Annotated in this window: 49 protein-coding genes (1 of these 49 running past the window's edge); 33 read left to right on the top strand and 16 right to left on the bottom strand. The window is 72.8% G+C overall.

All coding sequences use genetic code 11. The annotated features are described in order from the left end of the window. Positions 1-1491: HNH endonuclease (locus EW117_RS20515; RefSeq protein WP_129788563.1), on the top strand; the 1491-nt coding region annotated here is incomplete at its 5' end. Positions 1492-1550: 59 nt separating this feature from the next. On the opposite strand, the gene EW117_RS20520 is transcribed toward EW117_RS20515, so the two are convergent. After that, positions 1551-2702 (bottom strand): endonuclease, encoded by a 1152-nt coding sequence (locus EW117_RS20520; protein ID WP_129788564.1) that lies wholly within the window; start codon positions 2700-2702, stop codon positions 1551-1553. A gap of 132 nt (positions 2703-2834) precedes the next feature. Between EW117_RS20520 and EW117_RS20525 the strand changes: the two genes are divergently transcribed. Next, entirely contained in the window at positions 2835-3776 is a 942-nt protein-coding gene (locus tag EW117_RS20525) for a Ppx/GppA family phosphatase (protein WP_129788565.1), read from the top strand. Between the two features lie 37 nt (positions 3777-3813). Here the strand turns inward: EW117_RS20525 and EW117_RS20530 are convergent, their stop codons facing one another. The 4 genes from EW117_RS20530 to EW117_RS20545 form a co-directional block, all read right to left on the bottom strand. After that, the gene (locus EW117_RS20530; protein WP_129788566.1) at positions 3814-4914 is read right to left on the bottom strand and encodes an ABC transporter ATP-binding protein; all 1101 of its coding nucleotides are present in this window, start codon (positions 4912-4914) and stop codon (positions 3814-3816) included. Next, the gene (locus EW117_RS20535) at positions 4911-6476 is read right to left on the bottom strand and encodes an ABC transporter permease (protein WP_129788567.1); all 1566 of its coding nucleotides are present in this window, start codon (positions 6474-6476) and stop codon (positions 4911-4913) included. Before EW117_RS20535 ends, EW117_RS20530 begins: the two co-directional genes overlap by 4 nt. Continuing rightward, the gene (locus EW117_RS20540) at positions 6460-7497 is read right to left on the bottom strand and encodes an extracellular solute-binding protein (RefSeq protein WP_129788568.1); all 1038 of its coding nucleotides are present in this window, start codon (positions 7495-7497) and stop codon (positions 6460-6462) included. Before EW117_RS20540 ends, EW117_RS20535 begins: the two co-directional genes overlap by 17 nt. A gap of 61 nt (positions 7498-7558) precedes the next feature. Next, positions 7559-10201, bottom strand: a complete 2643-nt coding sequence (locus EW117_RS20545) for an AMP-binding protein (RefSeq protein ID WP_129788569.1) — start codon at positions 10199-10201, stop codon at positions 7559-7561. A 51-nt stretch (positions 10202-10252) separates the two neighbouring features. Between EW117_RS20545 and EW117_RS20550 the strand changes: the two genes are divergently transcribed. The 3 genes from EW117_RS20550 to EW117_RS20560 all read left to right on the top strand — a co-directional run bounded on the left by EW117_RS20550 (position 10253) and on the right by EW117_RS20560 (position 12724). Further along, positions 10253-10828 (top strand): 4'-phosphopantetheinyl transferase family protein, encoded by a 576-nt coding sequence (locus EW117_RS20550; RefSeq protein WP_129788570.1) that lies wholly within the window; start codon positions 10253-10255, stop codon positions 10826-10828. Positions 10829-10895: 67 nt separating this feature from the next. Continuing rightward, positions 10896-11765, top strand: a complete 870-nt coding sequence (locus EW117_RS20555) for a formate/nitrite transporter family protein (RefSeq protein ID WP_129788571.1) — start codon at positions 10896-10898, stop codon at positions 11763-11765. 83 nt (positions 11766-11848) lie between these two features. Then, on the top strand, positions 11849-12724 hold the full coding sequence (locus EW117_RS20560; RefSeq protein ID WP_129788572.1) for an oxygenase MpaB family protein: 876 nt from the start codon (positions 11849-11851) through the stop codon (positions 12722-12724). Positions 12725-12753: 29 nt separating this feature from the next. Here the strand turns inward: EW117_RS20560 and EW117_RS20565 are convergent, their stop codons facing one another. Continuing rightward, positions 12754-13284 (bottom strand): hypothetical protein, encoded by a 531-nt coding sequence (locus tag EW117_RS20565; protein WP_129788573.1) that lies wholly within the window; start codon positions 13282-13284, stop codon positions 12754-12756. 92 nt (positions 13285-13376) lie between these two features. On the opposite strand from EW117_RS20565, the gene EW117_RS20570 reads away from it, so the two are divergent. The 11 genes from EW117_RS20570 (at position 13377) to EW117_RS20620 (ending at position 27813) form a co-directional block, all read left to right on the top strand. Further along, a complete protein-coding gene (locus EW117_RS20570; protein ID WP_129788574.1) occupies positions 13377-14369 on the top strand; it encodes a phosphotransferase family protein in 993 nt (330 codons plus the stop codon). Between the two features lie 13 nt (positions 14370-14382). Then, the gene (locus EW117_RS20575; protein WP_129788575.1) at positions 14383-15732 is read left to right on the top strand and encodes an MATE family efflux transporter; all 1350 of its coding nucleotides are present in this window, start codon (positions 14383-14385) and stop codon (positions 15730-15732) included. A 53-nt stretch (positions 15733-15785) separates the two neighbouring features. Then, on the top strand, positions 15786-16166 hold the full coding sequence (locus EW117_RS20580) for a VOC family protein (protein ID WP_129788576.1): 381 nt from the start codon (positions 15786-15788) through the stop codon (positions 16164-16166). A gap of 201 nt (positions 16167-16367) precedes the next feature. Then, positions 16368-16790, top strand: coding sequence for an adenylyl-sulfate kinase (locus tag EW117_RS20585; RefSeq protein ID WP_242504412.1), 423 nt, complete (start codon positions 16368-16370; stop codon positions 16788-16790). Between the two features lie 78 nt (positions 16791-16868). Beyond that, on the top strand, positions 16869-17921 hold the full coding sequence (locus EW117_RS20590; protein WP_207211963.1) for a LacI family DNA-binding transcriptional regulator: 1053 nt from the start codon (positions 16869-16871) through the stop codon (positions 17919-17921). A gap of 122 nt (positions 17922-18043) precedes the next feature. Beyond that, positions 18044-21148, top strand: a complete 3105-nt coding sequence (locus tag EW117_RS20595; protein ID WP_129788578.1) for an alpha-mannosidase — start codon at positions 18044-18046, stop codon at positions 21146-21148. 48 nt (positions 21149-21196) lie between these two features. Then, positions 21197-22495, top strand: a complete 1299-nt coding sequence (locus EW117_RS20600; RefSeq protein ID WP_129788579.1) for an ABC transporter substrate-binding protein — start codon at positions 21197-21199, stop codon at positions 22493-22495. Continuing rightward, the gene (locus tag EW117_RS20605) at positions 22492-23451 is read left to right on the top strand and encodes a carbohydrate ABC transporter permease (RefSeq protein WP_129788580.1); all 960 of its coding nucleotides are present in this window, start codon (positions 22492-22494) and stop codon (positions 23449-23451) included. The genes EW117_RS20600 and EW117_RS20605 overlap by 4 nt, the downstream gene beginning before the upstream one ends. After that, positions 23448-24302 carry a carbohydrate ABC transporter permease gene (locus tag EW117_RS20610; RefSeq protein ID WP_129788581.1) on the top strand — a complete coding sequence of 285 codons (855 nt, stop codon included), beginning with the start codon at positions 23448-23450 and terminating at the stop codon, positions 24300-24302. Before EW117_RS20605 ends, EW117_RS20610 begins: the two co-directional genes overlap by 4 nt. After that, a complete protein-coding gene (locus EW117_RS20615) occupies positions 24299-25582 on the top strand; it encodes a glycoside hydrolase 5 family protein (protein ID WP_207211964.1) in 1284 nt (427 codons plus the stop codon). The genes EW117_RS20610 and EW117_RS20615 overlap by 4 nt, the downstream gene beginning before the upstream one ends. After that, positions 25579-27813, top strand: a complete 2235-nt coding sequence (locus EW117_RS20620; protein WP_129788582.1) for a glycoside hydrolase family 3 protein — start codon at positions 25579-25581, stop codon at positions 27811-27813. The genes EW117_RS20615 and EW117_RS20620 overlap by 4 nt, the downstream gene beginning before the upstream one ends. A gap of 4 nt (positions 27814-27817) precedes the next feature. Here EW117_RS20620 and EW117_RS20625 read toward each other — a convergent pair whose 3' ends face one another. Beyond that, entirely contained in the window at positions 27818-30541 is a 2724-nt protein-coding gene (locus EW117_RS20625; RefSeq protein WP_207211965.1) for an endo-beta-N-acetylglucosaminidase, read from the bottom strand. A 68-nt stretch (positions 30542-30609) separates the two neighbouring features. Continuing rightward, entirely contained in the window at positions 30610-32625 is a 2016-nt protein-coding gene (locus EW117_RS20630) for a glycoside hydrolase family 84 protein (protein WP_129788583.1), read from the bottom strand. Between the two features lie 281 nt (positions 32626-32906). Between EW117_RS20630 and EW117_RS20635 the strand changes: the two genes are divergently transcribed. Genes EW117_RS20635 through EW117_RS20650 form a run of 4 tightly spaced genes read left to right on the top strand, consistent with a single transcriptional unit; the run spans position 32907 to position 36762 of the window. Continuing rightward, the gene (locus EW117_RS20635) at positions 32907-33200 is read left to right on the top strand and encodes a hypothetical protein (RefSeq protein ID WP_129788584.1); all 294 of its coding nucleotides are present in this window, start codon (positions 32907-32909) and stop codon (positions 33198-33200) included. Next, complete coding sequence (locus tag EW117_RS20640; protein ID WP_129788585.1) at positions 33197-34021, top strand: hypothetical protein; 825 nt, start codon at positions 33197-33199, stop codon at positions 34019-34021. The genes EW117_RS20635 and EW117_RS20640 overlap by 4 nt, the downstream gene beginning before the upstream one ends. Positions 34022-34060: 39 nt before the next feature. Next, a complete protein-coding gene (locus EW117_RS20645) occupies positions 34061-36013 on the top strand; it encodes a fumarate reductase/succinate dehydrogenase flavoprotein subunit (RefSeq protein ID WP_129788586.1) in 1953 nt (650 codons plus the stop codon). Next, on the top strand, positions 36010-36762 hold the full coding sequence (locus EW117_RS20650; protein ID WP_129788587.1) for a succinate dehydrogenase/fumarate reductase iron-sulfur subunit: 753 nt from the start codon (positions 36010-36012) through the stop codon (positions 36760-36762). The genes EW117_RS20645 and EW117_RS20650 overlap by 4 nt, the downstream gene beginning before the upstream one ends. Before the next feature lie 43 nt (positions 36763-36805). On the opposite strand, the gene EW117_RS20655 is transcribed toward EW117_RS20650, so the two are convergent. Genes EW117_RS20655 through EW117_RS20670 form a run of 4 tightly spaced genes read right to left on the bottom strand, consistent with a single transcriptional unit; the run spans position 36806 to position 41206 of the window. Then, positions 36806-38050 carry an enolase C-terminal domain-like protein gene (locus tag EW117_RS20655; RefSeq protein WP_207211966.1) on the bottom strand — a complete coding sequence of 415 codons (1245 nt, stop codon included), beginning with the start codon at positions 38048-38050 and terminating at the stop codon, positions 36806-36808. A gap of 20 nt (positions 38051-38070) precedes the next feature. Further along, positions 38071-38937, bottom strand: coding sequence for a carbohydrate ABC transporter permease (locus EW117_RS20660; protein ID WP_129788589.1), 867 nt, complete (start codon positions 38935-38937; stop codon positions 38071-38073). After that, on the bottom strand, positions 38934-39878 hold the full coding sequence (locus EW117_RS20665) for a carbohydrate ABC transporter permease (RefSeq protein ID WP_129788590.1): 945 nt from the start codon (positions 39876-39878) through the stop codon (positions 38934-38936). The genes EW117_RS20660 and EW117_RS20665 overlap by 4 nt, the downstream gene beginning before the upstream one ends. Next, a complete protein-coding gene (locus EW117_RS20670) occupies positions 39875-41206 on the bottom strand; it encodes a sugar ABC transporter substrate-binding protein (RefSeq protein ID WP_129788591.1) in 1332 nt (443 codons plus the stop codon). The genes EW117_RS20665 and EW117_RS20670 overlap by 4 nt, the downstream gene beginning before the upstream one ends. Positions 41207-41538: 332 nt before the next feature. Between EW117_RS20670 and EW117_RS20675 the strand changes: the two genes are divergently transcribed. After that, the gene (locus EW117_RS20675) at positions 41539-42798 is read left to right on the top strand and encodes an MFS transporter (RefSeq protein WP_129788592.1); all 1260 of its coding nucleotides are present in this window, start codon (positions 41539-41541) and stop codon (positions 42796-42798) included. Here the strand turns inward: EW117_RS20675 and EW117_RS20680 are convergent. Further along, complete coding sequence (locus tag EW117_RS20680; protein WP_242504413.1) at positions 42753-43520, bottom strand: PAS and ANTAR domain-containing protein; 768 nt, start codon at positions 43518-43520, stop codon at positions 42753-42755. The genes EW117_RS20675 and EW117_RS20680 overlap by 46 nt on opposite strands. 95 nt (positions 43521-43615) lie before the next feature. Continuing rightward, positions 43616-44752 carry an iron-containing redox enzyme family protein gene (locus EW117_RS20685; RefSeq protein ID WP_129788594.1) on the bottom strand — a complete coding sequence of 379 codons (1137 nt, stop codon included), beginning with the start codon at positions 44750-44752 and terminating at the stop codon, positions 43616-43618. A 244-nt stretch (positions 44753-44996) separates the two neighbouring features. Here EW117_RS20685 and EW117_RS20690 point away from each other — a divergent pair, with 244 nt between their 5' ends. From EW117_RS20690 to EW117_RS20710, 5 genes are read left to right on the top strand one after another with little or no spacing between them, the layout of a single operon-like run. Beyond that, entirely contained in the window at positions 44997-45686 is a 690-nt protein-coding gene (locus EW117_RS20690; RefSeq protein WP_129788595.1) for a hypothetical protein, read from the top strand. Then, on the top strand, positions 45670-46152 hold the full coding sequence (locus tag EW117_RS20695; RefSeq protein WP_129788596.1) for a phage holin family protein: 483 nt from the start codon (positions 45670-45672) through the stop codon (positions 46150-46152). Before EW117_RS20690 ends, EW117_RS20695 begins: the two co-directional genes overlap by 17 nt. Next, the gene (locus EW117_RS20700) at positions 46149-46775 is read left to right on the top strand and encodes a DUF3618 domain-containing protein (RefSeq protein WP_129788597.1); all 627 of its coding nucleotides are present in this window, start codon (positions 46149-46151) and stop codon (positions 46773-46775) included. Before EW117_RS20695 ends, EW117_RS20700 begins: the two co-directional genes overlap by 4 nt. Before the next feature lie 26 nt (positions 46776-46801). Beyond that, positions 46802-47908 carry a YihY/virulence factor BrkB family protein gene (locus EW117_RS20705; protein ID WP_129788598.1) on the top strand — a complete coding sequence of 369 codons (1107 nt, stop codon included), beginning with the start codon at positions 46802-46804 and terminating at the stop codon, positions 47906-47908. A gap of 15 nt (positions 47909-47923) precedes the next feature. After that, positions 47924-48199: a CDGSH iron-sulfur domain-containing protein gene (locus tag EW117_RS20710; protein ID WP_129788599.1), complete on the top strand. Its 276-nt coding sequence runs from the start codon at positions 47924-47926 to the stop codon at positions 48197-48199. Here the strand turns inward: EW117_RS20710 and EW117_RS20715 are convergent. Further along, entirely contained in the window at positions 48181-49797 is a 1617-nt protein-coding gene (locus tag EW117_RS20715; protein WP_129788600.1) for an NAD-dependent epimerase/dehydratase family protein, read from the bottom strand. The two genes, EW117_RS20710 and EW117_RS20715, sit on opposite strands and share 19 nt — an antisense overlap. Before the next feature lie 143 nt (positions 49798-49940). Between EW117_RS20715 and EW117_RS20720 the strand changes: the two genes are divergently transcribed. The 3 genes from EW117_RS20720 to EW117_RS20730 are packed head-to-tail and all read left to right on the top strand — an operon-like array spanning position 49941 to position 52440. Then, positions 49941-50717 (top strand): alpha/beta fold hydrolase, encoded by a 777-nt coding sequence (locus EW117_RS20720; RefSeq protein ID WP_165362797.1) that lies wholly within the window; start codon positions 49941-49943, stop codon positions 50715-50717. Continuing rightward, positions 50714-51463, top strand: coding sequence for an esterase/lipase family protein (locus EW117_RS20725; protein ID WP_129788602.1), 750 nt, complete (start codon positions 50714-50716; stop codon positions 51461-51463). Before EW117_RS20720 ends, EW117_RS20725 begins: the two co-directional genes overlap by 4 nt. Continuing rightward, the gene (locus tag EW117_RS20730) at positions 51463-52440 is read left to right on the top strand and encodes a DNA-3-methyladenine glycosylase family protein (RefSeq protein ID WP_242504414.1); all 978 of its coding nucleotides are present in this window, start codon (positions 51463-51465) and stop codon (positions 52438-52440) included. Before EW117_RS20725 ends, EW117_RS20730 begins: the two co-directional genes overlap by 1 nt. 180 nt (positions 52441-52620) lie before the next feature. On the opposite strand, the gene EW117_RS20735 is transcribed toward EW117_RS20730, so the two are convergent. After that, on the bottom strand, positions 52621-53553 hold the full coding sequence (locus EW117_RS20735) for a LysR family transcriptional regulator (RefSeq protein WP_129788603.1): 933 nt from the start codon (positions 53551-53553) through the stop codon (positions 52621-52623). Between the two features lie 137 nt (positions 53554-53690). On the opposite strand from EW117_RS20735, the gene EW117_RS20740 reads away from it, so the two are divergent. The 4 genes from EW117_RS20740 to EW117_RS20755 form a co-directional block, all read left to right on the top strand. After that, entirely contained in the window at positions 53691-55169 is a 1479-nt protein-coding gene (locus EW117_RS20740) for a CitMHS family transporter (protein ID WP_129788604.1), read from the top strand. Next, a complete protein-coding gene (locus tag EW117_RS20745; protein WP_277986481.1) occupies positions 55166-56575 on the top strand; it encodes an acyclic terpene utilization AtuA family protein in 1410 nt (469 codons plus the stop codon). Before EW117_RS20740 ends, EW117_RS20745 begins: the two co-directional genes overlap by 4 nt. A 29-nt stretch (positions 56576-56604) precedes the next feature. Further along, positions 56605-56928 carry an AtuA-related protein gene (locus EW117_RS20750; RefSeq protein ID WP_242504415.1) on the top strand — a complete coding sequence of 108 codons (324 nt, stop codon included), beginning with the start codon at positions 56605-56607 and terminating at the stop codon, positions 56926-56928. A 77-nt stretch (positions 56929-57005) separates the two neighbouring features. Beyond that, positions 57006-57215 carry the beginning of a CocE/NonD family hydrolase gene (locus EW117_RS20755; RefSeq protein WP_129788605.1) on the top strand. It continues 1407 nt past the right edge of the window, so only the first 210 of its 1617 coding nucleotides appear in the window; its start codon is at positions 57006-57008; the stop codon falls past the right edge of the window.

A 57215-nucleotide genomic window follows, 5' to 3' on the forward strand; every position in this document is an offset into this window, starting at 1 on the left:
CGGCTGGCGGTCGCGTTGGAGGGGGCCACGAAGGTGGACGAGGCCGTTCAGGGTGTCCGGGCCGTGCGGCGGGGTCGTGGGGTGCCGAACCAGGTCGGTGCGGCGTTGCAGGCCAGCCCGCACGCGGGTGCGTCGTTCCTGGGCACGGCGCGGGTGTGGGTCACGCAGATGCCGCACACGTTCGATGCGCTGCGCACCGGGGTGCTGTCCTCGTGGCGGGCGACGTTGATGGTGCGGGAGACGTCGCACCTGTCGGTGCAGGATCGGGCGCGGATCGATGAGGAGATCTGCGGCCCGGGAAACCTGGCAGGGCTGTCCCGGCTGGGGACCAGGCGGCTGATCGCCCGGATCAAGGAGCTCGCCGGGCAGCTGGACGTGCACGCGTGTGTGAAGCAGAACGCGAGGGCCGAGTCGCAGCGGTGTGTCTCGGTGCGTCCGGCACCGGATCTGATGGTGTATCTGACCGCGTTGGTCCCGATGCGGCAGGGGGTGCAGGCCTACGCCCAGCTCAAGGCCCACGCCGACGCGGCCAAGGCGACGGGGGACGGGCGGGGTGCCGGGCAGATCATGGCGGACACCCTGATCGAGCGGGTCACCGGCCGTGAGCCCGGCAAGGCTGATGAGGTGCCGGTCACGATCAACCTGCTGGTCTCGGACCAGACGCTGCTGGCCGGTGGTGACCAGCCTGCCGTGGTGGTGGAGGGCACGGCCGCGGGTGTGGGTAGCGTGCCGGGGCCGGTGGCGCGGAATCTGGTCGCGCACGGGCTGGACGCGGGCGCGGCGTGGTTGCGTGCGGTGTATGTCGACCCGCGGGGCCGGTTGCTGGCCACGACGTCGACGTCCCGGTTCCACCCGGCCGGCCTGGCGGTGTTGTTGCGGGCCAGGGAGCAGGGGATCTGTGGCTCGTCGTGGTGCGACGCGCCGGTACGGCACATCGACCACATCGTCCCGCACGCGGAGGGTGGTGCGACGAGTCTGGACAACGGGCAGGGGTTGTGTGCTCGGTGTAATCACGCGAAGCAGGCACCGGGGTGGTCACAACGGGTCACCGAGGTCGACGGCCGGCACGCGGTGCAGACGGTCACGCCGACGGGGCACACGTCCGTCTCCGTCGCGCCCGCACCACCAAAGCCGGTCACGCTCACGGGGCACGAGCACTCGTCGCTCGCGCCCCAGCCGCCCGATCCCGTCAGCGAGCCAAACCTGGTCAGCGGGCCAACTCCGGCGACAGAGCCGGACCCGGTCAGTGGGGACGCCAAGGACGGCGCCGGGCAATCGACACCGCCGTGGACCCCCGCGGTCGGCATGTCCGGCCCGGCGCCGGGGCGTGTCCCGCGTAGCCGGTACAGCATCGGCTGTCACACCAGACGCGACCGTGGCGCGATCGCGTACCGCCCGCCCGGGCGACGTGAGCAGGTCGGTCCCGGGCGCCGGCCACGGTCCCGACCCGACCTCGCCTGGGCACACCCACGCGGGGCACATACGCCCTGAACCGGCGACCGCCGCGAGCCGACACTCCCGGCGGCCTTCGGCATGCCCGGGACCGGTTGTCACCAGATCTGTTCGGCCCACTCCGGGTGGTCGATGAACGGGTTCCGGTTGCCCTGCCAGTCGGTATAGATGATCTCGTTGCGCCGGCGCTCGGTCGTCGAGACCGGGTCGGCCGCGTGCCAGGCGAGCAGCACTGAGATTTTCCCGTGCAGCGGCACCGACCCGTTCGATGTCGAGTCGTTCAGCTCGAGGTTGGGCCACCCGTCGTCGCCCTCGTACCGCACGGCCATGTAGAAGAGCATCCGGGCGACGTCGCCCTTGACGTTGTCGGCGGGCTCGAACGAGTCGGCGTCGGTGAAGCAGTCCGGGCACTGGTAGACGGCGGACCCGCCGTTGTCGAAGTCCTTGTTGCCCCGGGTCGAGTTGACGGTGACGTCGGTGGGGCGCAGGTGGTGCAGGTCGGTGCCGGGGCCGGTTGCGGTGCCGAAGCCGCCGTGGCTCTGGGCCCAGGTGTGCTCCCGGTTCCAGTCGTCGGGATCGCCACCGTTGCTGGTCTTCGAGATCGACGTGCCTGAGTACAGCTCGATGACGTTGTTCGGGTTGTTCGGGTCCTCGTCGGTCTCGCGCAGCGCGGTCCACACGGTCGCGTAGCTCACCCCGGTGTGGTTGTCGATGATGCCGTGCAGGGCGGAGCGCAGCGCGGTCCCCGTCCGGCCGGCCGCCGCGTCGTAGTAGCCGACGGGCTCCGTCGGAGTACCTCCCCCGGACCCCACGACCGCGAACGCGGTGCCGTTCCGGAGCCCGGCATGGGAGAAGTAGGCAGACAGGGTGCCGGTGACGTCGAGCTGTCGACCCATCAGGCCGGGGTTGGACGCGAGGCCGTAGCCGGAGCGGAAGGCGGTGGGGATCTGGACGTAGATCATCCGCGCGGTGCTGGTCTCGCCCGGAGCGTCGGCAAGGGCCAGCGCGTAGTCGTTCGGGAAGCCGCTGGTGACCACGGTGCTGGTAGCGGTCGGCTGCCCGACGACGTACCCGCGCACGGTGGCGATCGAGCCGTTCTGGGTGGAGATCGCCGACGTCACGCTGATCGGGGTGGCCGCATGGCCGGGCGCCGAGGCGCTGACCTGGGCCAGGGTCAGGGCAAGGAGCACCAAGGCGAGGGAAAAGGCCAGAAAAGCGGGCCGCGCTGGGCGCCCGAGCAGTTGCCGCATGACCGGACCGTAGGCGAGCAAAGTAGAGCAGATATCACCAATGGGTAAATTCTGCACATATAGGGTAGGTGCAATTGCGCAAGGCGCGGACCGTCCAGCTGCCGGTCGCCCGACCGGAGTACCGTCTGCACCATGCGTCTGGGCGTGCTCGACATCGGTTCCAACACGGGGCACCTGCTCGTCGTCGATGCCCATGGTGGCGCGGCGCCGCTGCCCGCCTCCTCCCACAAGCAGCCGCTGCGCCTCGCCGAGCACCTGGACGACCAGGGCGCGGTCGGTCAGGCGGGCGTGGACGCCCTCGTGGAGTTCACCGCGCAGGCCCTGCTCGTCGCGGAGGAACGGGGCTGCTCGGAGACGCTCGCCTTCGCGACGTCCGCCGTGCGCGACGCCGTGAACTCCGAGACGGTGCTCAAGACGGTGCGTGAGCGCACCGGGGTGCGGCTCGAGGTGCTCAGCGGCGAGGATGAGGCCCGGCTGACGTTCCTGGCTGTGCGCCGCTGGTTCGGCTGGTCGGCCGGCCGCCTGGCCGTGTTCGACATCGGCGGCGGCTCCCTGGAGATCGCCGGCGGTTCCGACGAGGCGCCCGACGCCGCATGGTCGCTCCCGCTCGGGGCGGCGCGGCTCGCCCGCACGCACTTCGGCGACGTGCCCGACGCCGGAGCGCTGCGCGACCTGCGCCGCGACCTGCGCGCCGACATCGCGCGGAACGCCGGGAACCTGCTGCGCAGCGGCCGGCCCGACCGCGCGGCCGCGACCTCCAAGACCTTCCGGTCGCTCGCGCGGATCTGCGGGGCCGCCCCGGCGGGTGACGGGCCGCTGGTGCGGCGAGTGCTGCGGCTCGAGACGCTCCGCGAACGCGTCGAGGAGCTGACCACCATGCCCGCCGACGCCCTGGCCGGGCTGCCCGGCGTCTCGCCGAGCAGGGCCCACCAGATCGTGCCGGGCGCGCTCGTCGCCGAGGCATGCATGGACGTCTTCGATCTGGCCGAGCTCGAGATCTGCCCGTGGGCGCTGCGCGAGGGAGTGATCCTTCAGCGCCTCGACCAGATGCCCCACATCGTCGGGGTCGGCTGAGCCCAGAGCGGGCTGAGCCGGGAGCAGAACCGCAGCCTCAGCCGACGCCCAGGGAGTCCGCCGGCCGGCCGTCGCGTGCGCCGAGCGAGCGCGGGTAGGTGCGCACCCCGCCCAGCACGCGAACGCCGACGAGCTCGCCGATGGCCGGCGCGTCCACACCGAGGACGCGGGACCGAAGCGGGTCCCCGGACTCTTCGTCCGTCGGATCGAGCTCGACGAGGGCGTCGTGCCCGAAGTAGTCGACGTCGCGCACGACGGCGTCCAGCACGCCCGCACCGGGCGGGGTCAGGGTGAGCTGCTCGGGGCGGATCATCACGTCGACGTCGCCGGCGGCGTCGCCGTCGACGGAAGCCCCGTGCACCGGCAGCCTCCCGAGCCGGCAGGTAACGCTGCCGTCGGCCGCGCTGCCCGCGATGAGCAGCGCGTCGCCGAGGAACTCCGCCACCTCGGCGTCGACCGGCTCGCGATAGACGGTCCTGGGACTGGCGACCTGCCGGAACCGGCCGGCCTTGAGGATAGCGACCTCGTCGGCGAACGAGAGCGCCTCGTCCTGGTCGTGCGTGACCAGGACCGTCGTGGCGCCGGTCGCGCGCAGGGCCCGGGCGGTCGCCTCGCGCGTCGCGGCCCGCAGCGCCGTGTCCAGCGACGAGAACGGCTCGTCGAGCAGGATCAGGCCCGGGCGGGGGGCGAGCGCCCGCGCCAGGGCGACGCGTTGCTGCTGGCCGCCGGAGAGCTGGTCAGGATGCCGCTCCGCGATCGCGGAGGGCAGGCCGACGAGGTCGAGCAGCTCGAGCACGCGGTCGTGGTGGCGTCGTCGTGGCCAAGGCAGCCCGAACGCGATGTTCCCGGCGACCGACAGATGGGGGAAGAGCGCGCCGTCCTGCCGGACGTAGCCCACGCCGCGGCGCTCGGGCGGCAGCCACGTGCCAGGGCCCGCGACGGTCCGGCCCCCGACCGTCACCGTGCCCGACCCGGGCCGCAGGAAGCCGGCCACCACCCGCAGAAGCGTCGTCTTGCCGCTGCCGGAACCGCCCAGCACCGCCGTCGTCGCGCCCTCGGCGACGGTGAGCTCGACGTCGTCGAGCACCGTCTCGGCGCCGTACCCGGCGCTGAGGCCGACAATCTTGAGCTCGCTCATCGCTCCTCCAGGATCTGCCGCCGCAGCAAGATGGTGAGCGGCACCGACATGGCGATCATCACGGCGGCGTAGGGGGCCGCACCGGCGTAGTCCAGCTCGCTCGCCTCGCGCCAGAAGGCGAGCGCGAGGGTGTCCGTCCCGGTGGGGGCGAGCAGCAGCGTGGCGGTCAGCTCAGTGTTGACCGCGAGCGCCACCAGCACCAGCGCGGTCAGCACAGACGGCGCGACGAGCGGCAGGACGACGCGGACGAGCGTCGCCGGACCGCTCAGCCCCAGGGATCGCGCGGCTTCGGAGAGCTCCGGGCGCGACGCCGCGAGCCCCGCGCGCAGCGAGACCATCGCCCGGGGCAGGAACAGGATCGCGTAGGCCAGCACGATCAGCCCCACCGTCTGGTAGGCGGGCCGGGCCCACCGGACGGCGAGCGTGACCAGGGCCAGCCCGATGACGACGCCTGGAAGCGCGCTCGCGACGAACGTCGTCCGCTCGAGCAGCAGGGCCAGTCCCGACCGATGGCGATTGAGCAGCCAGGCCCCCGGCAGGGCGGCGACGACGGCCGCCACGGCGCCCAGCGCGGCGAGACCGAGGGTGCTCAGGGTCACCTGCACCAGCCCGGCGTCGAGCCCGGAACCAGCGGCGACGCCGTGGAGCAGCCACCGGACCACCGTGGCGACGGGGACGGCGACCGAGAGCGCGACCAGCACGCCGAGGAAGGCCAGCGCGGGCGCCGTCCAGCCGCCGAGGGCGGTGGGCACGGCACGCCGCTGGACGCCCGACCCGACCCGGGCCACCCGGTGCCGGCCCCGAGCCACCAGGTCGAGCACGAGCGCCACGAGACAGAGCGTGAGCAGCACCGAGGCGAGCAGGCTGCTGGACGTGCTGCTGAACCCGACGGCGTACTGCTGCATGATCGCGGTGGTGAAGGTCTGGAAGCGCATCATCTCCAGCACGCCGTACTCGGCCAGGAGATGGAGCGCGACCAGCAGCGCCCCGCCGCTCAGGGCGGGTCGCAGCCGCGGCAGCAGGGTGCGCACGACGGCGGCGGCCGGTGACAGGCCGAGGGAGCGGGCCGCCTCCTCGTCGCCGGGGTCGAGCGTCCGCAGCATGGCCGCCACCGGGAGGAACACGAACGGGAAGTACGCCAGCGTGGTGACCAGTGCCGCGCCCCCGAAGCCGTCGAGCCACGGCGCCACGGTGACCCAGGCGTAGGCGCTCACGAACGAGGGCACGGCCAGCGGTGCCAGGAGCAGGGTGCGCCACACCCCGGCCCCGGGCAGCGCGGTGCGCTCGACGAGCCAGGCGGCGGCCACGCCCACGACGACGGTGGCCGGCACCGTGACGGCGAACAGCAGCCCGGTGTTCGTGAGCAACTCGCCCACGCGGGGGCGCAGCAGGTAGCTCGCCGCCTCGCCCGGGTCGGCGGAGAGCGCGTCGGGGACGACGACGAGCAGCGGCAGGAGGGTGAGCGCGGCCACCAGGGCCGCGGCCACGGCGACGCCGCGCGTGCCGAGGCCGTGTGCCCCGACGCCGCGCGGCCCGCCCAATGCCCTAAAGGATGCCGGCATCCGTCATCATCGTGACCACGTCGTCGGAGTTGAGGGTGAACGGGTCGACCGGAGGGGCGTCGAGGTCGGTCAGCGGCGGCAGCGCCGGGTCGGACGCGACCCCGGTGCCGACCGCGTACTCCATCGACCCGCTGTCGACCAGCACCTGCTGGCCCTCCGGTCCGGTGACGTAGGCCAGGAACTGCTGGGCCTCGTCCGGCCTGTCCGAGGAGGTGAGCACGCCGCCGGCCGACAGGCTGACGAACGCGCCGGGGTCCTCGTTGCCGAAGTAGTGCAGCTTCGTGTTCGCGCTGCCCTCCTTGTCGGCGGCCTGGTCGCGGTACCAGTAGTAGTGGTACATGATCCCGACCGGCACCTCGCCGGCGTTGACGGCCTGCATGGTGGCGATGTTGTTCTGGTAGACCTCGGCGTTCTCGGCCAGCGCGTCGAGCCAGGCCTGGGTCTCCTGCTCGCCCTGGTCGGACAGCATTCCGGCCACGATGGCCTGGAAGTCCGCGCCGCCGGGCGCCGCGCCCCACCGGCCGGCCCACTCGGGCTCGGCGAGGTCCATGATCGACGTCGGGAGCTCGTCCTCGCTGATCTCGTCCGTGTTGTAGACGAGCACCGTCGACCGGGCGGCGATCGCCGTCCACGCCCCGGACGACGGCGCCATACCCTCCCCGACCTGCGCCACCGTCTCCTGGTCCACCGGCGCGAGGAGGCCCGCACGCTCGACGATGGTCATCGCGGGGGAGTTCTCCGTCAGGAAGACGTCGGCCGGCGACGCGTCGCCCTCCTCGACGATCATGTGCCCCATGGAGGCGTCCTGGCCCTCGCGCACCTGGGTCTTGATGCCCGTCTCCTCCGTGAACGCCTGGGCCCACGCCTCGGTGACGTTGCGGTGCTGGGAGGAGTAGATCTGCAGCGCGTCGGGGTCCGCCTCGAAGGCGTCCTCACCCGATCCGCCGCCGCAGGCGGCGAGCGCCAGGGGCAGGGTCAGGGTGAGCAGGGCGGCGGCGCCGAGGTGTCGTCTCTGGGGCACTGGAGTGTCTCGTCTCTGGGTTCTTCAGCGGGGATCTTCAGCGGTGTTTGTGCGGAGGTCTTCAGCGGTTCGGTCGGAGCAGCAGGTCCTGCAGCCGGCGCACCGGCCGGTCGGCCAGACGCCAGATGAGGCAGCCGACGGCGAGCGCGGCGAGGGTGGCGCCGAGGGCGTGGGGGACCAGGACGAGGATCGGGAACTGGATCAGGTAGACGTACAGGGAGGCCGACGCCAGCAGGCTGACCACGGGCACAACCCGGGCGGGCAGGCGCACCTCGCGGACGAACGTCAGCAGCGCTATCCCTAAGAGGATGGTGGCGTTGCGCACGAGGTCGTCGGGGAAGAACGTCGCCCCGCCGACGACGGCGATGGCGAGCGTGAGCAGGCGGCGCCGGCGGGTGTCGGCGTACGCGACGGCGGCCCCGACCGCGAAGAGCCAGAACGTCGTCGGCATGATCCCGCGCAGCACGCCTTCCCCGAGGTACAGGATGAGGAACCGGGGCACCAGGGCGACGACCGCGACGGCGGCCGCGACGCGCCACGGCTGCAGCCGCCAGGCGCGGCCCACCCACGGCACGGCGAGGATCGCGGCGAGGGTGATCGTGCATGCGATCAGGGCGTCGACGAACCAGAGCTCGTTGCGGAACCCGTAGGCGACGTCGCCGAAGATCCAGTTGACGAGCAGCACGTTCGCCCACCCGTAGCGGTCCTGGGCCACCATGCCGAACAGCGCCACCGCGACCGTGGGCACTGCGACGCCGATCAGCGTGCGCGTGCTCGCCCGCCAGCGGCCGCGCGCCGTGGGCATCGACAGGCCGAACCGGGCGGCGTTGAAGCCGGCCACCGCGAGCAGGGTGTGCGCCCCGCCCAGGATGTGGAAGAGGTCGGCGTGGGAGCCGCAGATGATCACGACGGCGATCGCGCGGAGCAGCACCGAGGTCTCCATGCTGCGGCTGCGCCACCAGCGCCCGCGTGCGCCGTCGACGGCGGCGGTGCTTGGCAGGTCCCGTGCGGGGCGCCCCAGCTCGACCAGCTCACCGAGCGGGCGGTGGTGCCAGCCCGACGGGAGCCGCCCGACGAGCCGCTCGAGCCCGACGGACGCCTGCACGTGGCTGAGCGAGTCGCCGCCGTGCTGGACGAAGCTGCGACCGAGGTCGACGGCGTCGATCCCGAGCACGTCGCCGACGGCGTGGGCTACCTCCACGGCGAGCGTGGGGCTGGGGTCAGCGGGCCCGACGGCGCCCTGCGGGCCCTGCTCGCGGGTCTGTCGGCGCTGCTGCCCGTGGCGGACGAGCGCGATGCAGGCGAGCCGGTCGACCTTGCCGTTGGGCAGCCGGGGCAGTTCGGCGACGGCGACCGCGACGGAGGCCGGGGAGAGCCCCGAGGCCTCGCCGGCGAGGCGCCGGACGAGCGCGGCCGTCTCGACGGGTATCGCGCCCGGAGCCGGTTCGACCACCACGGTCAGGCCGGCGTCGTCGCCGCCGACGGACGCGATGTGCCCGACGGACTCCAGTGCGGACTCGACCGTCGTCAGGTCGATCCGCAGCCCCATGATCTTGGCGAACCCCGACCGGCGTCCGACCAGACGCAACAGGCCGTCCGGGCCGATCCGCCCGAGGTCACCGGTCCGCAGCTCGGACAGCATCGCCCCGAGCGCGAGGTCGTCGGGGTGCTCGGCGTAGCCCATCATCACGCCGGGACCGCGCACCACGACCTCGCCGGACCCGTCGGCCGCCTCGGGCACGCTCGTGTCGAGGTGCAGGGACGTCCCGGCCACGGGCCGCCCGACGGCGTCGGGGTTGTCCGCCACGAGCGCCGGGTCGAGCACGCAGATGCGGGCCGTCGCCTCCGTCTGCCCGTACATCACGGCGAGCTCCCACCCCTGCCGCCGGCCCAGCGCGGCGGTCCGCACGACGCGGTCGGGATGCATCCGGCCGCCGGCCTGGGCGAGCAGCCGCAGCGAGGGGTGCGGCTGCTCGAGCGCGCCGGTGGACTCGAGGAGCTCGACGGTGTGCGGTACGACCGCCATCGTGGTGACGCCCAGGTCGTCGACCGTGTTCCACAGGTCCTCGGTCAGCACCGATCCCTCGTTCAGCACCACCGAGGCGCCCGCGACCAGGTGGGAGTGCAGCACCGAGAGTCCGAAGCAGTAGTGCAGGGGGAGGCTGGTGATCGCCCGGTCGTCCTCGGTGATCCGGAGGGCCTCGGCGATCGCCAGGGCGTTGCTGCGGACATTCTGCCGGGACAGCCGGACCAGCTTCGGTGAGCCGGTGCTGCCCGACGTGCTCAGCAGGAGGGCGAGGTCCGGGTGCAGGAGATGGCGAGGGGCCGCCGCGAGCAGGTCGAAGGGCCGCTCCGGGTCGCCGGTCGCGATGACGTCCGGCAGGTACCGGTCCAGGATCTTGCCGGTGCGAGCGTCGTCGGGGGTGACGAGCGCGACGTGGCCCGCATGGAGGGTGGCGAGGTACGCCGTCACGCTCGGCAGGTCCGGCCGCAGCGCCAGGTGCACGAGCCGCCGGCCGTCGGCGACGTCCGGCAGCAGGCCGGCGACGTCGGCGACCTGGCGCCTGAGCTCCGCGTGGGAGAGGCCCTCGCCCGAGGCCGTGAGCAACGCGAGCCGCCCGGCCCGCGCCTGGCCGGCAGACGGATCGGCCGACGAAAGGGTGCCCTGGCTCGGGGCCACGGCGGGGGAGAGGGCGGTCAGCACGAAGGGAATGCTAACCTAACCTGAGTGTTTCCTTGACAAGAGGTGAAAATCGTGTCGGTCGAGGTCTGGTGGTCCTCGCTGGCCTCGGCGGACCGCGACCTGCTCCGCCTGCTCGACGCCGGCGAGCGCGCCCGGGTCGAGTCGCTCGAGCGCTCCGCGGACCGCGGCCGGTTTCTGATCAGCGCGGCGATGCTGCGTGTGGCGGTCGCGGCTCACCTCGAGATCGCGCCGGTCGAGGTCCTGGTGGACCGCACCTGCGCCGAGTGCGGCGGCCCGCACGGGCGCCCGCGGATCGTGAGCCACGGCACACCGGCGCCGTCGGTCTCCGTCTCGCACTCCGGACTGCTGGCCGTGGTCGCCCTGGCCCCACGCGGCCCCGTCGGCGTGGACGTGCAGCGGCTCGACGACCTCGACGACCCGGTGGACGGGCGCGCCTGGGCGACCCGGGAAGCACTCTTCAAGGCCGGGACGCCCGCGCCCGGCGACGTTGCGGTCTCCGAGCTCCGGCCACCGCTGCCCGGATACGTCGCCGTTGTCGTGGTACCCGGCGGACAGGACGGCGCGCCCCGGATCACGCACTGGCCCCGGCCGATAGCGCGGCTCTCGGCGTCGGGCGGCGGGCGGTGAGGAAAAAGCGCCGCGAACGTAACGCCGCGGCTCGCGAGGCGAAACCCGGATTGGCGAGGCTCCACCCATGACCCACGTGAAGCCCGCGGACCTCGTCACCCGCATGATCGACGCCGGCGAGGCGAAGGTGCACCTGTCGACGAGGGACACGCTCATCCGGGCCTTCATGGGCGCAGCGCTGCTCACGATCGCCGCGGCGTTCGCTGTGACGGTGTCCACGCAGACCGGCGAGCCGCTGGTGGGCGCCATCCTGTTCCCCGTCGGGTTCGTGATGCTCTACCTGCTCGGGTTCGACCTGCTGACCGGCGTCTTCACGCTCGCGCCGCTGGCCTGGCTCGCGAAGCGGCCGGGCGTCACGGTCGGCGCGGTGCTGCGCAACTGGGGCCTGGTGTTCGTGGGGAACCTGGCGGGCGCGATCATGGTCGCCGTCCTCATGGCCATCTACTTCACGTACGGCTTCTCGACCGAGCCCAGCGCGGTGGGCCAGGCGATCGGCGAGATCGGCGAGGGCCGCACCGTCGGTTACGCCGACCACGGGGCGGCGGGCATGCTCACGCTGTTCGTCCGGGGCGTGCTGTGCAACTGGATGGTGTCCACGGGCGTCGTGTTCGCGATGGTGTCCACGAGCGTGATCGGCAAGGTCGTCGCGATGTGGATGCCGATCATGCTGTTCTTCTACATGGGGTTCGAGCACTCGATCGTGAACATGTTCCTGTTCCCGTCCGGCCTCATGCTCGGCGGCGACTTCACGATCATGGACTACCTGGTCTGGAACGAGATTCCGACGGTGATCGGCAACCTCGTGGGCGGCCTCCTCTTCGTCGGCCTGGCCATGTACGCCACGCACGGCCGGACGGCGCCCAGCCGCCGCCCGGCGACCCTCGGCGTCGAGCCGACGCCGGAGCGCGAACGCGAGCTCGTCCGACCCACCCGTTGAGTGCTGGATATTCGTCCCTTCGGCGGGTCTGGGGAGGCGAATATCCAGCACTCAACGAGGCTGAGCGGGCGGATACTGGTGGTATGTCGGTTGTCTTCAGTCCGGTCGAGCGGTTGCGGGCGCGGGTGGGTGACGCGCTCTTCCTGCGCATCGCCGGGCCCGACGGGTACGCGGAGCGGGACCGGATCCATCTGACTCCCGGCCCGCGCTGGTTCGCCCCGGACAGCCCCATCCGGCGGGTGCACGGTGACTCGGCGACGTTCGTCGGCGGGCTGCGGGCGCTGTTGCTGCAGTCGCTCCACCCGCTGGCGATGGCGGGCGTCGCCGGCCACTCCGGGTATCGCGGCGACCCGTGGGGGCGGCTCGCCCGCACCTCGACGTTCCTCGGCTACACGACCTTCGCGACGGCGGAGCACGCTCAGGAGATGGTCGACCGCGTGCGCGCCGTCCACGAGCGTGTGCGGGGCCAGGCCCCCGACGGCCGCCCGTACCGGGCGAGCGATCCCCACCTGCTCACGTGGGTGCACGTCGCGGAGGCCGACTCGTTCCTGGCCGCCCACCAGCGATACGGCGAGAAGCCGCTCAGCGCCGACGAGGCGGACGAGTACGTCGCCCAGTCCGGGCAGGTCGCCCGGGCGCTCGGAGCCGACGTCGTCCCGGCGACCGTCGCCGAGCTGGCCGGCTGCATCGAGTCCTACCGGGGCGAGCTGGAGGCCACGCCGGCGGCCCTCGACGCCGCACGCTTCCTGCTGCGCGAGCCGCCGCTGCCCTGGTCAGCGCGGGGCCCGTATCACCTGCTCGCGGCCGGGGCGGTGGCGCTGCTGCCCGCTTGGGCGCGGTCGCAGCTGAGGGTCGACTCCCGGTTCAGCCGGATCCTCGGCGGTCCGGCCGGGGGAGTAGCCGTCCGCGCGGTGCGGTGGGGCATGGACCCGGTCGCGCGCCAGGGGCGTCAATGGTGACGGGCCTGGCACGGACGGAGCACGCCGTCTCAGAGATCAGGCCGGTGCAGGTGCAGCGGCGCGGTGTCGAGCCGGTCGGTCAGGCTGCTGCAGACGCTCTCGACGTCCGGGCTCGCCGCGCAGCCGACCCACAGCGCGAACGGCCCGGCGCACGCGCAGGCGCCGTCGGGCAGCCACTCGTCGGCCCATGCGGAGAGGGCCGCCGCCAGGAGCCGGCCGCGCCGCGGGCGGGGCGACCCGGCTGAGCGTCGCAGGACCGTGAGGCCCATGCCGGGCGGCCGCTCCCAGCGGGCCGGGTCGACCTCCGGCTGGCCGCCGGTGGCCCCGACCTCCACGTACACCTGGCCGTAGGCGGAGCGGGGGAGCAGCCGGAGGAGCTTGCGGAGCTCGGCCGCGTCGTGGGCGTCGCCCGCCAGCAGCAGGTGCAGCGCCCATCCGTCGTTGTGCTCGTCGCCCGGGTGGTACCGCTCGGCGTCGGGCCAGCTCTTGCCGGCGGGGCCGTAGTCCGTCACGTCGTCCTCCAGGTCGCCCAGCCGGTTCACGGGCCGCTGCTCCGTCAATCTGATCAGGTAAGGCTTACCTAACACCAGATCGCGTCCTGAGGCAATAATCCGCTCCCGATCTCGGCGGGCGGAGGATTAGCGTGACCCCGGTGGAGAGCATCACGAAGAACCGCCAGTCCCTGGACACCCTGCGTGCGATGGTCGCGCGTGCCTACGGCCCCGACGCCGTTCCGGACGGAGACGCCTGGGTGGAGGAGCTGGGGAACGGCTTCTTCAACGTGGTCTACCGGATCACTCTCGCAAACGGGCGCCAGGTCGCCCTGAAGATCGCCCCGCCGTCCGACGTCGAGGTTCTGACGTATGAGATCGGCGCGATGCGGACCGAGCTGGAGGCGCTGCGCCTCATCACCGCCCACACCGGCGTGCCCGTCCCGGTGGTCGACCACGCCGACCTGCTGCACGACCTCGTCGACGTCGACTACTTCTTCATGCCCTATATCGACGGCGACAACCTGGGCGTCCTCCGGGACGAGCTCGGCCCTTCGGACCTCGGGACGTACCAGGCCGCGCTCGGCGCCGCGAACCGCGAGCTCAACACGATCCTCGGCCCGGCCTACGGCCCCATCACGGCCCCCACCTACCCGACCTGGCGCGCCGCTTTCACGGCGATGTTCGACGACGTGCTCGACGACGGGCGCCGCCGGAGCGTCGAGCTCGGCTGGTCGTACGACGACGTCCGCGCGGTGCTGACCGTGCACGAGCACCTGCTCGACGACGTCACCGAGCCCCGCTACGTCGAGTGGGACCTGTGGGAGGGCAACGCGCTGGTTCGCGACGGAGAGGTCGTGTGCATCATCGACCATGAGCGCGCGCTGTTCGGTGATCCCCTCATCGAGGTCGGGTTCGCCGGGCTCGTGTCCTCGGCGTTCGGCGACTCCGCGGCTTTCCTGCGCGGCTACGGGCGGGGGCCACTCACCGAGTCCGAGGAGGTCCGCCGCCGGCTCTACACGCTGCACGTCGGCCTCGTCATGACCATCGAGACGGTCTATCGCGGCCACACCGACAAGGACCAGTACGACTGGGCCCGCGAGTGCGTCGACGAGGTCATGACCTCGCTGACGCGCGGGCGGCCCGCGGCGTGACGGCGAGAGCCGCATGACGGACCGGCAGGCCACCAGGCAGACGACCGCCCTGGGCGTCCAGCCCGTCGGGCGCCTGCTGTGGCACGCCTGCTCCCAGACCACCCTGTCGGTGGGTGTCTACGGGATCTACGCCCTCACGAACGCATGGTTCGTCGCCCGCGGCGTCGGCCCCGACGCGCTCGCCGGGGTCAACCTCGTGGCGCCCGTCCTGCTGATCCTGGGCGCGGTCGGCACCACGGTCGGCGTCGGCGGCGCGTCGCTGGTCTCGTGGCGGCTGGGCGCCGGCGACCCCATGGGTGCGGGACGCGCCGCCGGGAACACGTTCGTCGTGTTCTGGGCGACGGCGTTCGTCGTGATGGTGGCCGGGCTGGCGGCGCTCGAACCGCTGCTCACCGTCCTCGGCGCGCACGGCGAGGTGCGCGGGTACGCCCGCGACTACGCGGAGGTCCTGCTGCTCGGGGCGTTCGCGGCCACGGGCTTCTCGGCACTCGTTCGGGCCGAGGGGCGGATGGCGTTCTCCACGCTGTTGTGGGTCGTGGGGATCCTCACGCAGATGGCGCTCGACCCGTTGCTGGTCCTCGGCTTGGACATGGGCGTGCGAGGCGCCGCGCTCGCCACGATTTGCGGGCAGTCCCTCTCCACGGGGATGAGCATGTGTTTCTTCTTCGTCCAGCGGCGGCGCCCGTACCGCGTCGGCCTGAGGCAGTTGCGGCCGCACCTGGCGACGATCGCCGCGGTCGTCACGATCGGGGCGCCCTCGTTCCTTGCCGGCTTCGGCGCGACGATGCTCGTCGTGCTCGCGAACAACCAGCTCGCCGCCATGGGCGGTGCCGTCGCCCTGGCCGCGTTCGCCGTCGCGTCCCGGTTGCAGACCTTCGCGGGCATGCCGCACATGGGCATCGCGCAGGGCCTGCAGCCCGTCGCGGGCTACAACGCCGGCGCGCAGCTCTGGCCGCGGGTGCGGCGTGCCCGCGTGCTCGCCATGAGGGCCACCGTCGGCTACGGGGCTCTTGCGGCGGCCGTGCTCGTGCTGCTTGCCGAACCGCTGGTCGGCCTCTTCGTCGATGACGGCCCCGTCGCCACCGCGAGCGTCACCGCCGTGCGCATCATCGCCGCCGGGCTCGTCTTCTCCGGCGTCACGCCAATGGTTTCGGCATACTTCCAGGCGCTCGGGCTGGCGCGGCCGTCGTACGCGCTCTCGGTGGGCACGCTCGTGGTGATCAAGATCCCGCTGCTGTTGCTGTTCGGGGCGTTTGGTGGAGTCGGGGTCTGGATCGGCCTCGCGGCAGGGGAGGTCGCCGCGGCGCTGGCTGCCCTGATCCTGCTGCGCACGCACCGGGACCGGGCAGCCGCTGCCGGTTAGCGGGCATCCCGCCGCACCAGGCTCCGTAGGGAGCGCACGGCGAGACTGGGGCCATGGACGATCCGATCCTTCGCGCCATCGATGCCGTGACCATTCCGGTTCCCGACCTGGACTCGGGCCTCGCCTTCTACCGCGATCGGCTCGGCCACCGGGTCCTGTGGCGGAACGACGCCGTCGGCCAGGCCGGGCTTGCCCTGCCCGACGGCGACAGCGAGCTGGTCCTCACCACGCGCCAGACGTATGAGCCCGATTGGCTCGTGACCTCCGTGCCCGACGCCGTCGCCGCACTGGTCGCTGCCGGGGGCTCCGTGATCACGGAGCCCGTGGAGATTCCCGTGGGGCGAGTGGCGGTCGCGGCCGATCCGTTCGGCAACTCGCTCGTGCTGGTCGACCTCTCGAAGGGGCGGTACGGCGAGGCGCGGAGGCAGACCTGAAGACGGCAATCTCCTGGCGCCGGCCCGGAGAAGCGTGCCAGCATCCGGCGACAGGCAATTCCGCCCGCAAGGAGACCGCACATTCAGACTGATCCTGGATTCGAAGCACTGCTCATCGGAGGCCGCGCCGGGGTCGGCAAGACCACGGTCGGCTGGGAGGTCTCCGTCCAGCTGCAGGCCGCTGAGGTCGCCCACTGCCTGGTGGAGGGCGACAACCTCGACCAGGCGTTCCCCGCCCCGCCCGTCGACCCCCACCGCTCCAAGATGACCGAGGCGAACCTCGCGGCGCTCTGGGGCAACTACGCGGCCCTCGGATATCGCCGACTGATCTACACGAACACAGTCTCCGTCCTGGAACCGGACCTCATCGCCCGCGCCATGGGCGGTGCGCCGCGGATCATCGGGGTGCTCCTGACCGCCGACGACGCGACCGCGGGTCGGCGCCTCGGCGGCCGGGAGATCGGCACCCAGCTCGACGCCCACGTCTCGCGCGGCACCACGATGGCCCGGCATCTGGAGGCCGCCGCGCCGTCGTCAGTGGTCCGGGTGCCGACCGACGGGCGCAGAGTCGCGGAGATCGCGCGGGACGTCATCGCGGCGACGGGTTGGTCGACGCCGCGGTAGGACGCGGCGCCGTTACGATGCGGTCATGCCTCCCGTCTCCCCGTGTGCCCGTGGCCGGCGACCGTCCGGGGCCGTCTGATGGCCGCGCGGTCGGGACCGCCGCGGCTGCGTGAGATCGCCGAGCGTCTCGGCGTCTCGGAGACCGCGGTGTCGTTCGCGGTCAACGGGCGTCCGGGGATCTCGGAGGCCACCAGGAAACGGATCCTCGAGTCGATCGAGGAGTCGGGCTGGACGCCGAACTACGCCGCGCGCGCACTGTTCGAGGCGCGGTCGTCGACCGTCGGGTTCGTCGTCGCGCGGACAGCCGAGGCCGTCGGGTCGGAGTCCTTCTTCCTGCAGCTCATGACGGGCCTGCAGTCGGTCCTCGGCGCGTCGGGGTACGGGCTGCTGTTCCAGGTCGCCGCCTCGATCGAGGACGAGCTCAAGGTCTACCGCGGTTGGCGGGCGCAGCAGCGGGTCGACGGCGTCGTCCTGGTCGACCTCCGGGCCGACGACCCGCGCCCCGCGGAGCTCGCCCGGCTCGGTCTACCCGCCGTCCTGGCGGGCGGGCCGGACCCGCTGGGGCTGGTCCCGTCCGTCTCCATCGACGACGCCGGCGCGATCGACGTCGTGGTCGACCACCTGCGTGCCCGCGGCCACCGGCGGATCGGCTACGTGACGGGCGACCCGGGCATGCTCCACGTCGGACGCCGCGTGGAGGCGTTCCGGCGTCGGGCCGGTGAGCAGGACGGGGTGACGGAGGCCGTGGTGTCGACCGACTTCTCGACCGGCGCGGCGGCGCGGGCGACGAGGCGGCTGTGGCAGGAGCCCGAGCCGCCGACGGCCGTCATCTACGAGAACGAGGTGATCGCGGTCGCGGGAGTCGGCGAGCTGCGCGCCCTGGGCCTGTCGATCCCGCAGGACGTCGCGGTCGTCTGCCTCGAGGACAGCCTCATCGGGACGGCGATGCGCCCGCAGCTGACCGCGCTGCACCGCGATACCGGCCGGTTCGGTCAGGACGTGGCGCGCAGCCTGCTGGTGGTGCTCGACGACGGGGCCGCACCCGACAGCCAGGAGCGCACGCCCGAGCTCGTCGTGCGGGCGAGCACCGACGCGGACGCCGGCGTCGGCGCGCTCTCGACCGACCTCTGACGGCCCCGCCTGACCCGGCCAGCTCACCGAACCAGCTGCCCAAAGGCGCCGGAGGGGTCGTTGACGAGGGAAACTAAACCGGATTAGTATCCGGGGCGTCCGATCCCGTCCGGAAGGCCCCGATGCACAGCGACCCCCAGCACGTCATCGACCGGTGCGAGCGAGTGCTGCGCGAGTGGGTCCTCCCGCTGATCCACACGACCCTGCGGCCCGTGGCCATGGAGTCGTGGGAGGTGGTGGGTGAGCCGGTCGGGGTCGCCGCGGGGATCGCCGGCGTCCGTGAGGCCGGCGTGCCGTTCGAGACCGGCTCCGCCTGGGGCGGCGTCTGGACGACCACCTGGTTCCGCGTCGAGGGAACCGTCCCGGCCGACAGTGGTTCAGCGGGCGACGGCCCGGTCGTCGAGCTCGTGCTCGACCTCGGCTGGTTCGACCACTCGGTGGGCGGGCACGTCGAGGGCATGGTCTACCGGGCCGACGGCACCGCGATCAAGGGCCTGCACCCCCGGAACGGCTGGGTCCGGCTGGCCGGCCCCGGAGCGGCGCCCGGCGTCGTGGGCCCGGGCGGCCGCTTCGAGCTGTTCGTGGAGGCGGCCGCGAACCCCCTCCTGCTGGGCCTGCCGCCGTTCGTCGAGACGCCCCTGGGCGCGCAGGTGGAGCAGCACGCGACGGAGCCGTACGTGCTGCGCCGGGCCGACGTCTGCGCGTTCGACGACGAGGTCTGGCAGCTCGCCAGAGACCTGGAGGTGGCCTGCGGCCTGGCCCAGCGGCTGGACAGTGCCGAGCCCCGGTACTGGCGGCTGCTGCGAGCGGTCGAGGCGGCGCTGGACGCCTACGACGACCAGGATGTCGCCACCGCGACCGCCGCGCGAGCCGAGCTCTCCGGTGTCCTGGCGCAGCCGGCCCATGCGTCCGCGCACGAGATGACGGCCGTGGGCCACGCCCACATCGACTCCGCGTGGCTCTGGCCGGTGCGCGAGACCCGCCGCAAGGTCGGCCGGACCGTTGCGAACGTGCTGGCCCTGCTCGACCTGGACGACGAGGTCGTCTACACCATGTCGGCCGCGCTCCACTTCGAGTGGCTCGAGGAGCGTCACCCCGACCTGTACGAGCGGGTGCGCAAGGCGGTCCAGGAGGGCCGGATCGTCCCCGTCGGCGGCATGTGGATCGAGCCGGACAGCGTCATGCCGACGGGTGAGGCCCTCGTGCGCCAGCTGTCGTACGGCACGCGCTACTTCCAGGAGCGGTTCGGCCACCGGGCCCGTGAGGTCTGGCTGCCGGACAGCTTCGGCTACTCGGGGGCGCTGCCGCAGCTCGCGCGGCGCGCCGGCTTCCGGTGGTTCCTCACACAGAAGATCTCGTGGAACGACACGACGACGTTCCCCCACCACTCGTTCCTGTGGGAGGGCATCGACGGGACCCGGATCTTCACGCACTTCCCGCCGGCCGACACGTACGCCGCGGAGATCACCGCCGCGGAGCTGTCGCACGCGGTGGCCAACTTCCGTGACAAGGCGGTCGCCTCCCACTCCCTGCTGGTGTACGGCTACGGCGACGGGGGCGGCGGGCCCACCCGGGAGATGGTCGCGCGCGGTCACCGCTTCGCGGACCTGGAGGGTGCGCCTCGCGTCGTGGTGCGCACTCCCGAGGAGTTCTTCACGCTCGCCGAGTCCGAGATCCGCGCGGCGCGCGGACCGGTCTGGTCCGGCGAGCTGTACCTGGAGCTGCACCGCGGCACCCTGACGACGCAGGCCGCGACCAAGCAGAGCAACCGGCGCAACGAGGCGCTGCTGCGGACCGTCGAGTACCTGTCGGTCGTCGCTGCGTTGGGCGCCGGTCTGCCGTACCCCGCCCGCGAGCTGGAAGGGCTGTGGAAGACGGTCCTGCTCAACCAGTTCCACGACATCCTGCCCGGGACGTCGATCGCCTGGGTGCACCGCGAGGCCGAGGCGGACCACGAGGCAGTGACCCGCGAGGCGCTCGGCCTCGCGCGGCGCGCCGTCGACGCGCTCGGCCTGCCCGCGGGCGGGCCGGGGGCCCTGGTGCACGTGGGCCGGACCCGGGCCGAGGACTGGCACGTGACCAGGTCCCACGCGGCTACGCGCCACGCACCGACCGCGCTGTCGCGCGACGACCGCGGCGACGTCGTCCTGGACAACGGGCTGCTGCGCACGGTGATCGACGCCGACGGGCACGTGACGTCCCTGCTCGACCTGAGCACGGGGCGGGAGCTCGTGCCGCGCGGCGAACGGCTCGGCGTGCTGCAGCTGTTCCGCGACGAGCCCGTCCGCTGGGACGCCTGGGACATCGACCGCCACTCCCTGCGGCACCCGGTCGAGCTGCGGGACGCCGTCTCGGTCGAGACCGTGGCCTGCGACGACCATGCGGGCGTCGTCGTCGAGCGACGGCACGGTAAGTCGGTGTACCGGATCAGCGTGACGCTGCGGTCCGGCTCCGCCCAGCTCGACTTCGGATGCGAGGTCGACTGGCAGGAGCGGGATCGCCTGCTGAAGGTCGCGCTCCCGACGGCGATCAGCCCGCGCACCGCGAGCTTCGAGACGCAGTACGGCGTCGTCGAACGGCCGGTGCACGACAACACGGCGCACGACGAGGCGCAGTTCGAGGTGAGCACCCACCGGTTCGTCCACCTCGCGGAGCCCGGGTACGGGATCGGCGTCGTGAACGACTCGACGTACGGCGCCGACGTGCGCCCGGTCGAGGGGGACGGTCATGGCAACGCGCGCGGCACCACCGTGCGCCTGTCCCTCCTGCGCTCGCCGCGGTTCCCCGACCCCGACGCCGACCGGGGCCGCCACCGGTTCCGCTGGGCGGTCCTGCCCAGCCCCGACCCGCGGGCGACCCTGGCGGCCGCCGCCGCGATCAACGCCCCGATCCTCGACGAGCTGCCCGACGTCGCACCGCTGCTCCGGCTCGAGCTCGACTCCGGCACCGCGGTGATCGACTGGGTCAAGCTCGCCGACGACGGGTCGGGCGACGTCGTCGCGCGGGTCTACGAGCCGTTCGGCGGGCGCGCGACGGCGCGCCTCCGCCCCGGACCGCTGCTCGCCGGGGCGAGCGTGCGCGAGACCGACCTGCTGGAGACCGAACCGCTCGAGCCCGGCCTGTCCCGCGCGCTCGGCGACGACGACACCCGGCCGGCGGCGGACGCACCCCTGGACCTGGGCCCGTACCAGGTCGCCACCCTGCGCCTGCACCCGAACCACACGTAGCCCGGAACCACACGTAGCCCGGAACCACTCAGAGACAAAGGAGTACTGATGAGGAAACGAAGCTCGACCGGCGTCATCGCCGGCACGTTCGTCCTGTCCCTCTCGCTCGCCGCGTGCGGCAGCGCCGGAGGACCGGCCGCCGGGTCCGGCGGGGCGGACGGGGAGATCGGCGGTGAGATCACGTTCCAGACCTGGAACCTCAAGAACGAGCAGTACACCCCCTACTTCGAGGCGCTCGTCGACGCCTTCGAGGCCGAGCACCCCGGTACGACCGTGAACTGGGTCGACCAGCCGGCGGAGGGATACCAGGAGAAGCTCTCGGCGGACGCCACCGCGGGCACGCTGCCCGACGTCGTCGACATGGGGCCGGAGGCCGCCTACACGCTCGGCAGCGCCGGCGCGATCCTCGACATCGCCGAGGCGGACCCCGACGCCGAGTCCGACTACCTCGACAAGGCCTGGGAGGCCATGACCTTCGACGGGCTGGGCGGCGGCACCTACGGATACCCCTGGTACCTGAACACCGGCCCGTCGTTCTTCAACACCGCCCTGTTCGAGGAGTGCGGCCTGGACCCGGACGACCTGCCCGAGACCTACGACGAGCTGTTCGAGCAGGCCCGCACGATGGGCGAGAACTGCGACGACGTCTCGATGATGGCCCGGCTCCCCGTGATCGAGACATTCGGTGAGTACGGCGCGCAGCTCATGAACGAGGACGGCACCGCTTACGCGTACAACGACGCCGCCGGCGTCGAGCTCGTCGAGAGCTTCAAGGAGCTCTACGAGGGCCAGGGGCTGACCGAGGAGTCGCTGAACAACCTGCAGACCAACGAGGTCGAGGAGTTCAAGGCCGGGCGCCTCGCCTACCTGCAGGGCAGCTCCTACACCCTGAACGACCTCAAGGAGACCGCGCCCGACATCTACGACAACATCGCCATGGGCCCGCGCATCGCGAACACGGCCCCCAACATGTACATCGAGTCCCTCGTGGTCAACGCGAGCTCGGCGAACCAGGCGACGGCCATCGCATTCGCCAAGTTCGTGACCAGCTCCGAGAACCAGCTCGAGTTCGCGAAGGAGGCGTCGGTCTTCCCCTCGTCGGCCGGCACGCTCGAGGACCCGTACTTCACCGAGGAGGACGGGACCCCGGAGACCGAGGTCCGGGTCACGACCGCCGAACAGGTCGGCGAGGCCGTCGTCTGGTGGCCGCCGGCATTCTCCGGAGCCGGCGACGCCGAGACGCTGCGCGAGCAGATCGCGCTCGCGCTGCTGGGCGACACCTCGGTCCAGGACGCGCTCGACGCGTCCGTGCAGTACTCCGACGAGCGGCTCGCGGCGGGGCAATGACGACGGCGGTCGTCCCGCACGACCGCCCGGTGCGATCCCGGCCGGAGCCCTCGCGCTCCGGCCGGGGGGCGGCGTCCCGCACGCACTCCCGGTGGTTCGTCCCGTGGCTGTTCCTGGTACCGGCGCTCGCGGTCGTCGGCGTCTTCATCGTCCTGCCGTTCCTCAACACGCTGGCCATCGCGTTCACCGACTCGACGATGCTCGTGCCCGGCCAGTTCGTGGGGCTGGAGAACTTCGGCCGCCTCCTGGACGACCCGCGGTTCGTCACCGCCCTGGTGAACTCGAGCCTCTACGTCGTGGTCGTCGTGCCCGTGATGGTCCTGCTCCCGCTGGTCCTGGCGTCGCTCGTGACGGGGCAGTCGCGGATCATGGGCTTCTTCCGGACCGCCTTCTACCTGCCGGTGGTCATGTCCGCGGTGATCGTCGGCCTGATCTGGACGAACCTGCTGGGCAAGCAGGGGCTCGTGAACGAGCTGCTGCAGTGGCTGAACGTGGTCTCGGCCCCGCTGCCGTTCCTCACCGACCGGTGGCTGCTGCTGTTCAGCGCGATGTTCGTGACCGTCTGGATGGGGCTCGGCTACTACATGGTGATCTACCTCGCGGCCCTGGCGAACATCGACGACTCGCTGTACGACGCCGCGGCGATGGACGGCGCGGGTGCCGTGCGCAAGTTCCTGCACGTGACGCTCCCCGGCGTGCGCTCGACGATGCTGCTGATCGGCCTGCTGTCCTCCATCGCGGCGTTCCGCGTGTTCGGCGAGGTGTACGTGCTGACGAACGGCACCGGCGGCGTCGGCGGGCGCAACCTCACCATGACGATGCTGATCCAGCGGGAGGGCACCGGCCTGCAGGCACAGACCGGCTACGCGGGCGCGATCAGCCTCGTGATGTTCGTGCTCCTGGGCGGGCTGATCGCCGTCCAGCTGTGGCTGCAGAGAAAGCAGGCGGACCGATGAGCGCTGTACGGGCTGTACGGAGCAGGCGCCGGGTCCGCCCGGGCGCGGTCGTGCAGTGGGTGGTGATCGCGGCGATGTTCGTGCTGCTCGCGGGCCCGCTGGTCTGGCAGCTCTCGCTGGCGCTCAAGGGGATGGGCGACGACCTGTACGCCAAGCCGCCCCAGCTCATCCCCACCGACCCCACACTGAGCAACTTCGGCGACGTGCTGGCCCGGGTCCCGGTGCCCCGGTACGTGCTGAACTCGCTGGTCGTCGCCTTCTTCGTGGTGCTGGGGAACGTCATCGGAGCGACCGCCGCCGGCTACGCGCTGGCCCGTCTGCGGTTCCGCGGGCGCGGGCTGGCGACGGCGATCTTCCTGATCGCGATGCTGGTCCCGGTCGAGACCGTGATCGTCTCGCAGTTCCTCCTGGTGCGGTCCATCGCCCTGCAGGACACGCTGCTCGGTGTCGCCCTGCCCACCATGGTCGCCGCCCTGAACATCCTGCTGCTGCGCAACGCGTTCGCGAACATCCCCGACGAGCTCGAGGAGGCGGCGGTCCTCGACGGCGCGAACGCCTGGCAGAGGTTCCTGCGGGTGTGCGTGCCACAGGTCAAGGGCGTGATCACCGTGGTGGCCATCTTCGCGTTCGTCGGCTCCTGGAACGACTTCCTGTGGCCGCTGCTGGTGCTGTCCAGCGACGACAACTACACGCTCACCGTCGGCCTGAACCGCCTGCGCGGCACGTTCTACGACGACCCGCGGCTCATCGCGGCCGGCACCATCGTGGCGCTGGTCCCGATCATCGTCTTCTTCTCCTTCCTCCAGCGTTACTTCTTCCGCGGGCTCGAGTCCGGCGGCCTGAAAGGATGAGTCCTCTGCGTTTCGGTGCCAACTACACCCCGTCCGACGGCTGGTTCCATGCCTGGCAGGACCTGGACGAACGGTCGGTCGACCGCGATATGCGGGCGATCGCCGGCCTCGGGCTCGATCACGTGCGGATCTTCCCGCTGTGGCCGATCCTGCAGCCGAACCGGACGCACATCAGCCCGCGTGCGCTGCGGGACGTCCGGCGCGTCGCGCAGATCGCGGGGGAGCACGGGCTCGACTCCTACGTCGACGTGCTGCAGGGCCACCTGTCGAGCTTCGACTTCGTGCCCGCCTGGCTCACGTCCTGGCACCGGGGCAACATGTTCACCGACCCGGACGCGGTGGCCGCGCAGGCCGCGCTCGTCGCCGCGCTGCACGAGACGCTCGCCGAGGTGCCCACGTACCGGGGGATCACGCTGGGCAACGAGCTGAACCAGTTCTCCGGCGCGCCGCACCCGGACCCGATGCCGGCCACGCCGGCGGATGTGGACCGGTGGCTCGCCAGCCTGCTGGCTCCCGTGCCGGACGACGCCGGCGTCCTGCGGCTGCACGCAGAGTACGACGCCGTCTGGTATCTCGACGACCATCCCTTCGTGCCCGCGCACGCCAGCCGCGTGGGTGACCTGACCGCGATCCACTCCTGGGTCTTCAACGGGACGGCGCAGGAGTACGGCCCGATGTCGCCGCAGAGCCTGCGGCACGCCGAGTACCTCGTCGAGCTCTCCCGGGCGTTCGCGACCGACCTCGAGCGGCCCGTGTGGCTGCAGGAGGTGGGTGCCCCGGGGAACGTCGTCGACGTCGCCGACATGGCGGACTTCTGCGACCGGGCGGTGCGGCACGCGGCCGACAGCCCCGCGCTGTGGGGGGTGACCTGGTGGTGCTCGCACGACGTCGGCTCGACCCTGTCGGACTTCCCGTTCTTCGAGCACACGCTGGGCCTGATCGACGAGTCCGGCCGGCCCAAGGAGATCGGGCTGCGGTTCGCCGACGTGGCCGCCGAGCTGCGCGAACGTCCCGCCGCGGCGCCGCGCACCGATGCCGTGGTGATCGACGTCGACGACCAGGACGTGCCGGTGCTGCGCGCCTCGCTCGCGCCCGGCGGGTCGGTCTTCGAGGCCTGGTCGGACCTCGCCTCCGCGGGCGGACGGCCCGCGCTCGTCACCTCGCGCACCGCGCAGGACCCTGCCGATCTCGCGCGGCGGGGCGTCACGAGCACGAAGCATGTCGTCCCGGGGGCGCGGCGGGTCTACACCTCCGTCTCGGACGAGAGCTTCGAGGCATGACAGCCCGCGCCGCCGAGCTGCTGGCCCGCATGTCGTTGCGGGAGAAGGTCGGGCAGCTCAACCAGCGGATGTTCGGCTGGGACGCGGTGGTGCGCGACGGCTGCAGGTGGCGCATCACCGAGGAGCTCGAGGCCGAACTGGAGCGCTGGTCGGGCCTGGGGGCGCTGTACGGCCTGTTCCGCGCGGACGCCTGGTCCGGGCGCAGCTGGGCCGGCGGGATCCGTCCGGAGGAGCGCGCCGAGGTCGCCGAGCTGGTCCAGCAGGCGGTCGAGCGTGCGGGACGGCACGGCGTGCGGGCCCTGCTCGTGGAGGAGGCGCCGCACGGCCACCAGGCGCTCGGCGGAAGCCTGCTGCCGCAGAACCTCGCGCTGGCCGCGACGTGGAACCCTGGTCTGGTCGAGGAGGCGTCGGCGGCCGTCGCCGCCGAGCTCGCCGCCTCGGGTGCGCACGTCGCGCTCGTCTCCGGCCTGGACGTCCTGCGCGACGGACGGTGGGGGCGGTCCGAGGAGACCTTCGGCGAGGACCCGCTGCTCGCCGCCGAGCTGGCGCGGGCTGTGGTGACGGGCATGCAGGGCGCTGACCGGTCCCAGGTCGGCGCGGGCGGCGTCGCCGTCGTGCTCAAGCACCTCGCCGCGCAGGGCGAGGCGACCGGCGGCCGCAACGGCCAGTCGGCGGTGATCGGGGAGCGCGACCTGCACGAGATCCACCTCCCGCCGGTCCGCGCCGCCGTCGGCGCAGGTGTGCTCGGGCTGATGGCCGCGTACAACGACATCGACGGCGTTCCCTGTTGCGCCAGCCCCGCGCTGCTGCGGACCTACCTGCGCGGTTCGCTGGGGTTCGACGGCATCGTGATGGCGGACGGGCTGGCCGTCGACCGGCTGGCGCCCTTGGCCGGCGACACCGCCGCGGCCGGACGCCTCGCCCTGCTCAGCGGCGTAGACCTGTCCCTGTGGGACGAGGGCTTCACCACGCTGGAGGCCAGCGCGGCGGTGGACCCGGCCGTGGCCGCCGCCGTGGACGAGGCGTGCCTGCGGGTGCTCACGCTCAAGGACACGCTGGGGCTGCTGGGCCCGGCGGCGTCGGTAGGCTCTGCCGACCAGCCCACCGGGCAACCCACCGACCAACCCGCCGCGCGGGAGCGCCTCGAGATCGCCCGCGGACGCACCGAGGTGCTGTCTCGCCGGCTCGCGCGCGAGTCCGTCGTGCTGCTCGACGACGACGGCGGGCTCCTGCCCCTCGACGCCGGGCGGTTCCGGCGCGGGAGCCGGGTGCTCGTGGTGGGGCCGGGCGCGGCGTCGCACACGGCGCTCCTGGGCGACTACGTGCCGCCGCTGCCGCCCGACCAGCAGGTCAGCGTCCTGGACGCGCTGCGCGCCAGGCTCCCGGACGCGAAGGTCACGTTCCTGCCGGACGACGACGTGCGGCTCGGGGCGTTCGCCCGGGAGTCGGGCCTGGTCGTGGCCGTGCTGGGCGGCACGAGCCATCGCGCCTACGACGAGGAGTTCGCCGATAACGGCGCCGCGGCGGACCCGCGGGCCTCGGCGGCCACCGGGGGAGAGGGCGTCGACCTGGCCGACGTCTCCTTGCCGCACGGGCAGGACGGGTTCCTGGCCGGGCTGCGCGCCGCGACGGTCGCGCCGGTCGTGGCGCTGATGGTCGCCGGGCGGCCGCACGTCCTGACAGCGGTGCTGGAGCACGCGGACGCGACGCTGTGGGTCGGGTACGCGGGACCTTCGGGCGGCCACGCGGCCGCGGCGGCCCTGTTCGGCGACGCCGCGATCGGGGGCAGCCTCCCGATGACGCTGCCGCGGTCCGCCGGGGTGCTGCCGGTGCGGTACAACGACAGGCACCGGCCGGACGGCGTCTACCAGGACGTGCCGGACCCGGTGCTGCTGCCGTTCGGGCACGGCGTGCCGGCCGGGCTGCGGCTGCACGGCGTGTCGGTGACGGTGGCGCGGGACGTGGTGGGGGTGCGCGCCGTCGCCTCGAACACCGCGGCCGTGCGCGTCGAGGGTGTGGTCCAGGTCTACGCCCACCGCGCGGGTGGTCCCGCGCTGCCTCGGCTGCGCGAGCTGGTCGCCTTCCGCCGGGTCGGCCTCGCGCCGGGCGAGTCCGCCGCGCTGTCCTGGGACGTCGACCCCACCGCGATCTTCGCCGACGGCGCCGCGGCCCGGACGGCGCTGCAGGTGGGGCCGGAGCTGGTCGAAGGGCTCCGGCCCCACCGCGGGTAAGGCGTCAGCCGGCGGGCCGGACCACCGTGGTGGTCCGGTTGCCGGCGTAGTCCTCCAGCGTCACGGCGATCTCGCTGTCCGGGCTCGAGACGGGCACATCCGTCAGCGCCAGCGACGTGGTGCGCCCTCGGACGACGTACGGCTTCTCCCCCGAGGAGTAGGTGGTCGCGAACGTCTTGGCGACACCGTCCTCGGTGACGTACAGCTTGTCCCAGTCCGGGACGGCGGGCGTGCGCACGCGCATCCGGGAGCCGTCGATCGTGACGAGCTCCGCCGGATAGGCGTCGGCCACCGTGTCGATGAACTCGGCCCGGGTGGTCACTGCGGTGCCGGTGCCGGTGCCGGTGCCGGTGCCGGTGCCGGGGCGCAGGCTCAGGCGGTAGTGGCCGCCGTCGACCGGGAGCCCGCTGAACGTCACGCTCGTGGCCCCGGGTTCGGCGACGGCGCTGCGCTCGACGACGCGCTCCGCGTACTCCGACGTGAGCTCGACCAGGGTGGGCCCCGAGCCGGGCGCCGCCGACCAGGTGACGGCCAGCGTCCCGTCGGCGGCCGGGGTGGCGACGACCTCGCTCGGCGCGGCCGCGACGTCATAGGCGATCTTGGCCGGGGCGCTGCGCGCGCCGTCGTGCCCGACCGCGTACAGCTTCAGCGTGCCCCGGTCGTGGGCGAACTTCTTCACGTAGAGCGACTCGTCGTAGGTCCCGCCGAGGTACTCGTCGCCCAGGTACACCTCGTACCGGGCCACGTCCTCGTAGGGTGCCAGGTCCCAGCTCAGCAGCAGCTCGTCGGTGTCGGTGAGCGCGGCGTCGAGGGAGAAGCCGGCGGGCCTGGCGGGGGCCTCGGTCACGCCGTCGGTCAGGCGCAGGGCCCCGAGGTTGACCTGGAACTCCTCCACGGGCTCTGTCCCGGCGGCGACCTTCAGGCTGACGGTGGCGATGCGCTCGCCGGCCAGCGACGAGAGGTCGACCGTCGACGTCGTCCAGCCCGCCGTGTGCCTGCCGGAGCCGGGCAGCGGGAGCTCGATCTCGGTGGCCGGGTCGTCCACGAGCGTGACGACCATCCGCAGCTCGGTGCCGTCGGACGCCGACGGCTTCGTGTAGGTGACGTCCAGGGCGCTGCGGTCGGTCACGGCCAGGTCGGTGCGGTACAGGCGCACGGTGCTGTCGGCGTCGACGGTGCCCGCGACCGCCAGTGACGAGCCGCCCTCGTATGCGCCGACCGGCTCGTACGTGAAGCGGTCGGCGGCGGTGTGGTCGGGGCCGAAGTCGTAGTCGACCTCCAGCGGCGTGCCGTCCGACCGCACGTCCCACTGCCAGGTCACCGGGATGTCCTGGACGTTGATGTTCGACCACTCCCGGTCCGCGGAGACGGCGCCCGCCCTGCGGTACTCGAGGCCGTGCCCGGTGTTGAAGGTGGTCGAGAACGTGGAGCCGGAGATCGCCGAACGCTCGGTGATGTAGCTCGCGACGCCGGCCCAGCTCTCCGACGTCGTGCCGCCGGGACGGCCGGTGGAGCTGCCCGTCCACCACTGCCGGGAGCGGTCGAAGGCGCGCCACTGCTCGGTGTCGTCCTCCTTGTCGGCCATGTCGGCGTGCACGAAGTCGGCGCCGAGGGTCGCGATGCTGTTCATCGGCTGGCCGTCGGCGTCGAGGTTGTCGGCAAGGTCGTACGGCTGGTCGAACTGGTACATGCCTGCTTCGACGCCGGCGAAGACTGCCTGGTGCGGGTCGAGCCCGATCAACCGGGCGTGGTCGCGCGAGGCGGTGAGCTTGGCCGCGTCCCACCAGTAGTTCAGGAACATCGAGTCGGACACGTCGCCGAGCTCGGGGTCCCGGACGAACGGGCTGTTCAGGGCGTTGAACTCGTTCTGGTAGACGCGGTCGCCCGTGGTGTTGTGCACCGAGTCGTAGAACTGCACGTACAGGCCGCCGTCGCGCAGGGCCTGGAGGAACTCCTTGTAGCGGACGATGTCGTCGACGGCGACGGAGGGCTCCTCCTGGTTGATGAAGTAGCCGTCGAAGCCGTAGTACCGGGCGAGCTCCACGAGCTTGTCCGCGACCGGGTAGCCGCCGTCCTCGTCCTGGACCAGTAGCTCGGTGTAGGTCTGGGTACCGCGGTCGTTCTCGGAGAAGAAGATGGTCCCCAGGGAGCGCACGCCGTTCTTGTGCGCGGCATTGGTGTACGCCGGGTTCGGCAGGTTCAGCATGCCGAACTCGAACCACTTCTCGCGCCAGTCCAGCGTCGGGTCGTACAGCTCCTCGGGGACGCCCTCGACCGGCTGGCCGTGCCAGGACGCGTGGATGTCCGTGTACTGCCAGAAGTCGAACAGGTGCGTGCTGAACTCGTTGGTCGACTGGTGGCTCTCGAAGAACGCGTTCCCATAGTCGCCGGCGAGGTTGAGCAGCTGGGTCGACGGTGAGAGCTCGGGATGCAGCTGGGTCTCGGCGATCGGCTCCACCCGCTCCTGGAGCGGCACGCGTGCGCGCAGCAGGTCCCCGAACAGGTCGCTCTCCGGGGTCCAGGCCAGGAGATCGGTGGAGCTGTACCCGTGCTGGTAGGGCTGGTTGGCGCCCTTGGCTGACTCACCGGTCCAGGGCAGCGTGTCCGAGGCGAGGGCGGACGACGGCGTCAGCGCGAGCACCAGCGCGGTGCCGGCCAGCGCCGCCGTCGTCCGCCGCACGTATCGGGGCGGGTACCGCCGAGGGCGGGACGGGGAGGACATAGGCATGGGTCGAGTACCTGCTTTCTGCGTCGTGGCTGTGGTCGGTGTGGCGGTGGTGCTGCCTGACGGCGGCGCTACCCGGCGGCGGCGCGCAGGTCGTCCAGGAAGACGTCGAGGACTCCGTCGGCGAGCCGGACCGTCCCCTGGGGCCGCGGCCGCGGGTCCCCGGGGATCAACCCGGCCTCCTGGATCTGCGCCTCGGCCCGCTGGAACAGCGCGGCGGCGGTCTCCTCGTCCCCGGCGGCGCTCGCCTCCGCTGCGTCGAGCGACGTGGTGAGCGCCGCCGACCAGCGGTCCGTCGCCAGCAGCCACGGCGCGACGTCGGCCTGGAAGATCGGGTCGGGCACGCCCGCGCGGATCAGACCGGGCGCCGCGGCGACGTCGTCGGCCACGGGCCGGAAGCCGTCGATCGCGGCCTGGCGGTCCCCGGTGTTCCAGACCGCCCAGAACTCGTCGATCTCCCGGGCGAGCGCAGGTGCCTGCGGCAGCCACGGGGCGTCGCCGAACGTCGGCGCGAGGTGGTTGAGGTCGAAGAACGTGAGCAGGGCGCCGACCGTCGCCGCGTCGCCTTCGGCGAGGTACCCGGCCGCGTTCCGCGCGGACCGCTCGTGGTCGTAGGCGTGCTCGTTCCAGAGGAAGTCCGCCGCGGTGAACAGGACCACCTTGCTGGCCGCGGCCTGGTTCATCGGGTTCAGCACGATGCCTGACAGGTGCTCGGACAGGCCCGGCTCGCGTTCCTGGTAGGCGCCCAGGTGCAGCCGGCCGGGGGTGCCGAAGTCGTTCACCGGGTAGTTGTCCCAGACGAACGCCTTGCGGCCGAAGATGGCCGCGATCCGCTCGGCGTCCTCGATCAGGATGTTCGGCGGCACCGTCGCCATGCCCGTCCACATGACCTCGATGCCCTGCTGGAGCTCGGCGCGCAGGGTCTGCCGGTAGACGGTGTCGGCGATGCCCTCGTAGTGCGTGGGCGTCATCCGCAGGGGGTACGTGCCCTCGTGCGTGTCGAGGAACTCGGTCTGGACCCGGTTCAGCAGGTCGGCCTGCGCCCGGGCCTGGTTCGCCTGGCTGTTCGGGTCGCCGTACGCCGCCTCGTCCCCGGCACAGCTCCAGCTGTCGAGGCTGATGTCGTCGAACGGGACGTGGAAGACGCGCACGCCGGCGTCGTACACCGCCTGGAACTTCGCGATCAGCGCGTCCCAGTCCGCCGGCGAGGTGAAGCAGATCTTGGTGGCGACACCCTCCTGCTGGAACCCGGGCGAGAGCGCGAAGGTGAACCTGACGTGGTTGGCGGTGGCTTCGTCCGCGAGCTCCCCGAGCTCGGCGAGCTTGTCGGCGGGGTACGGGTCGCGCCAGCGGTCGCGGTGGTACGGGTCGTCCTTGGGCGCGTAGACGTACGTGTTCATCTTCACGTCGCCGTAGAAGCGGAGCTGGTCCAGCCGGTCCGCGTGCGACCAGGGCGCCCCGTAGAAGCCCTCGATGGTGCCGCGCAGCGGCATGGAGGGGTAGTCGACCACCTCGACGCCTGGCACCAGCGCCGTGCGCCCGCGCGGCTCGACGAGCTGGGGCAGGGTCTTGGCCGCGTAGAACGTGCCGTCGCCGTCCGCTCCTCCCAGGACGATGGTGGCACGCGGGATGTGCCCGACGCCGATCGCGTAGCCCTCGGCGCGCAGGTCAGCGGGCACGGCGACCCCCAGGTCGTCCAGCGCGGCCGCCACGTCCGGGGTGGCGGTGGCGCCGACGCGGATGGTCACGGCGGTCCGGCTGCCGGTTGAGCCTCCGGCTGTGCTGCCTGCTGTGATCACCTCGACCCGGGCCGCGCCGGCGTCCCGGGCGGTGTCACGGACGAGATCGCGGTTCGGGTCGTCGACGTCGGCGTCGACGACGACGCGCACGGTCTTGCCCGTGAGCACCACGGGCGCCTCCCCGTTGAGCGCCAGGTGCTGCGGCGCGGGGGAGACCACGGGCGGGGGAGCGGCGGGCGCGGCCGCCGCCGAGGCTGTGGCTCCCGGTAGCGCGGGCAGCGCTGTCAGCGCGACGGCAGCCAGCGCGCCGAAGTGGGTCCTGAGTCGCCTCGTCATCGCGGATCTCATGTGCGCACCTCTCGGGGTCGGACCGCTCCGCCCGGCCGGTCGGCCGTCGAACTGCGGTGTCCATCTGGCGGGCTATAGGCGAAATTCCGGAACTAACCCGATTTAGTGTAGAGGGATGACGAACCGGACGACAAGGGTCGGCGGCACGCCGCGCCCGGCCGGCGAGGTGCTCAGCTGAGCGCGGTCGCGCGTGCCGCCCTTGCTTCACCGCCGCATTCAGGGCAGAGTCTGGGGTGACGCACCTCACACCGTCGTGAGGCGCGTCGCTCAGGAGGTGCCGAATGACGACCAGCGAATTCGCGACGCTGCGCCGCTCGATCGAGCAGCTGCGCCAGAGCGTCTCCGGCGTGCGCGGCGCCTTCGGGGACGCGCCCGAGGTACGCCGCCTCATGAACGATCTCGAGCGGCTGGAGATCGACGCGGCCGAGCTCGCGTCGCGCGAGCCGCTGCGGCCGGCGCACAGTTCCGGTCACCTCCCCGAGCACGTCGTCGTGCCCGACACCCCGCTGGACGCGTCGATGTTCAGCGATGCCGACGACGAAGGACTTGGCGGCTACCACGGCGACCGGTCGTGACGGCGCCCGCACGTGACGTCGGCTCCCGGGGCGTCGACAGTCCGGGGCGCGCCGCCGTCGGGGCGCGCACGCTGCGCACGGACCGGTGGTGGCTGCCACCGGCCGCGACCACCATCGGCATCCTGATCTTCCTGGTGTACGCCACGGTGCGGGCGTTCCAGCAGCAGTACTTCTTCGCCGACGAGCGCTATCTGACGCCGTTCTACTCGCCCTGCGTGTCCTACGGGTGTGCGTCGGAGCCCGGGTCGGCCCACTTCGGGATGTTCCTGCCGGACCACCCGCTCATCCCGTACGCCGCGCTCAGCCTGCCGTTCCTGCTGCTGTTCCGGCTCACCTGCTACTACTACCGCAAGGCGTACTACCGGTCGTTCGCGCTGGCCCCCGCCGCATGTGCGGTGCCGGAGCCGCACGCGACGTACCACGGCGAGACGCGCTTCCCGCTGATCCTGCAGAACAGCCACCGGTACTTCTTCTACCTCGCGGTGGTCATCTCGGTCATCAACACCTACGACGCGATCGTCGCGTTCCGGCATCCGACGGACGGGTTCGTCGTCGGCGTGGGCAACCTCGTACTGCTCGCGAACGTGACGCTGCTGTGGTGCTACACCCTGTCGTGCCACTCGTGCCGGCACGTGATGGGCGGCCGGCTCACGCACTTCTCGAAGCATCCGGTGCGGTACCGGCTGTGGACCTGGGTGTCCGCGCTCAACACGCGGCACGCGACCTTCGCGTGGATCACGCTCGGCACGCTCATCCTGACCGACCTGTACGTCGCGCTGGTGGCGAGCGGGACCATTACCGACCTGCGCCTCATCGGCTGAGAAACTTTTGCTAGGAACTACCTCAGAGGGAGCCCAGCGTTGACCGACACCGAACGGCACGAGTACGACGTCCTCGTCATCGGCGCTGGGGGCGCCGGGCTGCGCGCCGCGATCGAGGCGGCCGAACACGGCCTGCGGACGGCGATCGTATGCAAGTCGCTGTTCGGCAAGGCGCACACCGTGATGGCCGAGGGCGGCTGCGCCGCGGCGATGGGCAACGTCAACGAGAACGACTCCTGGCAGGTGCACTTCCGGGACACCATGCGCGGCGGCAAGTTCCTGAACAACTGGCGGATGGCGGAGCTGCACGCCAAGGAGGCGCCCGACCGGGTCTGGGAGCTGGAGACGTACGGCGCGCTGTTCGACCGCACGAAGGACGGCCGGATCAGCCAGCGGCACTTCGGCGGGCACAGCTACGCGCGGCTGGCGCACGTCGGCGACCGGACCGGGCTCGAGCTGATCCGGACCCTGCAGCAGCGCATCGTGGCGCTGCAGCAGGAGGACTACGCCGAGACCGGCGACTACGAGGCGCGGCTGCGGGTCTTCGCGGAGTGCACCGTCACGGAGCTGCTGACCGAGGGCGGCGCCATCGCCGGCGCGCTCGGCTACTGGCGCGAGTCCGGCCGCCTGCTCGTGTTCTCGGCGCCCGCCGTCGTGCTCGCCACGGGCGGGATCGGCAAGTCGTTCCAGGTGACGTCGAACTCGTGGGAGTACACGGGCGACGGCCACGCCCTCGCGCTGCGGGCCGGCGCGGAGCTCATCGACATGGAGTTCGTGCAGTTCCACCCGACCGGCATGGTCTGGCCGCCCAGCGTCAAGGGAATTCTCGTGACCGAGGGCGTGCGCGGCGACGGCGGCGTCCTCAAGAACGCGGACGGCAAGCGCTTCATGTTCGACTACGTCCCGGCCGTGTTCAAGGGCCAGTACGCCGAGTCCGAGGAGGAGGCGGACCGCTGGTACGCCGACCAGGAGAACAACCGGCGCACGCCGGACCTGCTGCCCCGCGACGAGGTGGCCCGCGCGATCAACACCGAGGTCAAGGAAGGGCGCGGCTCTCCGCACGGCGGCGTGTACCTCGACATCGCGAGCCGCATGAAGCCTGAGGAGATCAAGCGGCGTCTGCCCTCGATGTACCACCAGTTCAAGGAGCTGGCCGACGTCGACATCACGGCCGAGCCGATGGAGGTCGGCCCGACGTGCCACTACGTGATGGGCGGTATCCACGTCGACCCGGACACCGGGCAGTCCCGCGTGCCGGGGCTGTTCGCGGCGGGGGAGTGCGCCGGCGGGATGCACGGCTCGAACCGGCTCGGCGGCAACTCGCTCTCCGACCTGCTGGTCTTCGGACGGCGCGCAGGGCTCGGCGCCGCGGACTACGTCGCCGGGCTGGGGCGGCGTCCGGTGGTCCGGGACGCGGAGATCGACGCGGCGGCGGAGATGACGCTGGCGCCGTTCGCGCCGACGGCTCCCGGAGTAGCCAGCGAGAATCCTTACACCCTGCACGCCGAGCTGCAGCGGATGATGAACGACCTGGTCGGCATCATCCGGACGGAGGCGGAGATGGCCGCCGCGCTCGACCGGCTCGGTGAGCTGCGGGAGCGCCTGCACGACGTCGTGGTCGAGGGCCACCGCCAGTACAACCCCGGCTGGCACCTGGCGCTGGACCTGCGGAACATGCTCATGGTCAGCGAGGCCGTCGCGGCGTCGGCCCTGATGCGCACCGAGAGCCGCGGAGGCCACACCCGCGAGGACCACCCGGGGCTCGACCCCCAGTGGCGCCACCGCGTGCTGCGGTCGCGGTGCCCGCGCGGGCCGGGGGACGACGCCGTGGTGCCGCGCGTCGTCGTCGAACCGGCCGAACGGGTCCCCATGCGCGAGGACCTGCTCGCCCTGTTCGACGTCGCCGAGCTGGAGAAGTACTACACGACGCCCGAGCTGGCCGGACACCCGGCCGGACACTCAGCCGGAAGCCCGCAGGGAGGGACCGCATGAGCTACACGGGTCAGTTCCGGGTGTGGCGGGGCGACGCCGACGGCGGCGCGCTGGCCGACTTCCGCGTGGAGGTCAACGAGGGCGAGGTGGTGCTCGACGTCCTGCACCGGCTGCAGGCCACGCAGGCGCCCGACCTCGCCGTGCGGTGGAACTGCAAGGCAGGCAAGTGCGGGTCGTGCTCGGCGGAGATCAACGGCAAACCGCGGCTGCTGTGCATGACGCGCATGTCCGTCTTCGAGCACGACGAGGTGGTCACCGTGACGCCGATGCGGACGTTCCCGGTGATCCGCGACCTCGTGACGGACGTGTCGTACAACTACACGAAGGCGCGCGAGATCCCGTCGTTCACGCCGCCGGCCGGCCTGGCTCCGGGCGAGTACAGGATGGGCCAGGCCGACGTCGGGCGGTCGCAGGAGTTCCGCAAGTGCATCGAGTGCTTCCTGTGCCAGGACACGTGCCATGTGGTGCGCGACCACGAGGAGAACAAGGAGTCGTTCGCGGGCCCGCGCTTCCTGATGCGGATCGCTGAGCTCGAGATGCATCCGCTCGACGTCGCGGACCGGGTGTCCGCTGCGCAGGACGAGCACGGGCTCGGCCGCTGCAACATCACCAAGTGCTGCACCGACGTCTGCCCGGAGGGCATCAAGATCACCGACAACGCGCTCATCCCGATGAAGGAGCGCGTCGCGGACCGGCGCTACGACCCCTTGGTCTGGCTGGGTCGGACGATCTCGCGCCGCCGGGACTGACTGAACTTCGCGCGCCGAGTCAGTCGGTCGGTGTCGATCTCGTTCAGTACCGCGGCAGCGTGTCCGTGAAGCTCGGGTCCCGGCGACGCATGTAGTCGCCGTCGTTGCGCGCCGTGCGGCCGGAGCGCAGGAACCGCTCGTGGAGCTCCTCGACGCGCCCCAGGTCGACGTCGACGCCGAGCCCGGGACCCGTCGGGACGGTGACCGCGCCGTCGACGATGTCGATCCCGCCGTCCGGCACGACGTCGTCGGCCCGGTTCCAGGGGTAGTGGGTGTCGCAGGCGTAGGCGAGGTTGGGGATGGCCGCCGCCACGTGAGTCATGGCGGCCAGCGAGACGCCGAGGTGCGAGTTCGAGTGCATGGACACACCCATGCCGGTCGCCTCGCAGATCGCGGCGAGCTCCTTGGTGCGGCGCAGGCCGCCCCAGTAGTGGTGGTCGCTCAGGAGGATCTGGACGGCGTCGCTCCGCACCGCGGGCAGGATGTGCTCCGTCTCGACGACGCACATGTTCGTCGCCAGCGGCAGCCCGGTCTCCGCGTGGACCCGGCTCATCCCGTCGATGCCGAGCACCGGGTCCTCGAGGTACTCCAGCACGCCGTCCAGCCGCCGCGCCACGTCGAGCGCGGTCTCGTGCCGCCACGCCCCGTTCGGGTCGATCCGCAGGGGCAGGCCGGGGAACGCCTCGGCCAGGGCGAGGAGGGACTCGACCTCGACGTCGGGGTGCAGGGCCCCGGCTTTGAGCTTGATCGACCGGAAGCCGTACCGGTCGATCAGGCGCTTGGCCTGGGCCACTACGCCGTCGGGGTCCAGGGCGGCGCCCCACTCGTCGTCGTCCGCCCCGATGTGCCCGGCCCACTTGAAGAACAGGTACGCGCTGTAGTCGACGCGGTCGCGCAGGGCGCCGCCGAGCAGCTCGCTGATCGGGCGGCCGAGCAGCTTGCCCTGGCCGTCGAGCGCCGCGACCTCGATCGGGGCGAACGTGACGAGCCGCGCCTGCGCGCCGAGGTCGGGCCGCAGGCGCCGCAGCACGGCATCTACCACCGACTCGATGCGCGACGTCGCGAACACGTCGAGCCCCAGCAGCTCGGCCTCCAGCGCCGGGACGACGTCCGGCGGCAGCGCGTCGCCGCGCCCCTCGCCCCAGGCGATGACGTCTCCGATCTCGAGGCGCACCAGGGTGCGCAGGGCCAGCGGCTCGTGCACGCCGGCCGCGTTGAGCAGCGGCGGGTCGGAGAAGGCAAGCGGGTAGACGGTGAAGCCGGTGATCTTGCTGTCGATGATGTTCATTCCCGTGCTCATTCCCGTGCTCATCCCTTGATCGCTCCAGCCGAGATCCCCCGCATGAACGAACGCTGGAAGCCGAGGAAGGCGAGGATGGAGGGCACCATCGCCAGCGTCGAGGCGACGAGGACGACACCGATGCCCACCTCGGGGTCCGCCCGCAGGCTGCTCAGCGCCAGCGGCAGCGTGTAGGTCTTCGCGTCCGAGGCCACCAGCAGCGGCAGCAGGTACTGGTCCCAGATCATGGTGAACCCGAACACCCCGATGACGCCGAGGGCCGGGGTCACGGTCGGCAGCACCACGGACCAGAAGACCCGCAGCTCGCCCGCGCCGTCGAGCCGCGCGGCCTCCTCGAGCTCCTTGGGCACCTCCTTCATGAACTCGGTCATGACGAGGATCGCGAAGCCCCACGCGACGATCGGCACGATCATCCCGGCGAGGGAGTCGGTGAGGTTCAGGTGCAGCAGGGGCAGGTCGGACAGCACGACGGCGAGCGGGATGGCGAGGATCTCCTCGGGCAGCATCATGGTCGCCAGGATCAGCACCAGGACGACGCCGGCGCCGCGGAACTTCTTGCGCGCCAGCGCGTACGCCGCCAGCACCGACACGCCCATCTGCAGCAGCAGCCCGACGCCGACCACGAACAGGGAGTTGCCCAGGTAGTGCAGCACGTCGCGGTTGAGCGCCGCCCGCCAGTTGTCCAGCGTGACGTCGGTCGGGACCAGGGAGAGGCGGGACGGGTCGCGGTTGGCGTCGAACGCCCCGACCAGGATTGCGACGAGCGGCCCGGCGAACGTGAGCACGACCAGCACGCACACGAGGACTGTGGTCGCCCGGAGCCACCAGCGGTTCTGGGCGCCCAGGCCCAGCGCGGTGTCGAGGTTCTTGCTCATGAGTCCTCCTTGCGCACGCCGGAGCGCACGAGCAGCGTCAGGACGATGGTGGCCAGCAGCAGGACGACGGACCCGGCCGCGGCGACCCCGAGCTCGACCCGCTCGAACCCGAGCCGGTAGATCAGCGTCATCAGCACCTCGCTCGACCCGTTGGGCCCGCCGTTGGTCAGCAGGTACACCTCGGTGAAGATGCGCATGGCGCGGATCGCGGCCAGCGTGAGCAGGATGGCCATGGCCGGGCGCAGAGCGGGCAGCGTGACGTAGCGGATCCGGCGGACCCAGCCGGCGCCGTCGAGCGCGGAGGCCTCGTAGAGCGACCGGTCCACGCCGACCAGGCCGGCGATGATGATGATCATGTCGTAGGGCGCGTCGCGCCAGATGCCCACGAGGATCACCGACAGCAGCGACGTGTCGGGGGAGTTGATCCACTGCGACGGCTCGATCAGGAAGAACCCGAGGATGCTGTTGGCCAGCCCGTCGTCCGTGGGGTGGTAGATGATCCGCCAGAGCTCGGCGATCACCGCCGTCGGAACGACGACGGGCAGGAAGGCCGCGGAGCGGACGAACCAGAGCCGGCGGGCCTGTCCTTCGAGCAGGAGCGCCAGGGCGAACCCGACGAGGACCGCGCCGGCCGTCTGGGCGACGGCGATGATCGCCGTGTGGCCGGCCGCGGAGAGGAACTCGTCGGTCTCGAGCAGCGCACGGTAGTTCTCCCAGCCCACCCAGGAATTGCCCAGGTAGGGCTGCACGTCCTGGAAGCTCATCACGAAGGCCTGACCCATCGGGATGAACTTGAAGTAGGTGAACAGCACGAGTGCCGGGGCGAGGAAGGCCCACGGGACCCACCACCGGCCCAGGCGGCTGGTCCGCCGCGCGACCGGGACGCGCCCGGAGGGCGGCGCGGGTGCCTCGTCTGCCTGGTCCCTGGTCAGCACGGTCATGGCGCCAGCACCTCCTGGTCGGCGAGCTCGGCCGTGAACACCTGGTCGAGCTCCTCCATCTCCGTGCGGACGTCGAGCGAGCAGTCGCTGATCAGCGCGTTGAGCGTGTTCGCCGACGCGGTCAGGAAGGGGGTCCAGTTGGGCACGGCGGGCACGTACCTGCCGTTGTCGTCGTAGAGCTCCTGGACCGTCTCCCACTCGTGGGCGTCCCGCATGCCGCCCATGTCGACCGTGGAGTTGACGGGTAGCCGCACGATGTTGCCGTCCTCGTGCCCGGCCATGCCGATCTCCTGGCCCTCGGGCGAGATCACGAACTCCGCGAACCGCTCCTGTGCGGTCTCGCTCGCCGATCCCTCCATGAGATAGACGTTGTTGCCCTCCGCCAGGGTGGTCAGCCCGGCAGGGCCGGGCGGCGGCCGGAGGGCCTCGAGGTCGTCCCCGAGGGCGTCGACGAGCGCCGGCAGCTCGTAGGGGGCGACGAGGAACGACCCCGCGCCGCCCGTCTGGAACGTCTCCTTGGCGTTCGTGGTGTCCTGGCTGCTCGCGCCCGGCTGCAGCACGTTCTCGGTGCAGGCGAGGTCGCGGATCCAGGTGGCCGCCGCGACGGACCCGTCGTCGGCGACCGCCGAGCGGTAGCCCTCCGGGGTCTCCTCGAAGTACTCGCCGCCGCCGGACCAGAAGAAGGTCGAGGTGTTCCACGAGATGTAACCCCGCTCGGTGGTCCCGGGAACGGCGATGCCCGCCACCTCCTGGCCCGTGCCGGTGGGATCGTCCCCGACGTAGCCCCGCCACATGTCGACCAGAGACTCCCAGTCCTGGGGCACCGGCAGCCCGAGGTTTTCGCGCCAGTCCTTGCGGTTCATGAGAGCCACCGTGTGAGCCGTCATCGGCACGCCGTAGTAGCCGCCGTAGTAGGAGCGGGCGCCGTCCCAGGCCCGCTCGTTGATGTCCGCGGAGCCCTCGATCTGCTCCCGGTCGATCTCCCGGAGGAAGCCCTGGCTCTGCATGTTGCCGAGCTGCGCGGTGTCGTTGATGACGATGTCCGGCAGGTTCCGCTGCACGGCCCGCTGCTGGAGCTTGATCTCGAAGTTGTCGGAGATCGAGGTCATGGTCGCGGGAATCCCCGTCTCCTCGGTGAACTCCCGGACGAGCTCCTGCCCGATGAGGTCGGAGGGGCTACCGGGCCCCTTGCGCTGCCAGATCTCGAGGGACTGCTCCTGCACGGGCACCTGGTCCACGTCTGCGGCGGCGGTCATCCCGGAGCATCCCGTGAGGACCGGCAACGCGAGGACTGCGGCGAGGCCCGCGAGGGCTTTGCGTCTGGTCATGAGCTCCGTCGTTCATGAGGGGGTGAAATGTGAGTGCCACCGTAGGAACGGGAAACCATGCCTGTCCAAAACCCGTATGGCATGGACTGATGCCCTGAGTGCATTCAGCGGCCCGCCCGGAGGGGCCTGCTATGGTCCACGTAGTCGTCCGGGGCCGCCTCGTCCCGGGCCAACGATGCTCTTCCGCCCGGTGACAGGGGCGGCGGTGATGGCGTGTGTCCCGCCCTGCCGCAGTCCTGGAAGTCCCTCGGCGGGCCACGGGTCGCACCGCAGTAATCGGCACCAGCGACCCCGGGTGGCCCGTCCCGCCGGACGGCGTCAAAGGACACCCCATGTCCCGTGCCACCACCGGCTACGGTCCACTGCTGCGCACCCCTGGCGCCGCCGCTTTCTTCCTCACCGCCGCCGTCGGACGTGTCGGCATCGCCATGACCGGGCTCGGCCTCGTCTGGCTGCTGCACGACCGCACCGGCTCCTACGCCACCGCCGGCCTGGCCACCGCCGGGTTCGCCCTCGCGGAGGCACTGGTCGGCCCGCACCTGGCCCGGCTGGTCGACCGGTTCGGCCAGACCCGCGTCCTGCCGTTCTACCTCCTGGCGCACGGCGCCGCCGTCGCCGGCCTCCTCGTGTCGACGACGCCGACCGCCGCCATCGTCGCCGCCACCTGCGCCGGGGCGGCCGTGCCCCAGCTCGGCGCTCTGTCCGGCGCACGCTGGGCCCACCTGCTGCGCGGCGAGCGCGCCGGCGAGCTGCCGAGCGCGTTCTCCCTGGAGTCGCTGGCGAACGCCACCGGGTTCCTCGTCGGCCCCGTCCTGGTCACCGCGCTCGGCGCGGCCGGTCACGCCGTGCTGGCCAGCGCCGTGGCCGCGGCCCTGATCCTCGGCGGAGGGGCGGCGCTCGCCGCCCAGCGCCGCACCGCACCCCCGCCTGCCCGGCCGGACGCCGACGGCGCGCCCCGGGAACGGTCCGGGCTGCTGTCGCGGGCGTTCCTGCTGCTGGCGTGCCTGAACCTGGCCATCGGGCTGTATTTCGGCACCATGGGCGTCGCGGTCACCGCCTTCGCCGTCGGCCACGGCGTACCCGCCGCGGCCACGCCGCTCATCGCCGCCTCCAGCATCAGCGGGCTGCTCGCCGGCTGGCTCTACGGGCTGCGCCGGCACCCGACCCCGGCGCACCGCCAGCTCGTCGTCGCCACGACCTACCTGACGGCGACGGCAGTGCTCCTACCGCTGGCGCCGTCCGCGGTCTGGCTCGGCGCCGCCGTCGTGCTCACCGGGGCCGCGGTACCGCCGATCCTCGTGCTGCTGACCGTCCTGACCGAGAGGTCGGTCCGGCCCGGGGTGCTCACCCAGGCCTTCACCTGGAACAACTCCGCCAGCGCGGCGGGATCGGCGCTCGCGGCCTCGCTGGCCGGACGAGCCGCCGACAGCTGGGGGCCGTCGGGCGCGCTCGCCCAGGCACCGGTGGCGGGGTTGCTCCTGGTGGTGCTGGCCCTTGTGCTCGCGGCCCTGCTCGGTAAGGCGGGGCTCGGTAGGGCCCGGCGTGGTCAGACCGGTGACCTGCGCGGCCGGCGGGTCAGCAGGGGGTCATGACGCCGCGGCCGCTCCATGGGCCGGACGGCATCCAGGGCCTCGGCCAGCGAGTCCCGCGTGACGGTGACGCCGTCGCGGTTGCCGCGCAGCGCCGTCATCACCTGGTCGGCCGCCAGGCGCAGCGAGACACCGGCCTCGCGTGCGACGCCGACCAGGGTGTCGGCGGCCGTGGCCTCGTCCACCCCGCGAACCGCGACGATCACGCCCTTGACCTGCTCGATCGTGGCCTGGCTGACGAAGGCGCGGTTCACCACGCCGTCGGACCGGCGGGCGAGCGCCTCCTTCTGGACCGGCGTGACGTCCACGACGTAGCCGACCAGCTGCGGCGAGCTGTCGCGGGCACCCTGGGACCCCTGGCCGGTCACCACCACCGACCGGGTCCGGCCGTGGCGGTCGACGATCCGGTGCGCGCACGCGAACGGCCGGCCGAGCCGGAGGGCCTCACCGGCCGCCCGGACGACGCGGCCGCGGTCGTCGGGGTGCTTGCGGGAGCGGAGTGCCTCGAGGCCCGGCTCGACCTCGTCACGCTTCCAGCCGTGCATGGTGTAGACCTCGTCGGACCACCACCAGGTGCCCGAGGCCAGCTCGACGCTGTACCGACCGACGAGCAGGTTGGTCCCGAGACCGAGGGTGCGGGACAGGTCTCCTGCCGAGAAGCCTGCTGCGGGTGCCGCAGCGGCGGCGTCGGCGAGGGCGGTCTGCGGTTGATCGAAGGAAGACACATGAACCTCCCAGTTCCGATTTCGGACCGGGAGCCGCTTCATGACTCCGAGTATCAGAGTATAGAGCAGCAGGGACGATTCGGACAGTCGAGGTGTCAGATCGTTGACGCAGGCAGGTCGTCGAGCGGGACGAGCAGGGCCGAATCGCCCCGCTTCCAGCGCTCCAGCATGAACCGGCCGACGTCGCCGTCGACCGCCAGGCACGCGGCGGCGCCGAACAGGATGTCGTCGCGCAGCGCCGGCTCCTGCTCGGCGAGCCGGCCCGCGAGGTCGCGGGCGGCGATCTGCTCGTGCACCGAGTCGGCCTCGACGTGCTCGTCGAAATAGTCGGTAGTGTCCGTGCCGTACCCGAGCCGCCGGAACCCGTCGCTGTACAGCCGGCAGGGGATCGCGGACGTGATCTCGTACGCGGCCAGGTGCCCGACGATCGCTCCCCGCAACCGGCGGTGCAGCGCGAACAGCGACATCGTGTTCAGCGAGGCGAGGATCGGCGCGGGAGCGGCGTCGAGGTACCGGCCGTAGGTGTCGTCGAGCCCGGCGCCGCGCATCGCACGCGCGAAGAGCTCAGCGTGCAGCCGGCCCGGCCGGCCCCCGCCGTACTCGTCCGCCTGGATCTCCACCAGCGCCGCCTTGGGCGTTCCGTACAGTCGCGGTATCGCCCACGTGTGCGGGTCGGCCTCCATGAGCTGGTAGATCGACCGCAGGGCCAGGAGCTCGCGCGCCTGCCCGACGTCGGCGTGCTTGGCGAGGTACCGCGCGAGGCTGGGCGGGCCGTCGGTCTCGGCGAGCTCGAACAGCCGGCGGGCGACGGCGGCGGCGTCGGCCCCGTCGCACGTCGGCTGCCCCGCCCGCACCCGTACGGCCGCCTCGAACGGGCGCTCGAGCGCGTGCCGCACGGCCAGCACCGACGGCTCCCACTCCCAGGCGTCGTCGATCCCCTCGACGCCCCGGTGATGCAGCTCGTACAGGACCGTCAGGGCGAGCTGCAGGTCGCCGTCGCCCAGGACGGCGTCGGGTGACGCGTCGTCGTGCACGCCGGCGGCGACCGCCTCGCGGAGCGGGGCGAGCTGCCCTGCCGGATCGGCGGCGGGCGGCCCGGCGCTGAGACCTGCGAGCAGGGCGGAGCTCAACGGGCCGCGCGGACGAGGAAGCGGGAGACGGGCCCCCTCGCGGGAGACACGCCGGCCGGCGTCGCCCGCGGAGGTGCGGTCTCGCAGCGGGGTTGAGGTCATGGGGAGAACTCCTGATCGTGCACGGGCCGCGCCACTGCTCGACGCCGCGCCCATCGTGCGCACGAAGCGGCCGACTCGCGAGCCGTGCGACCGCGCTCGCCCGGGTTGCGAGTGGCATCCGTCGTCCTACGTTGGGGCCGAGGTCAGGAAGAGGCCGCACCAGGGGAGCGCGGACCACTGTGGCCCATGCTCCCTGAACCCGCCCGGTCGATCTCCGGGCGCGGACGACGACAGGAGTCCGACCATGAGCGAGACGGATGTTCCGTACGGGGCAAGGCCCGGGTCGCAGCACACGTGGGCGCCCGGCGCGGCGCCCGACAGCGCCGACCCGGGCGGCGGCGGTGTGAGGGAGCGGGTCGCCGAGACGGCGTCGCGCGTGGGCGACGCCGGACGGGAGACGGCCCACGACGCGAGGGAGGGGGCGCGCGATGTCGCCCACGAGGCCACCGACCAGGCCCGCGGCCTGGCCGACCGCACCCGGACAGAGCTGAGGTCGCAGGCGGGGTCGCAGCAGCAGCGGCTCGCCGCCGGCCTGCGCTCCCTGGGGGACGAGCTGAGCCAGATGGCCGGCGGCACCCAGGACCCGGGCTACGCGAGCGACATCGTGGAGCGCGCGGGCGACGCCACCAGACGCGCGGCCCAGTGGTTCGAGGAGCGTGAGCCTGCCACCGTGCTGCACGAGGTCGAGAACTTCGCCAGGCGTCGGCCGGGTGTGTTCCTCGCGGTGGCGGCGGGCGCCGGGCTGATCGTCGGGCGGTTCCTGCGCGGCGCGAAGGACGCGCCGGACGACGGCGGCGGGAGCACCGAGACCGCTGGGACGACCGCGCGGACCGGGATTCCGGCGGGGCACATGCCCCCGACTCTCCCGCCGACGGCGCCGGACGGCCCGCGGCCACAGACCGCCGGGGGTGACACCGATGTCGAGCACACGTGACCCGTTCGCCGCGTCCACCGCGGCGGAGCACACGACGACCGGCGGCGGGGCACCCACGCCGGGTGCCTCGGCGGGCTCGGGCAAGGAGCCGAGCGTCGGCGAGCTCGTCGGCGAGGTCAGCCGTGACCTGTCGACGCTGGTCCGGCAGGAGATCGAGCTGGCGAAGGCGGAGGCGAAGCAGTCCGCGCAGCGGGCCGGGAAGGGCGCCGGGATGTTCGGCGGCGCCGGGGTGGCGGGCCACATGGTCCTGCTGTTCCTGTCCCTCGCGCTGTGGTGGGCGCTCGGCACCGTCATGGGCTTCGGCTGGTCGGCGCTCGTCGTGGCCGCGGTCTGGGCCGTGGTCGCCGGCGTGCTCGCCCTGCGCGGGCGCACGGAGCTGCGGTCGGTCGAGGGGATGCCGCAGACCGCCGACTCGGTCAGGAAGATCCCCAGCGCACTGCGCGGACACGAGGAGGAGAACTCATGAGCACCAGCGACCCGCAGGAGATCAGGGCGGACATCGAACGCACGCGCGGCGAGCTGAGCCGCGACGTCGACACGCTCGGCGACCGGGTGAACCCGAGCCAAGTGGCGCGGCGCAGGATGGACCGGGCACGGTCCGGCCTGGCGCACGTCCGGGATCGGGTGATGGGCACGGCGCACGACACGATGGACACGGCCCAGGGCACCACGCACGAGATGGCTGACCGGGGCCGGGAGGCGGCGTCGTCCGTCGCCGACTCAGCTCGGCACACCGCGTCGTCCGTCGCCGAGAGCACCCGGTCGGCACCGCGCAGGGTGCGCGAGCAGACTGAGGGCAACCCGCTGGCGGCGGGCGTCGTGGCCTTCGGGATCGGTCTGGTGCTCGCGTCGGTCGTCCCGTCGAGCCGCACGGAGCAGCGGGCCGCCAAGGCCGTCGAGGAGAAGGCGGAACCGCTCGTCGAGGGCGCGCGGTCGGCGGCGTCGGAGATCGCCCACGACCTCGAGGAGCCGGCCCGCGAGAGCGTCGACGCCGTCCGCGACGCCGCGAAGGACGCGGCGCAGTCCGTCGGTGAGCACGGCCGCGAGGCCGCGGCCGACGTCCGCTCGCGGACGACCGGCAGCGAATGAGCCCACCGAGAGTCCTGGGGGATGACATGGCCGACGTCAACGAGACATCCGACCGGTCCGAGGCCCCGCCGCCGGACGACCGGCGCAAGCCGGACTCGCCGCCGGACCTGCGTCGTCGGACCTGGGTGCACGTCCTGCGCACCACGGGGCGGCAGTTCTCCCGGGACCAGTGCCTGGACCTGGCCGCCGCCCTGACCTACTACGCGGTGCTCGCCGCCGCGCCGGCCCTGCTGGCGCTCGTCTCCGTGCTGGGTCTGGTGGGCAGCGGCGGGCAGGCCGTCGAGCGGGTGATCGGCACGATGGAGGGCGTCGTCCCGCCGGACGTGCTCTCGATCGTCCAGCCGCTCGTCGAGAACGCCGCCGAGAACGGGGGCGGGGCGGGCCTCGCCCTCGTCCTCGGTGTCTTGCTCGCCCTGTGGTCCGCCTCCGGGTACGTCGGCGCCTTCGGGCGCGCGATGAACCGGGTGTACGGGATCGACGAGGGCCGCCCGGTCTGGAAGCTCCGCCCGGTGCTGTTGCTGGTCACCCTGGTGGCCGTCGTCATAGCTGCCCTGGTCGTCGCGGCGCTCGCGCTCAGCGGGCCGGTCGCGCAGGCGGTGGGCGACGCCGTCGGCCTGGGTGCGACGGCGGTGACGGCCTGGAACATCGCCAAGTGGCCGGTGGTGCTGCTGCTGGTCGTGGCGCTGGTCGCGATCCTCTACCGCGTCACGCCGAACGTGCGGCAGCCCAGGATGCGCTGGCTCAGCGTGGGCGCGTTCGTCGCGATCCTCGTGTGGGTGCTCGCGTCCGCGGCGTTCGGCCTGTACGTCGCCACGTTCGCGAGCTACGACGCCACCTACGGGTCGCTGGCGGGGATCATCGTGTTCCTCCTGTGGCTGTGGATCACGAACCTCGCCCTGCTCTTCGGCGCCGAGCTGGACGCGGAGCTGGAGCGGGGCCGCGAGCTCCAAGGCGGCATCGCCGCCGAGGAGACGGTCCAGCTACCGCCCAAGGACGCGCGCGCGAGCGAGAAGCGGGAGGCCAAGTGGCGGCAGGAGGTGGAGCGCGGCCGGGAGCTCCGGGTGGCTGCGACCCGGGCGGGCGACGGCGACGCCGCGAACCGGACCCGTTCCGCCGACCACACTGACCACTGAGCCTGAGGAGGCGGCATGACGACGTTCCACGACCCGGCGCCCCACGACGGCCGGCCGGCCCACGACGGCCCGACGGCCGATCCCGTGTCGGCCGATCCCGTGGAGGTCACCGTCACGGCGTGCCCCGACGGGCCGCTCCTCGTGCGCGGCCCGGCGGCGATCCTTGGCCCGGACGGTGAGCCCGTGCCGCGCCGTCGGGCAACGGTGGCACTGTGCCGCTGCGGCGGCACCGCCGTCGCGCCCTGGTGCGACGGGACGCACAAGGTGAACGGCTACCGCTCCGGCGGCTGACCCTGCGGAGGCTCGCCCTCCGGAGGACGGACGCGGAACGCCCGCTCGCGCGCGTACGCGTGGAACCGGTCGAGCATCTCGATCTGCCGGTGGTCCAGCTCGACGAGCTCGTCGAGCTGCGCGGGGTCCAGACCGATCTCACCGGCGTGCTCCCGCAGGGTCTGCCAGCCGCCGATCTTGCCCACCACGACCGACCGCATGACCTCCGCCTCCAGCACCGCCGACATCGGCGACCGCTCGACGACCCGCCCGTTGAGCTTGAGCCGCCCCACCTTCTCGCCGAGCCACGCCGCCACCTGCCGGTGCCTGCGCATGGGCACCCCGAGGCGGTCGATCAGGTCGCGGTAGAGCTCGCGCTCGCCGCGCAGCTGCTCGGTGGCCTCGGCCAGCTCGGCATGGAAGGGCGTGTCCCGGTAGCGGCGCGTCATCAGCTCCATCCGCTCCAGCCCCGCCGTCGCGCCGGTGAGATGGTCGGAGAGGTACAGGCCGAACAGGGTGCGGTCCATCGAGTCCGGGATCCGCACGCCCCCGCGGTGCCGCAGCGGGATCACCGACGCGCCGGCCGGCCGCGGCGTCGCGGGGCGCAGGGGAGCGGAGCGCACCCCCTGCCCGACCGCCATGCCGGCGAGCAGCTCCTCGATCGCCTCGGCGGCGGTGTGCCGCGGCGCCCACCCGAGCTCGGACCTGATCCGCGTGGTGTCGAGCACCGGCACCGTCATCGCCATGTCGAGCCAGCCCGGGTCGGCGCGCACCAGGCGGCCGTCGTACGCCGCGGCCAGCGCGGCGCGCACGACGGCGGGAGGCAGCTCGACCAGACGGCCATGGCCCACGATCCGGGCGAGGTCCGCGCCGCGCAGCAGGTCGTCGGCCGCCACGTTGAACGCGCCGACGGCCCCCTCGACGATCACCCGCCGGTACGCGTCGGCGACGTCCGCCGCGTGCGCGGCCTGCACCCGCAGCCCGGCGGGCAGCGGCAGCACGGGCGGACGGCCCCGCTGCAGCAGCTGCACCGGTACGAGCGGCCCGAGGAAGTACCGCACCACCGACTGGGCGGCGTCGGCCTGGAAGGTGAGCGAGGGCCGCATGCGGGCCACGGCGAGGTCGGGGTGCTCGGCCTCCAGCTCGTCCAGCACCCGCTCCTGCGCCGCCTTGTCCACGCTGTAGTGCGACGTCGGTATACCTTCGGTGGGCCAGTCCTCGCGCCGCGGCTCGTCGTCGTCGGCGGGGGAGTAGGCCCCGACCGACGACGCGACGACCAGGTGCGGCACCCCGGCGCGCAGCACGGCCTCGGCCACCCGCCGGGTGCCCTCCACGTTGGTGCGGCGCAGCAGGTCGCGCTCGCGGTTCGGCTGGACGAGCCAGGCCAGGTGCACGACGACGTCCGCGCCGCGGAACTGCTCGGTCAGCTGTTCGACCACGGTCCCGTCCTCGGCCGCGAGGTCGACGGGCACCCACTCGGCGTGCCGGTAGGGCTCGGCGCTGCGGTCGGGCAGCCGCCGGGCCGTGCCCAGCACGGACGTGACCCGCGGCTCCTCGTGCAGCGCGCGCAGCAGCGCCGTCCCGACACTTCCCGTGGCTCCGACGACGACTGTGCGCATGGAGCCACCGTGACCCCGTGCCGGGGCACTCGCATCCGACGTCGGCCGGGGTGACCGATGCCGCCCCGCGGCGCGGGCGGCACCTCGCGTGTGCACGCGTGTTCGCCCATGCTGGCGGTATGCCCGGCACTACAGTGCAGCAAGTGAACCAGTCCGAGGACGGCGACCTCACGGTCGTCGGGCACGTGTGGGCGCTGCCCGGCTCGTCCCGTGCGGTCGTGCCCCGCGCCGTGGTGCTCGTGCACGGCGTGGGCTCGTCGTCACGCGCGTACGCCAAGCTCGCGGACCGCCTCGTGGCGCACGGCGAGGTGCACGCCGTCGACCTGCCGGGTTTCGGCGCGTCACCGCACCTGCGGCGCGACGTCACGATCCCCGAGCACGCGGCGGCCGTCGCGCGGTACATCCGGGAGCACATCACGGGCGCCGGGCTGCCGGCGCCGGTCGTCGTCGGCCACTCGATGGGATCCCAGGTCGTGGGCCAGCTGCTCGCCGACCATCCCGAGGCGGCGTCCGTCGGTGTCCTCGTCGGCCCGACGGCGGAGCCCGGCACGCGCACCATCCCGCGCCAGGCCGTGCGCCTGGCCGTCGACGCCGTCGGCGAGCCGCCGCGCACGCTCGGCGTCCTGATCGTGGATGCCCTGGTGCGCTGCAGCGTGCCGTACTACCTCGGGCAGCTGCATCACGTCGTCGACCACCGGCTGGAGGACGTGCTGCCCCGCTCCACCGTCCCGGTCGTCGTGGTGCGCGGCGAGCGCGACCCCGTGGCGCCCGAGCACTGGGCCGAGACGCTCGCGGCGAGCGCCCCGTCCGGGCAGCACCGCACCGTACGCGGCCGGCACCACGCCATGGACGCGGACCCCGAAGGCGTCGCCGAGATCGTGCTCGAGGCGTGGCGGGTGGCGGGACGGGGCATCGGGTGACGGAACGACGGCGCTCCCCGGGCGGGGCGCTCGCCCGCCTGGGCGCCTGGGCCGCCGACTACGCCTGGGCCACCGACCGGCAGCTACGGCACCTCATGGGACGCTCCCGGCTGCCCGCGGGGCCGAGGGCCGGGCCCGGGTCTGGCTCGGGATCGGGGACTGGCCCTGGCAGGGCGCCCGTCGTGCTCCTGCCCGGCATCTACGAGACCTGGGAGTTCCTGGGCTCCGTGGCGGACGCGTTGGCCCGCGCCGGCCATCCCGTCCACGCCGTCCCGGGCCTGAAGCACAACGCCCGGCCCGTTCCCGAGGCCGCCGACATCGTGGCCGAGCACCTGGAGCGGACCGGCCTGACCGGGGCCGTGCTCGTGGCGCACAGCAAGGGCGGCCTCATCGGCAAGCACGTGATGCTCTCGGCCGTGAGCGACCGGGTGCTCGGCATGGTCGCGATCGCCACCCCGTTCGCCGGCTCGCGCTGGGCGCGATACATGCTCTCGCGCGCGCTGCGCTCGTTCGACCCACGAGACCCGGCGCTCCTGGCGCTCGCGGGCGAGCTGCTCGTCAACGAGCGCATCACCGCCGTCTACCCCACGTTCGACCCGCACATCCCCGAGACCGGTCACCTGGCCGGCGCACGGAACATCGAGCTGCCCCTGTCGGGCCACTTCCGGCCGCTGGGCCATCCGTTGCTGGTGCAGACGGTGGTGCGCGAGGTCTCGCGGGTCGAGACGGAGCACGCGATCGGCTGATGGCGGACGGGTCGGTCGGGCAGTTACGGCGGATCGGCCGCGGCGTGGTCCACTGGTATGTGCTCACCGTCCGTCACAGCTCCTCGCGCCGGCTCGACGTCGGCCTGACGCTCGGGCCGCTCGGGCACGGACCCGCGGACCCCACGTTCCACCGGGCCGCGGACGGCACCGTCTGGCGGACGTCGCTGCTGCGGACCGGCCCGGTGACGCAGCGGTTCGTGCCGGCGGGGCCGCACGAGGTGGTGGTGCACCTGTGGGGCGACGGCGCCCGGGAGGCCGCGGAGTCGCTGCCGGAGCTGCTCGGCGAGGACGACGACGTCACGGGCTTCGAGCCGCCCCCGCAGGTGCAGGACGCCCACCGCCGCGCCGTCGGGGTGCGGATGCCGCGCAGCGGCCGGGTGCTGGAGGCACTGGTGCCCGCCGTGCTGGAGCAACGGGTGCAGACGGTGACCGCGCACCGGGCGTGGCGAGCGCTCGTGCGGCGGTACGGCACGCGGGCCCCCGGCCCGGCGCCGGAGCGTGTGCGGGGCGGGATGTGGGTGGTCCCCGACGCGCGCACCTGGACCCGCGTGCCCGTGTGGGACTGGCACCGCGCCGGCGTCGACCCCGGGCGGGCCCGCACCGTGGCGCGGTGTGCGCTGGTCGCCCCGCGGCTGGAGGAAGCGTGCGCGATGGCGCCCGCGGAGGCCCGCTCGCGGCTCGAGAAGGTGCAGGGCATCGGGGTGTGGACGTCGGCGGAGGTGGCGCAGCGGGCGTTCGGCGACCCGGACGCCGTCTCCGTGGGCGACTTCCACCTGCCGGCTGCGGTCGGCTGGGCGCTGACCGGCGAGCGCACCGACGACGACGGCATGCTGCGCCTGCTGGCGCCGTACGCCCCGCACCGGCACCGGGTGGTCCGGCTCCTCATGCTGGACGGCCGCCACCGGGCACCGCGGCGCGGCCCGAAGACGCCGATCGTGGACTACCGGGCCTTCTGAACGTGGTCCCCTGAGCTGTGTGCAGGCGCGTGAGGGCAGGCGCTGAGTTCGGTCCTTCGCAGGCCTCGCGATACGCCTGATCCAAAGGACCGAAGTCGCCCGCGCCTCAGCGGAGAGAACCGCCCGAACTCATCGGTCGGCGCCACCGTCGACGGCCTGCCACCACCGCCGTCGGCCCTTCTACGACACCCAGCGCACGCCCGCCGGGACCGTGAATGCCTGTTCACCGGCCCCGGCGAGCAGTCGCATCAGCCCGCGCGCGGCCGGGGACATCGGACGGCGCGGGTCGTGGACCAGGCAGATGTCGCGCTCGACCACGGGGTCGACCAGCGGCCGGGCGACGACCTCGGTGAACGCCATCATCGGCAGCACCAGGCTCGGCACCGCCGAGACGCCGAGGCCCGAGGCGACGAGCCCCGCAACCGCCACGACGTTGCGGGCCTCCGTCACCAGCCCGGGTCGGATGCCCCGGCCGACCAGCACGCCGTCGACATACGACCGGATGCTGGAGATGCGCTCGAAGGCGACGAACGGTTCCCCGGCGAGGTCCGCCCAGGCGACCTCGTCGCGGCCGGCCAGCCGGTGGCCCGGCGGCATGACGCATGTGAACCGGTCCGCCGCGACGTGCCGCACCGCCAGCGACGCGGGGACCGACGTGGACACCGTGGCAGCCAGGTCCACGGCGCCGCTGGCCACGAGGTCCAGCACCTCCTCGGAGAAGCCGTCGTGCACCGAGACGGCGACCTCGGGATGCGTCCGCCGGTAGGCGGCGAGGACCGCGGGCAGCATCGAGGCGGCCAGCGACGGGAGGGCCGCCACCGAGACGGACCCCCGGGTGCCCGCGAGGTAGCCCTCGAAGTGGTTGAGCGCGGTGTCGAACTCCGCGATGAGCCGCCGGGCGGTCGCGAGGAACTCCGCGCCGTCCACCGTGGGGCGCACCGACCGGGTGGTCCGGTCGAAGACCGGGACGCCGATCCGGTGCTCGACCTCCTGCACGGTCCGGCTCAGCGACGACTGCGCCACCCGGAGCTCCCGGGCGGCCGCGGTGTAGCCCCCGGCGTCCGCCACCGCGACCACCGCCCTCAGGTGCCGCAGCGTGAGATCGATGCTCATGGCGCATCAATCTATCGGGAACTGGTGTTGGACCACGGTCGGTGGTCGCGGACACACTCGACTGGTCGCCGCTGCGGACGGCACCTCCATCCAGTTCCTCCATCCAGATCCCTCCATCTAGATACAAGGGCGTATCGATGATTTCGTTGCTGGGTTTCCTCACCGTCGGGGTCATCCTGACGCTGCTCCTCACCAACCGCGTGACCGCCGTCGTGGCGCTGGCGGGTGTGCCGGTGCTGACAGCGCTCGTCGCGGGCTTCACGCCCACCGAGATCGGCGGGTTCGTCGCCGAGGGCCTCGGCGGCGTCGTCGGGGTGACCGCCATGTTCATCTTCGCGATCGTCTACTTCGGTCTCATGCGCGACGCCGGGATGTTCGACCCGATCATCCGCCGGCTGGTCGCGTTCGCGGGGAGCGCGCCCGTGACGATCTGCCTCGCCACGACCGCGCTCGCCATGGCCGCGCACCTGGACGGCGCCGGCGCCACGACGTTCCTCATCACCATCCCGGCGATGCTGCCGCTCTTCGACCGGCTCGGGATGAGCCGGCTGGTGCTCACCACCTGCGTGGGCCTCGGCGCGGGCGTGATGAACCTCGTGCCGTGGGGCGGCCCCACCGCCCGGGCCGCCGCGACCACCGGTGTCCCCGCGAACGACCTCTGGGTCCCGCTCATCCCGGCCCAGATCGCGGGCGCGATCGCCGTCCTGGGCATCGCCTGGTTCCTTGGCGTGCGCGAGCAGCGCCGGCTCCGGGCGGCCGCGGGCTCCGTCGCCGACGCGCCGCTGGCCGCCGTCGGTGCGGCAGGGGTGGCGGACGCTTCGGGCCGGTCGGGCACCTCGTCGTCCGGAACCTCGTCGTCGGACGGCGACGCGGGCACAACCGCACGCTCCGGCGAGGTCTCCCGGGGCGACGGCGCCGCGGTGCCGGCGGGCGAGGCGAACGACGCGGACGACGCGGACGACGCGGATGACACCGCCGAGCTGCGCCGTCCCCGGCTGCTCTGGTTCAACGTCGTGCTGACCGTCGCGCTCATCGCGGGGCTCGTCGCCGGCGTCGCGCCGCCGGAGGCGCTCTTCCTGATCGGCGTCGTCGTCGCGCTGGTCGTGAACTACGCGGGCCTGGCCCGGCAGACCGCACGCATCGAGGCCCACGCCCGCGGCGCGATGCTGATGGCCACCACGCTCTTGGCCGCCGGGGTGTTCCTCGGGATCCTGGAGGGCAGCGGCATGATCGAGGCCATGGCCTCGACGGCCGCGGGTGCGCTGCCCGACGCCGTCGCGCCGGCCCTGCCCCTGATCGTCGGCGTGCTCGGCGTCCCGCTGAGCCTCGTGTTCGGGCCGGACCCGTACTACTTCGGCGTGCTGCCGGTGCTGATCGGCGTCGGCGAGCAGGTCGGGATCTCGGGCGCCGACCTCGCGCAGGCGTCGATCCTGGGGGAGGAGACCGTCGGGTTCCCGATCAGCCCGCTGACCGGCTCGTTCTACCTGCTGGTCGGCCTCGCCGGCGTCGACATCGGCAAGCACATCCGCCACCTCATCGGCTGGGCGTGGCTGGTCTCCGTGGTGATGCTCGTCGTCGCGGTCGCCACCGGCGTCATCCCGCTGTGGGCCGCATGACCGCAGCGGGCAGCATGACCGGAGCGAGCGGTACGGATGGCGGGACGGTCCGGCTGGGCGCCGGCGCCGGGTTCGCCGGCGACCGGATCGACCCCGCCGTGGAGCTGGCCCGCCACGGCGAGCTCGACTACCTCGTGTTCGAGTGCCTCGGCGAACGCACCGTCGCTGCAGCCCAGGTCCGGCGTCTGGCCGACCCGTCCGGCGGCTACGACTCGCTGCTCGCCGCCCGGATGCGGGCTGTGCTGCCGGTCCTCGCGGCAGGCGCGGTCGCCGGCACCCGCTCTCGAACCGGCAGGCACACCCGCATCGTCACCAACTCGGGCGCCGCGAACCCGCTCGCCGCGGGCCGCCGCACGGCCGCGGTCGCGCGGGAGCTGGGCCTGTCCGCCCGGGTCGGGGTCGTCACCGGCGACGACGTGCTCGACGTCGTCCGGCGCCTGGACCCGGTCGTCTGGGAGACCGGCGAACCTCTGTCGGCCGCCCCGGAGGAGCTGGTCTCGGCGAACGCCTACCTCGGCGCGGACGGCGTCCGGCGCGCCCTCGACGAGGACGCCGACGTCGTGGTGACCGGCCGGGTCGCCGACCCCGCGCTCTACCTGGGCCCGCTGCTGCACGAGTTCGGCTGGGCGCAGGACGACTGGCCGACGCTCGCCGCGGGCACCGTCGTCGGGCACCTGCTGGAGTGCGCGGGGCAGCTCACCGGCGGGTACTTCGCGGACCCGGGCACCAAGCCCGTCCCCGGGCTGGCCCGGCTGGGATTCCCCTTCGCGGACGTCGGGTCCGACGGCGGCGCCCGGCTGAGCAAGCTCGCCGGCAGCGGCGGCCTGCTGACCACGCGGACGTGCACCGAGCAGCTGCTCTACGAGGTCGACCGGCCGGACGCCTACCTGACCCCCGACGTGACCGCCGACTTCACGGCGGTGCGCCTCGCGGCCGACGGCACGGACGCCGTCCGGGTCACGGGCGGCGCGGGCGGTCCGCGGCCCGACGACCTGAAGGTCACGCTCGGGTTCCGCGGCGGCTGGCAGGGCGAGGGCCAGATCAGCTACGCGGGCCCTCGGGCGCTGGCCCGCGCCCGGCTCGCTGGCGAGATCGTGCGGGAGCGGCTGGTGAACGTGCACGGCCTCGCGGCGGACGCGATCGGGGTCGAGCTGATCGGCGCGGGCGCGGCCTTCCGCGGCCTCGCGCCCGAGACCGACCCGCTGGAGGTGCGCCTGAGGGTCTCCGCCCGGGCGTCCGGCGCCGAGCAGGCGGACGCCGTCGGCTGGGAGGTCGAGTCCCTGTACACGAACGGCCCGGCCGGGGGCGGCGGGGCCCGGAAGAGTGCCCAGGAGACGGTGCTCGTCCGGTCGTGCCTGGTGCCGCGCGACCTGGTCGCGTCGTCGGTGACGGTGCTGGAGGCCTGATGGGAGGACTGCCGATGGGAGAGCGGGCGATGGGACAGCCGCCTATGGGACGCCTGCTGGTCGACGACCTCGCCGACGTCCGCGCGGGCGACAAGGGCGACACCCTCATCCTCGCCGTGCTCCCGCGCGAGGCGGCGCACTACGTCGTGCTGGAGCGCACCCTGACCGCGCAGGCGGTGGCCCGCCACTTCGGCCGGCCCGACGACGTCACGCGGACCGTCCTGCCGCACCTGCCCGCGCTGGTGTTCCGCCTGCCGGCGATCCTCGGCGGTGGCGTGACCGGCTATCCCGGGCTCGACGGTCACGGCAAGACCCTCGGGTACCACCTGCTCATGTTCCCGGTCGAGAGCTGACCGGCTCTGCGCTCTCCGATCGAACTCTGCCGATCGAACCCCGCCGATCGAACCCCGCCCTGCGAAGGAGAACGACGATGTTCACCAGTGCACGTTCCGCCGGCCTGCGATGGCTCGCGATCACCGCGTCGGCGGCTGTGGCGGCCACGACCGCCCTGCTGCCGGCCTCGGCCGCCACGTCCTCCGCCTCGGCGCCCGCCTCGGTGCCCGGCTCGGCGCCCGACGATGCAGCCCCGCCCGACGACCCGTTCTTCACCTACTCCCGGCCCGCGGAGTACGACGTCGTG

The sequence above is a fragment of the Promicromonospora panici genome (assembly GCF_900608595.1).
In the GTDB taxonomy this organism is placed as follows: Bacteria; Actinomycetota; Actinomycetes; order Actinomycetales; family Cellulomonadaceae; genus Promicromonospora; species Promicromonospora panici.

Excerpts from the sequence above, each read along its gene's own strand:
- EW117_RS20520 (WP_129788564.1), bottom strand. The coding sequence starts at position 2,702 with ATGCGGCAACTGCTCGGGCGCCCAGCGCGGCCCGCTTTTCTGGCCTTT.
- EW117_RS20525 (WP_129788565.1), top strand. The coding sequence starts at position 2,835 with ATGCGTCTGGGCGTGCTCGACATCGGTTCCAACACGGGGCACCTGCTC.
- EW117_RS20530 (WP_129788566.1), bottom strand. The coding sequence starts at position 4,914 with ATGAGCGAGCTCAAGATTGTCGGCCTCAGCGCCGGGTACGGCGCCGAG.
- EW117_RS20535 (WP_129788567.1), bottom strand. The coding sequence starts at position 6,476 with ATGCCGGCATCCTTTAGGGCATTGGGCGGGCCGCGCGGCGTCGGGGCA.
- EW117_RS20555 (WP_129788571.1), top strand. The coding sequence starts at position 10,896 with ATGACCCACGTGAAGCCCGCGGACCTCGTCACCCGCATGATCGACGCC.
- EW117_RS20560 (WP_129788572.1), top strand. The coding sequence starts at position 11,849 with ATGTCGGTTGTCTTCAGTCCGGTCGAGCGGTTGCGGGCGCGGGTGGGT.
- EW117_RS20575 (WP_129788575.1), top strand. The coding sequence starts at position 14,383 with ATGACGGACCGGCAGGCCACCAGGCAGACGACCGCCCTGGGCGTCCAG.
- EW117_RS20580 (WP_129788576.1), top strand. The coding sequence starts at position 15,786 with ATGGACGATCCGATCCTTCGCGCCATCGATGCCGTGACCATTCCGGTT.
- EW117_RS20590 (WP_207211963.1), top strand. The coding sequence starts at position 16,869 with ATGGCCGCGCGGTCGGGACCGCCGCGGCTGCGTGAGATCGCCGAGCGT.
- EW117_RS20595 (WP_129788578.1), top strand. The coding sequence starts at position 18,044 with ATGCACAGCGACCCCCAGCACGTCATCGACCGGTGCGAGCGAGTGCTG.
- EW117_RS20600 (WP_129788579.1), top strand. The coding sequence starts at position 21,197 with ATGAGGAAACGAAGCTCGACCGGCGTCATCGCCGGCACGTTCGTCCTG.
- EW117_RS20605 (WP_129788580.1), top strand. The coding sequence starts at position 22,492 with ATGACGACGGCGGTCGTCCCGCACGACCGCCCGGTGCGATCCCGGCCG.
- EW117_RS20610 (WP_129788581.1), top strand. The coding sequence starts at position 23,448 with ATGAGCGCTGTACGGGCTGTACGGAGCAGGCGCCGGGTCCGCCCGGGC.
- EW117_RS20615 (WP_207211964.1), top strand. The coding sequence starts at position 24,299 with ATGAGTCCTCTGCGTTTCGGTGCCAACTACACCCCGTCCGACGGCTGG.
- EW117_RS20620 (WP_129788582.1), top strand. The coding sequence starts at position 25,579 with ATGACAGCCCGCGCCGCCGAGCTGCTGGCCCGCATGTCGTTGCGGGAG.
- EW117_RS20625 (WP_207211965.1), bottom strand. The coding sequence starts at position 30,541 with ATGCCTATGTCCTCCCCGTCCCGCCCTCGGCGGTACCCGCCCCGATAC.
- EW117_RS20630 (WP_129788583.1), bottom strand. The coding sequence starts at position 32,625 with ATGAGATCCGCGATGACGAGGCGACTCAGGACCCACTTCGGCGCGCTG.
- EW117_RS20635 (WP_129788584.1), top strand. The coding sequence starts at position 32,907 with ATGACGACCAGCGAATTCGCGACGCTGCGCCGCTCGATCGAGCAGCTG.
- EW117_RS20650 (WP_129788587.1), top strand. The coding sequence starts at position 36,010 with ATGAGCTACACGGGTCAGTTCCGGGTGTGGCGGGGCGACGCCGACGGC.
- EW117_RS20655 (WP_207211966.1), bottom strand. The coding sequence starts at position 38,050 with ATGAACATCATCGACAGCAAGATCACCGGCTTCACCGTCTACCCGCTT.
- EW117_RS20660 (WP_129788589.1), bottom strand. The coding sequence starts at position 38,937 with ATGAGCAAGAACCTCGACACCGCGCTGGGCCTGGGCGCCCAGAACCGC.
- EW117_RS20665 (WP_129788590.1), bottom strand. The coding sequence starts at position 39,878 with ATGACCGTGCTGACCAGGGACCAGGCAGACGAGGCACCCGCGCCGCCC.
- EW117_RS20670 (WP_129788591.1), bottom strand. The coding sequence starts at position 41,206 with ATGACCAGACGCAAAGCCCTCGCGGGCCTCGCCGCAGTCCTCGCGTTG.
- EW117_RS20675 (WP_129788592.1), top strand. The coding sequence starts at position 41,539 with ATGTCCCGTGCCACCACCGGCTACGGTCCACTGCTGCGCACCCCTGGC.
- EW117_RS20685 (WP_129788594.1), bottom strand. The coding sequence starts at position 44,752 with ATGACCTCAACCCCGCTGCGAGACCGCACCTCCGCGGGCGACGCCGGC.
- EW117_RS20690 (WP_129788595.1), top strand. The coding sequence starts at position 44,997 with ATGAGCGAGACGGATGTTCCGTACGGGGCAAGGCCCGGGTCGCAGCAC.
- EW117_RS20695 (WP_129788596.1), top strand. The coding sequence starts at position 45,670 with ATGTCGAGCACACGTGACCCGTTCGCCGCGTCCACCGCGGCGGAGCAC.
- EW117_RS20700 (WP_129788597.1), top strand. The coding sequence starts at position 46,149 with ATGAGCACCAGCGACCCGCAGGAGATCAGGGCGGACATCGAACGCACG.
- EW117_RS20705 (WP_129788598.1), top strand. The coding sequence starts at position 46,802 with ATGGCCGACGTCAACGAGACATCCGACCGGTCCGAGGCCCCGCCGCCG.
- EW117_RS20710 (WP_129788599.1), top strand. The coding sequence starts at position 47,924 with ATGACGACGTTCCACGACCCGGCGCCCCACGACGGCCGGCCGGCCCAC.
- EW117_RS20715 (WP_129788600.1), bottom strand. The coding sequence starts at position 49,797 with ATGCGCACAGTCGTCGTCGGAGCCACGGGAAGTGTCGGGACGGCGCTG.
- EW117_RS20730 (WP_242504414.1), top strand. The coding sequence starts at position 51,463 with ATGGCGGACGGGTCGGTCGGGCAGTTACGGCGGATCGGCCGCGGCGTG.
- EW117_RS20735 (WP_129788603.1), bottom strand. The coding sequence starts at position 53,553 with ATGAGCATCGATCTCACGCTGCGGCACCTGAGGGCGGTGGTCGCGGTG.
- EW117_RS20740 (WP_129788604.1), top strand. The coding sequence starts at position 53,691 with ATGATTTCGTTGCTGGGTTTCCTCACCGTCGGGGTCATCCTGACGCTG.
- EW117_RS20745 (WP_277986481.1), top strand. The coding sequence starts at position 55,166 with ATGACCGCAGCGGGCAGCATGACCGGAGCGAGCGGTACGGATGGCGGG.
- EW117_RS20750 (WP_242504415.1), top strand. The coding sequence starts at position 56,605 with ATGGGACAGCCGCCTATGGGACGCCTGCTGGTCGACGACCTCGCCGAC.